This is a genomic window from Flavobacterium sp. LC2016-01 (assembly GCF_009711135.1).
In the GTDB taxonomy this organism is placed as follows: Bacteria; Bacteroidota; Bacteroidia; order Flavobacteriales; family Flavobacteriaceae; genus Flavobacterium.
This window is the reverse complement of the sequence record NZ_WMIC01000003.1, coordinates 518,787-561,813: the sequence shown is the minus strand read 5'-3', so window position 1 is coordinate 561,813 and position 43,027 is coordinate 518,787. Positions and strand designations below refer to the sequence as shown.

28 protein-coding genes are annotated in these 43,027 nt (G+C 34.5%); 14 read left to right on the top strand and 14 right to left on the bottom strand.

The features are described 5' to 3' along the window. On the bottom strand, window positions 1-2,611 hold a 2,611-nt coding region (locus GKZ88_RS09445; RefSeq protein WP_155102118.1), incomplete at its 3' end, for an SBBP repeat-containing protein. An 11-nt stretch (window positions 2,612-2,622) separates the two neighbouring features. Further along, complete coding sequence (locus GKZ88_RS09440; RefSeq protein WP_155102117.1) at window positions 2,623-6,690, bottom strand: T9SS type B sorting domain-containing protein; 4,068 nt, start codon at window positions 6,688-6,690, stop codon at window positions 2,623-2,625. A 136-nt stretch (window positions 6,691-6,826) separates the two neighbouring features. On the opposite strand from GKZ88_RS09440, the gene GKZ88_RS09435 reads away from it, so the two are divergent. Beyond that, window positions 6,827-9,031 carry a radical SAM protein gene (locus GKZ88_RS09435; protein ID WP_155102116.1) on the top strand — a complete coding sequence of 735 codons (2,205 nt, stop codon included), beginning with the start codon at window positions 6,827-6,829 and terminating at the stop codon, window positions 9,029-9,031. A gap of 13 nt (window positions 9,032-9,044) precedes the next feature. Here GKZ88_RS09435 and GKZ88_RS09430 read toward each other — a convergent pair whose 3' ends face one another. The 4 genes from GKZ88_RS09430 to GKZ88_RS09415 all read right to left on the bottom strand — a co-directional run bounded on the left by GKZ88_RS09430 (window position 9,045) and on the right by GKZ88_RS09415 (window position 12,499). Beyond that, window positions 9,045-9,569: a hypothetical protein gene (locus GKZ88_RS09430; RefSeq protein WP_155102115.1), complete on the bottom strand. Its 525-nt coding sequence runs from the start codon at window positions 9,567-9,569 to the stop codon at window positions 9,045-9,047. Between the two features lie 93 nt (window positions 9,570-9,662). Beyond that, the gene (locus GKZ88_RS09425) at window positions 9,663-10,427 is read right to left on the bottom strand and encodes an MBL fold metallo-hydrolase (protein WP_155102114.1); all 765 of its coding nucleotides are present in this window, start codon (window positions 10,425-10,427) and stop codon (window positions 9,663-9,665) included. Window positions 10,428-10,550: 123 nt separating this feature from the next. After that, window positions 10,551-11,240 (bottom strand): response regulator transcription factor, encoded by a 690-nt coding sequence (locus GKZ88_RS09420; protein ID WP_155102113.1) that lies wholly within the window; start codon window positions 11,238-11,240, stop codon window positions 10,551-10,553. After that, on the bottom strand, window positions 11,237-12,499 hold the full coding sequence (locus GKZ88_RS09415) for a HAMP domain-containing sensor histidine kinase (RefSeq protein ID WP_155102112.1): 1,263 nt from the start codon (window positions 12,497-12,499) through the stop codon (window positions 11,237-11,239). The genes GKZ88_RS09420 and GKZ88_RS09415 overlap by 4 nt, the downstream gene beginning before the upstream one ends. A 165-nt stretch (window positions 12,500-12,664) precedes the next feature. Here GKZ88_RS09415 and GKZ88_RS09410 point away from each other — a divergent pair, with 165 nt between their 5' ends. Next, window positions 12,665-13,075, top strand: coding sequence for a DUF1573 domain-containing protein (locus GKZ88_RS09410; RefSeq protein WP_155102111.1), 411 nt, complete (start codon window positions 12,665-12,667; stop codon window positions 13,073-13,075). Window positions 13,076-13,229: 154 nt separating this feature from the next. After that, window positions 13,230-14,807 (top strand): L,D-transpeptidase family protein, encoded by a 1,578-nt coding sequence (locus GKZ88_RS09405; RefSeq protein ID WP_155102110.1) that lies wholly within the window; start codon window positions 13,230-13,232, stop codon window positions 14,805-14,807. A gap of 165 nt (window positions 14,808-14,972) precedes the next feature. Here GKZ88_RS09405 and GKZ88_RS09400 read toward each other — a convergent pair whose 3' ends face one another. After that, window positions 14,973-15,476, bottom strand: coding sequence for a C40 family peptidase (locus GKZ88_RS09400; protein WP_155102109.1), 504 nt, complete (start codon window positions 15,474-15,476; stop codon window positions 14,973-14,975). A 208-nt stretch (window positions 15,477-15,684) separates the two neighbouring features. Between GKZ88_RS09400 and GKZ88_RS09395 the strand changes: the two genes are divergently transcribed. From GKZ88_RS09395 to GKZ88_RS09380, 4 genes are all read left to right on the top strand, one after another. Then, window positions 15,685-16,779 carry an SGNH/GDSL hydrolase family protein gene (locus GKZ88_RS09395; protein WP_155102108.1) on the top strand — a complete coding sequence of 365 codons (1,095 nt, stop codon included), beginning with the start codon at window positions 15,685-15,687 and terminating at the stop codon, window positions 16,777-16,779. Continuing rightward, entirely contained in the window at window positions 16,769-18,151 is a 1,383-nt protein-coding gene (locus tag GKZ88_RS09390; protein WP_155102107.1) for a sialate O-acetylesterase, read from the top strand. Before GKZ88_RS09395 ends, GKZ88_RS09390 begins: the two co-directional genes overlap by 11 nt. A gap of 422 nt (window positions 18,152-18,573) precedes the next feature. Next, window positions 18,574-20,868, top strand: coding sequence for a beta-glucosidase BglX (gene bglX / locus GKZ88_RS09385; RefSeq protein ID WP_155102106.1), 2,295 nt, complete (start codon window positions 18,574-18,576; stop codon window positions 20,866-20,868). Between the two features lie 134 nt (window positions 20,869-21,002). Continuing rightward, window positions 21,003-21,959 (top strand): aldo/keto reductase, encoded by a 957-nt coding sequence (locus GKZ88_RS09380; RefSeq protein ID WP_155102105.1) that lies wholly within the window; start codon window positions 21,003-21,005, stop codon window positions 21,957-21,959. A gap of 89 nt (window positions 21,960-22,048) precedes the next feature. On the opposite strand, the gene GKZ88_RS09375 is transcribed toward GKZ88_RS09380, so the two are convergent. The 7 genes from GKZ88_RS09375 to GKZ88_RS09345 form a co-directional block, all read right to left on the bottom strand. Then, window positions 22,049-23,608 (bottom strand): glycosyl hydrolase family 28 protein, encoded by a 1,560-nt coding sequence (locus GKZ88_RS09375; protein ID WP_155102104.1) that lies wholly within the window; start codon window positions 23,606-23,608, stop codon window positions 22,049-22,051. After that, the gene (locus tag GKZ88_RS09370; protein ID WP_155102103.1) at window positions 23,609-24,895 is read right to left on the bottom strand and encodes a cellulase family glycosylhydrolase; all 1,287 of its coding nucleotides are present in this window, start codon (window positions 24,893-24,895) and stop codon (window positions 23,609-23,611) included. Between the two features lie 274 nt (window positions 24,896-25,169). Then, entirely contained in the window at window positions 25,170-26,405 is a 1,236-nt protein-coding gene (locus tag GKZ88_RS09365) for a glycosyl hydrolase (RefSeq protein ID WP_155102102.1), read from the bottom strand. A 39-nt stretch (window positions 26,406-26,444) separates the two neighbouring features. Beyond that, entirely contained in the window at window positions 26,445-27,635 is a 1,191-nt protein-coding gene (locus tag GKZ88_RS09360; RefSeq protein WP_347343864.1) for an AGE family epimerase/isomerase, read from the bottom strand. 6 nt (window positions 27,636-27,641) lie between these two features. Continuing rightward, complete coding sequence (locus GKZ88_RS09355; protein WP_155102101.1) at window positions 27,642-28,832, bottom strand: glycosidase; 1,191 nt, start codon at window positions 28,830-28,832, stop codon at window positions 27,642-27,644. Window positions 28,833-28,860: 28 nt separating this feature from the next. Further along, a complete protein-coding gene (locus GKZ88_RS09350) occupies window positions 28,861-30,252 on the bottom strand; it encodes an MFS transporter (RefSeq protein ID WP_155102100.1) in 1,392 nt (463 codons plus the stop codon). Window positions 30,253-30,288: 36 nt separating this feature from the next. Then, complete coding sequence (locus GKZ88_RS09345) at window positions 30,289-31,425, bottom strand: glycosyl hydrolase (RefSeq protein ID WP_155102099.1); 1,137 nt, start codon at window positions 31,423-31,425, stop codon at window positions 30,289-30,291. Window positions 31,426-31,729: 304 nt separating this feature from the next. Between GKZ88_RS09345 and GKZ88_RS09340 the strand changes: the two genes are divergently transcribed. From GKZ88_RS09340 to GKZ88_RS09310, 7 genes are all read left to right on the top strand, one after another. After that, window positions 31,730-32,608, top strand: coding sequence for an AraC family transcriptional regulator (locus GKZ88_RS09340; protein WP_035647779.1), 879 nt, complete (start codon window positions 31,730-31,732; stop codon window positions 32,606-32,608). Between the two features lie 314 nt (window positions 32,609-32,922). Beyond that, window positions 32,923-36,111 (top strand): TonB-dependent receptor, encoded by a 3,189-nt coding sequence (locus GKZ88_RS09335; RefSeq protein WP_155102098.1) that lies wholly within the window; start codon window positions 32,923-32,925, stop codon window positions 36,109-36,111. A 12-nt stretch (window positions 36,112-36,123) separates the two neighbouring features. Further along, window positions 36,124-37,722 (top strand): RagB/SusD family nutrient uptake outer membrane protein, encoded by a 1,599-nt coding sequence (locus GKZ88_RS09330; RefSeq protein WP_155102097.1) that lies wholly within the window; start codon window positions 36,124-36,126, stop codon window positions 37,720-37,722. 19 nt (window positions 37,723-37,741) lie between these two features. Continuing rightward, the gene (locus GKZ88_RS09325) at window positions 37,742-38,779 is read left to right on the top strand and encodes an IPT/TIG domain-containing protein (protein ID WP_155102096.1); all 1,038 of its coding nucleotides are present in this window, start codon (window positions 37,742-37,744) and stop codon (window positions 38,777-38,779) included. Window positions 38,780-38,875: 96 nt separating this feature from the next. After that, a complete protein-coding gene (locus GKZ88_RS09320; RefSeq protein WP_155102095.1) occupies window positions 38,876-40,108 on the top strand; it encodes a glycoside hydrolase family 27 protein in 1,233 nt (410 codons plus the stop codon). A 10-nt stretch (window positions 40,109-40,118) separates the two neighbouring features. Beyond that, complete coding sequence (locus GKZ88_RS09315) at window positions 40,119-41,084, top strand: glycoside hydrolase family 5 protein (protein ID WP_155102094.1); 966 nt, start codon at window positions 40,119-40,121, stop codon at window positions 41,082-41,084. Between the two features lie 593 nt (window positions 41,085-41,677). Further along, window positions 41,678-42,751, top strand: coding sequence for an outer membrane beta-barrel protein (locus tag GKZ88_RS09310; RefSeq protein WP_155102093.1), 1,074 nt, complete (start codon window positions 41,678-41,680; stop codon window positions 42,749-42,751). Window positions 42,752-43,027 lie beyond the last annotated feature (276 nt).

Below are 43,027 nucleotides of genomic sequence, written 5' to 3'. Positions count from 1 at the left end.
AATTTCCGTTACCATCATTATAATTCCAAACAATGGTGTACGTTCCTGGTAAACTGTAAGATAATGGACTTGTAGTTGTTCCTATAATTGCTCCAGCGCAAACATCGGTAGCAGTTGGAATTGTGTTAACAACGGTATGGCAGTCCCCTGTTATGGTTTGGAGAGCAGCTAAATCAGGAACAGGTTTTTCAATATCGCCAATAACCACATTTATTTTTTTAGTATCATCACAACCTCCAGTTCCTGTTATTGTGCAGCTATATTCGCCACTGTTAACAGCTGTCGCATTTAGTATTGTTGGATTTTGATCTGTTGACGAAAAGCCGTTTGGACCAGTCCATAAATAATTTGTTCCCCCTGAAGCTTTAAGTTCTAATGTCTTGTTTGGACAGATTGGAGAATTTGATGAAATTTCTGGAATTTTAAACGAAAGATCTTCATGAAATTTCATTAAAAAGAAGTTTTTATCGCCCAAAATATTTGATTGATAAGAACTTCCATCAGCAATATCGTCGTTGTAACTTGACAATCCAGCTACAAAAAATGTGTCATCAGCGTTTAAAGCTATTTTTAAAGTATTATCATTACCAATATAGGTTCCCCAAATAAAAAGACCTTCTTTAGAAAATTTACCAGCATATCCATAATGAGTTCTGATTCGATTTGGTTTGTAAGAACAAGGAGTGGTAAGTTTGTAATCAGTTCTAAAATCCATATTTCCGCCTCCAATATAAAGTGAATTATTTTGAAAGACTATAGAAGAAATGTTAATATCTCCCACGTAAGTACCCCATATTCTTTGTCCTTGAACATTTAATTTTGCTAATAAACCTTTATAAAGATTTGCATTTGAGTCTTCAAATGTTCCAGGTGTAGCAATATTATCACTACTATAAGTATATCCGCCAATATAGATATTTTCTTCATTATCAATTTCTATTGCTCCAATGTTCTCCATAGGTGAGCTACCACCATAATATGTACCCCAAATTCTTTGTCCATTTAAGGAAAATTTACATACATATCCATCGCCTAAAAAATTAGAGTTTGGGTTTTCCTGAAAAACACCGGTAGTTGCCATATTTGTGCTTTCAGTATTTCCTCCAGCAACCAAGTAAGAATTCTTTATTGCGACAGTATTTAAATTATCATTTCCATCGCCTCCAACATAAGTGCTCCATATTAAATTTCCATTTTCATTAAACTTGGTTATAAATCCATCTGAATTTAATCCATATGGATTTGACGAGTTGCTTAGTCCAGTTTGAAAATTACTATTTATTGCAATATTTGTTTTGCTCGAAGTCGTGCCAACAATGTATATATTATTATTGTTATCAATACCTAAATCATTCGCGTAATCCCTATCTTCTCCACCAAAATAGGTCCCCCACTGCCTGATCCCACTGCTGTTAAATTTTACCAAGAAAGCATCTAAGGATCCTCCAAGGTTTGGTTGAAAAGATCCTATTGTACTGATGTTTGTTTCTGACAATGTATAGCCTGTAACTAAAACATTATTTTGTAAATCGATTTTTATACCATACATATAAATAGATTGTGTACCAGCATAGTAGGTTCCCCATAGTCTATTGCCGTTTTTGTCAAACTTAAATATAATACCATTTGTAATTGAATTGATATACTGATGGCTTCCGCTTGTTTGATGCGCTCCAGAAGTAGCATAGGAAGGACTTTGAGATGTTGTAGTTCCTGAAACATATGCATTGCCAAGGGAATCAGTTGTCAAATTAACTTTCCACCAATTTGAACCAGTAGTTCCGGTTTCATCTCCATAAAAAGTTCCCCAAAGCCTTACAGGCATAGGATCAATAATAATAGTTTTTCCATTTGCAGAATTTAAAGAACTAAAACCATAAACATTTTTCTTAATCTTGGTATAACCAACTTCAACTTCCTTTTTGTTTCCACCATCTTCAATCCAGCTTGCAGGAAGCGTTTCTTCCATTTTTCCGAAACGAACATTCATTTGGATTTTGTTGTCAATCAGATCAGTTTCAGCGCCATTAAACTTTAATTGAATTTCTGAGATTTTTCCTTTTGGATGAATCACAAAATTGTATTCTACGATTTTCTGAGGATCGTTTGGAATAGAAAAAACAACATCAATATTTGGGTAAATATTTTTGTATGTAATTTGCTTGTATTGGTAAACGCCAGTAATTCCTTCCGGTTTATTTGGAACATTATAATAGTTATCAAAATCACCAGATTTTTGTTCTGCGACTAATGCTACTTTTGAATTTGAGTTGACAAAATCAATATCAATTCGATGAAAAGTATATTCTAAATTAAAATTTTCTTGTTCTTCTTTTTTGTTATCATGAAAGTGTGACAAAAGTTCACGCTCATTTCTAGGATCTTTTATGGGAGTTTTTTTTACTTCATAAATGTCATATGAAAAGCCATTTTTTTTCAATTGAACATTTAAGCCATTAGAATTAAGTAAATACAAAACAGAAACATTTGGTTTTCCTTTTTGATCAATTATCTGACCTTTATTTTCTTTAAAACCAATAGACTGATTCTTGGTTTGAGAAAATATCGGAATAAACATTAATAAAAATAAAAAGGTAAAAATATGTTTCATAAGTTGTTTTCTTATCGTTTTAAGGTAAAATGGCCTCTAAATTCTTTGCCGTTTGCTTGGGTAATAATAAACCAATAATCTGACGCAGGTTCCTGTTGGCCTAGAAAATTTCCATCCCACGAAGTATTTTTATTTAGTTCTTTAATGAATTTTCCATATCGGTTAAATATTCTAATTCCTGTATTTGGAGCCAAATAATCAAAATCAATTGTCCAATCGTCATTGTAGCCATCACCATTTGGAGTAAAGAATTTTGGAAAAGGAATTTCTTCAACAAAATTGATACAATTTCCAGCGGTTGCTTCTAAAACTGAAATTTTTACTGGAATTCGGTCACTTTCGCAATTATTTATTGTTTCTGAAACGTAATAAGTCACTCCATTTTCAAGCAAAGTCGATTCAGATAAACTTATATTAGAAGTTGTGCTTTCGAACCATTTCAGATTCTCTCCAGTTGCATCAATGTCGCTGATTTTTGCTTTCTGTTGGATACAGAAAATCTGAGGCGAAGAGGCGATTGGCTCTTGAGGATCATGAATTTTTACAGAAACAGCAAATTTTTGGCTTTCGCAATTGTTTAGTGTTTGAGTAGTATAATAAGTTTTGTTTTGTAGTAAAGTAGTTTTGGGTAAAACAATGCTGCTTGTTTCCGAATCATACCATTTTATATTTGTTCCCGAAACCGTAAGATTAGCAATTACTGCATTTTCATCAACACAAAATTGCTGGCTGTTATTACCAGTTGGAGTAGGAGTGTCATTAACCCGAATTAAAACGGCTGTTCTGTCACCTTCGCACCCAATAGTCTGTGATGCATAATAGGTTTTATTATCTTCTAAAATAGTAGTATTTGGTAAAGCCGATGCAGAGAAATTAGTATCGTACCATTTTATATTCTGACCAGATATTTGAATATTGCTTAATGTTGTATTTTCATTTTTACAGAATGTCTGATTTGCATTTGCTGCTGGAGCAGAAGGTGTATTTACAATTAAAATCGTAACTCCAAATCTTGGACCCTCGCAATTATTTAAAGTCTGAGACGCGTAATAGGTTTTGCCATTTACAAGATTTGTAGTTTCTGCTAATAAAGAACCATTTGTTAAAGCGTCATACCATTTTATTGAAGTTCCAGTAACTTGAATATTAGCAATTGTCGAATTTTGACCAGTACAAAACGTCTGAGTTACATTTCCTGTTGGAGGGGAAGTAACTTGAATATTGATTTTGATCGGAATTCTTTCGCTTTCGCATCCGTTTATGGTTTGTGAAGCATAATAGGTTGCTTTGTCCTGAAGCACAGTTGTCATTGGTACAAGTGTTCCTGCTGTTAAGTTACTGTACCATTTTATATTTTGTCCAGTAATTTGAATGTCATTCAATTTTGCGTTTTGCTCAACACAAAAAGTCTGTACAGCGTTTGCGGTTGGCAATGGCTGACTTGCAATAATTACAGTTTGATTTTGTGTTGCTAAATTTCCGTTACCATCATTATAATTCCAAACAATGGTGTACGTTCCTGGTAAACTGTAAGATAATGGACTTGTAGTTGTTCCCGTAATTGCTCCAGCACAAACATCAGTAGCCGTTGGAATTGTGTTAACAACGGTATGGCAATCCCCTGTTATGGTTGGGAGAGCAGCTAAATCCGGAACAGGTTTTTCAATATCGCCAATAACTACATTTATTTTTTTTGTATCATCACAACCTCCAGTTCCTGTTATTGTGCAGCTATATTCGCCACTGTTAACAGCTGTCGCATTCAAGATTTTTGGATTTTGATCTGTTGATGTAAAACCGTTTGGGCCAGTCCAGGAATATGATGCTCCTCCAGAAGCGTTAAGCTCCAGAGTCTTCCCCAAACATATTGGAGAGTTGCTTGTTATGGCTGCGCTTAAATCGCAATCGAGAAATTTTACTAAAAAAGCATCGTACACATTAGGAGTATAGGTGTTTTTGTCTGGATATAAATCGGTTTGATAAGTACCAGGAGTTGCAATATGTGTTTTACTATTAGTTGATCCAGCTAAGTAAATATTATGATTATCATCTAAGGCTGTTACAATGGCATTGTCTGCATTTTCACCGCTAAAATAAGTTGCCCAAACTCTTTGTCCATTTGTATTAAATTTAACAAGGTAGGAATCTGTTCCTGGATTGCTGTTCAAAGGAAATTCCTGATAGGTATTGGGTGTTGATGAAAATCCCGTTTTAACGCGTCCTGTAAAAATGATCGACCCGCTTTTCGAGATTGAAGTACCTGCTGTTTCCGGGTAAAAATAAGTTCCCCAAATTTTAAAACCAGCGGAGTTAAATTTAAATATAATGCCATCCCGATCAGATCCAGTAGAAATGCGATTTTCTTGAAAAACTCCTGAAGAACTTATTCCAGTTGTACTTAATGTATAACCTGAACAATAAATATTACCAGAGGAATCTTGACCAAGATCAGAAAAATAGTCGGTATTTTCTCCACCAAAATAAGTTCCCCATATACGATTTCCATTTGGGTCAAATTTTACCAGAAAACCATCTAAATCGGCTGTTGTTTTGGTGCTTTTAAAGGAACTTGGAGTAGCTATATTTTGAATACTTTGTGTAGCCCCCAAAAAAATTATGTTACCATCTAAATCTAGTTTTGAGTCTGTAATTTCATCGTAGGCGCGACCACCATAGTAAGTCCCCCAAATTCTGGTTCCATTTGTATTAAATTTAGCAATAAACGAATCTGTTGAAGAAGCGTCTGCTATATTAGGTTGATGAGAACCAACTGTAGCAATGTTAGTTGTGCTGAAAGTTTGTCCCGATATATAAATGTTTTCATTCGTATCTATAGTAAGTGCTCGTACATTGTCATTATTAATGCCTCCATAATAAGTTGCCCATTCTCGGACTCCGTCACCGTTAAATTTTGCTAAAAAGCCATCCCAATAAGCGCTTTTAAATTCCTGATGACTTCCAATTGTCGATATATTATTTAGGCTTGAGGAAGAACCAGCAATGAAAATAGTATTGTTATCTGAAACAACAATTTTTTCAATTTCGTCACTGTTGCTGCCACCATAATATGTTCCCCAAACTCGGGTACCATCAGAATTAAATTTAGCAAAGAAACTATCATAACTTGAGTTTGGAAGCGAACCTAATTCATTTTGAGATGCTCCTGCTGAAGCTATATTACTTGTGCTGGACGTAATTCCTGCTAAATAAACATATCCATTTTTAGTAAAAACAAAATTAGGATGGTCATCATCAGAGCCACCATAATAAGTCCCCCAAAGTCTCGTTGGCACAGGATCAATCACAATAGTTTTTCCACTTACAGAATTAGAAGAACTAAATCCATAAACATCTTTTTTAATTTTAGTATATCCAACTTCAATTTCTTTTTTATTTCCTTCATCTTCAATCCAGCTTGCAGGAAGTGTTTCTTCCATTTTCCCAAAACGAACATTCATTTGGATTTTGTTGTCAATCAGATCAGTTTCGGCGCCATTAAACTTTAATTGAATGTCCGAAATTTTTCCTTTTGGATGAATCACGAAATTGTATTCTACGATTTTTTGAGGATCATTTGGAATTGAAAAAACGACATCAATATTTGGATAAATATTTTTATACGTAATTTGCTTGTATTGGTAAACGCCAGTTATTCCTTCCGGTTTATTTGGAACATTGTAATAATTATCAAAATCAGCTGATTTTTGCTCTGTAATTAATTCTACTTTTGAATTTGAGTTTACAAAGTCAATATCAATTCGATGAAAAGTATATTCTAAATTAAAATTTTCTTGTTCTTCTTTTTTGTTATCACGAAAGTGTGACGAAAGTTCACGCTCATTTCTAGGATCTTTTACGGGAGTTTTTTTTACTTCATAAACATCATATGAAAATCCATTTTTCTTTAATTGAACATTTAAGCAATTAGAATTTAATAGATATAAAACGGAAGTATTTGATTTTCCTTTTTGATCAACAATCTGGCCTTTATTTTCTTTAAAACCAACAGATTGATTTTTGGTTTGAGAAAACAATTGGATTGTTATTAAAAAGAATATTAATAGTAATGTTTGTTTCATTTAGAATGATTTGGGGTCGGCGCAAATGTAATTAATTATCTTACAAGATAAAATCAAAAAATCAAAACGCTATGAACTAAAATCTTTTCCTAAAAAGTCTCTAAATATCCCGTATTTTTGCAAAAAATAATTCCCTTTGAAAACAAAACTTTTTGTAATTACACCGCCTTTTACACAACTGAATACTCCGTATCCGGCAACGGCGTATATAAAAGGTTTTCTAAATACTAAAAATATAGAATCGGTTCAAGCTGATTTGGGTATTGATGTTATTTTGGAATTGTTTTCGAAGAAAGGAGTTTCAGATTTGTTTCAAGTTTCAAGTTTCAAGTTTGAAGTTTTGGGTTCTGATGTTTCAGATAATTCAAAGCGAATTTTTGCTCTTCAAGATGAATACATCAAAACTATTGATCCTGTAATCCAGTTTCTTCAGGGAAAAAATCCAACTTTGGCTTTACAAATTTGCCAAGAAGATTTTTTGCCAGAAGCTTCTCGTTTTGCACAGTTGGAGGAACTCGATTGGGCTTTTGGAACAATGGGAACGCAAGACAAAGCAAAACATTTGGCAACTTTGTATCTCGAAGATATTTCGGATTTTATAGTAGAATGTGTCGATGAAAATTTTGGCTTCAGCCGATATGCCGAACGTTTAGGCCGAAGCGCGAATTCTTTTGATGAATTGTACGAAACGCTTCAACAGCAGCCAACTTATATTGACACGATTTTAATTTCACTTTTAAAAGCTAAAATTGAAACTGTAAAACCTACTTTATTTTTAATTTCTGTTCCATTTCCAGGAAATTTATACAGCGCGTTTCGTTGTGCGCAATGGGTAAAACAAAATCATCCTGAAATTAAAATTTCAATGGGCGGCGGTTTCCCAAATACCGAATTGCGTTCGCTTTCGGATAAACGCGTTTTTGAGTTTTTTGATTTTATTACTTTGGATGATGGCGAAGTTCCGATAGAAGAATTAATTTCCAATTTAGAAAATCCAAATTCCAATTCTTATAAAAGAACATTCTTATTAGAAAATGGAGAAGTTGTTTACAAAAACAATTCTTTAAAACACGATTATAAACAAGCTTACGTAGGAACTCCAGATTATTCCGATTTGCCTTTGGATAAATATATTTCGGTAATCGAAATTGTAAATCCGATGCACCGAATGTGGAGCGACGGACGCTGGAATAAACTCACAATGGCACACGGCTGTTATTGGGGAAAATGTACTTTTTGCGATATTTCATTAGATTACATAAAAGTTTACGAACCCGTAGCGGCAAGTTTACTCTGCGATCGAATGGAAGAATTGATCGCGCAGACAGGACAAAACGGATTTCATTTTGTTGATGAAGCCGCACCGCCCGCTCTGATGCGCGCTGTGGCACTCGAAATTTTAAAACGAAAACTGGCCGTAACATGGTGGACGAACATTCGATTTGAGAAAAGTTTTTCCAAAGATTTATGTCTGCTTTTAAAAGCTTCAGGCTGTATTGCCGTTTCCGGAGGTTTAGAAGTAGCTTCAGACAGACTTTTGAAATTAATTGACAAAGGTGTTACGGTTGAACAAGTGGCAAAAGTAACCCGAAATTTTACCGAAGCCGGAATTATGGTTCATGCGTATTTAATGTACGGATATCCAACCCAAACGATTCAGGAAACAGTTGACAGTCTCGAAATGGTTCGTCAATTGTTTGAAGCAGGAGTTTTACAGTCGGGATTTTGGCATCAATTTGCACTTACGGCGCATAGTCCAGTTGGATTGTATCCGGAGAAATTTGGGGTGACCAAAAAAACAGAAACCATCGGAACTTTTGCTAATAATGATATTGATTACACCGATTCAACAGGAATCAATCATGATAAATTCAGTTTCGGATTAAAAAAATCACTTTTTAATTTTATGCACGGAATCTGTTTTGATTACGAATTGCAGGATTGGTTCGATTTTAAAATTCCGAAAACAAAAATTGATCCCGATTTTATTTTTAATGCACTCGAAGAACAAAACGATTTCAATACAAAGCCAAATGCAAAAGTAGTTTGGCTTGGCGGAAAACCTGCTGCAGAAATCTTTACAAAATCAAAAAAAGGAAGAAGCTGGGAAATGATGTCTTTGACTTTTCATGATAAAAAAGAAAGTTTTACCATTCAGACTAGTAAAGACGAAGGGGAGTGGCTGCTTTCAATTTTGACAAATATTTCGGTTTCGGGAACTAAAAATTATACGTTTCAAGAAGTCAAAAATGACTTCGAAACTTCATTAGAAGATTTTGAATTGTTTTGGTATTCAAAGCCTATAAATACGTTGCGTGAGTTTGGGTTGCTGGTTCTTTAATAATCAGATTTAATTAATTTTTTGTTACCCAATAATGAAAATCTCTTTCTAAATCATAGGCCATTCTGTTTACACTTCTTCTAATTACGAAATATGGAATACCTAACATAAGTGACATATGTATGAGTAGAAAAGGCAAAACAAAAAAAGGAATCTCATCACTACCAAGCATCATTCCCGTAAAGGCGATGAGATAGATCAAAACTATAAATGCAAAAAAGAAAATCATTCTTTTTTTGAAACCTAAAATTTCAGCATCTATAATCAACTTGTCATTTCGATCAATTAAACTTCCGGTTACCGTAGCAAATGAATAATTAGTGTCAAATAATCGTCTTCTTTTTTTTAATTCAAATGCACTGCCGTCAATATTTCCTTTGTACTCACTTGTGCTTGATCGAAAAACTTCAAAAGGAACAAAACTTAAATCAGATTCGTCAACATTAGTTCTAAATTTTTGAATGAAATCAGTTTTTGAAACTGGCAATTGTATTGAAATGTCTTTAATTAATTGTATTTTTCTTAGAAAAGTATCCATTTATTTTGGTTTGATTGGGAAACCAAATATAGTATTATAATTGAAAAGCGAATATTGATTTAAAATTATTTTAGAGAAAGAAATAGTATAAAATCAATACTCCACAAAAGTCCCATCAGCAGGAATAGCAGTTTTTGATAACAGATTATTTTCTGCCAAAGCCATTTTTAAATCCTCGCGTTTGGTTGGGCAGTGATTTAAGGCTTCAAGGTGATTTGCAAAAACATTTCCGGGCGCCAGTGCAGTAAATTTCAAAATATCGTTCATCCGCATTAATAAAGGCTGTCCGATATCTAATCTCGCTGTACCACAGGCAACAGTTGCAATATCAGGTTTTAGTTCGATTAATGCTTTTTGGACATCATTTGTAAAAATGGTGTCAGAACTTATATAAACCGATTTTTCGTTTGCCAGTTCAATGTAAAAACCCATTACATTTCCCATCAATTTTGCGACAAAACCATAACCATGAAGTGCCGGAATTCCAATAATTCTTCCATCTAGAAAAGGCTGAGGTTCCCAATAATTTAAAGTCTGAACTACTTTTAGGCCTCGTTTTGTAAGCTCTTTTTCATCTTTTGAACTGCACACAACCGGAATGCTTTTTCGTCTTAAATAAACTTCTCCAGCTTTGTCTATATGATCAGGATGCAGATGCGTAATTAAGCAAATAGTAACTTTACTTAAAATTTCTCTGCTGTTTTTTGGCAAAGAAACCAGTGGATTTCTTTTTGGGTTATATCGAAAGATTGTAAAGGGCGGAATCGTTTTTCTTTTTCCTAACATCGGGTCAACCAAAATCACATGTTGCTCCGTTTCAATAACTAAAGTAGCGTTACGTAAATGATGTAATTTCATATCGGGGAAAATTAGAACTTAAAAATACAAAGATTTTTAGAAATCCTTTTACAGATTTTTCTATATTTTTATCAGAATTGTTAAGATTTGCTTACAAAAAAGATTTCCGAAATCAGATTAAAACTATTCGACAGAAAATCTAAAACCAATTCCGTGTAAATTTTCAATCGAAATTCCTTTCTCGCTGGTCAAAATTTTTCGGAGGCGCGAGATAAAAACATCAAGACTTCGTCCCATAAAATAATCGTCAGTTCCCCAAAGTGCGGTTAGAATTTGTTCTCTTTTTAAAACCAAGTTTTTATTGTCCAGAAAAAGCTTCAGCAATTCGGCTTCACGCTGTGTCAGAGTGATTTTTTCAATTTCATTAAAAAGAATAAAATTGCTGGTATCAAATTGGTATTTTCCAATGTCATAAACCAGTTTTTCTGTCTGAATAGAGGTTTTTTGAGAACGCTTCAGGAAAATTTCAATTTTCAAAAGCAATTCTTCAATACTGAAAGGTTTTACCAAATAATCATCGGCGCCCAAACGCAAACCTTTAATTCGGTCTTCTTTTAAAGTTTTGGCTGAAAGAAAAATGATAGGAACATCTGTATTTGTTTTCCTAATTTCGGTAGCCAACTCAAAACCATCCATTTTTGGCATCATGATATCAAAAATACAAATGTCAAAATTTTGTGTTTTAAATGCTTCTAAGCCTAATTTTCCATCACAGCAATGAATAACTTCATAATTGTTTTGTTCCAAATTATCTTTGGTTAAAAAAGCTAAAGTTTCATCATCTTCGGTATAAAGTATTTTAAATTGTCTCATTTTTTATAAGGAATTGACAAAGTTATAGTAATGCCTTTTTCTGAATTATTTTCGGCTTTTATTTTCCAATTTTGAAGACTGCAGATTTCTTTTACGTAATATAAACCAAGTCCAAAACCATTTACTTCATTGCTTTTTTCGTTTTGAGCACGGTAAAATTTATCAAAGATAAAGGAAATGTTTTTAGGAGAAATTCCAATTCCGTTGTCTATAAATTTTAATTTTAAAACTTGATTTTCCAGTGCAATCTGAATCACAATATTAGGTTTTTCACTGCAATATTTTACAGCATTGTCCAGCAGATTATAAACCAAATTATTAAAATGAAAAACATCTGTTTCTAATAAATATTCTTTTGAGGAACTTTCAATTTTAATAATTGCTTCCGGATATTTTAATTGAATATTTTCAATTGTTTCTTCTATAATCGGGACAATTAAAACCGCTTCTTTTTGTAATGCTAAAGGCGTGTAATCTGATTTTGCAATATTCAAAATCTTCTCAATATGGTTGTTGAGTTTATGACTTTGTTTGATTATAATATCAGTATAAGTGTGCAGTTTTTTGTCTTCTTTTATCGGATTTTGTTCAATTAAATATTTTGATGCGATTAAAATGGAAGATAAAGGCGTTTTAAATTCATGCGTCATATTATTGATGAAATCGCGCTGTAATTCAGAATATTTTTTTTGCTGTAAAAGTTTAAAAATCGAATAGACATAAATCAGCAAAATCAAAATTAATGCAGTCGAAAGCACAAACCAAAAACGCATTGAACTGAATAAATAAGTCGTTTCATTAGGAAAGCGGACAGCGAAATAGTAAACAAGATTTTTATGTTTAGGAAAGGAAACTGTCTTTTTTACTTTTGATTTTTCAGATAACGAAATATAATTTCCATAAACCATTTCGTCACTTTGGCAGTTGTACATCGCATATTCAAAATCGGTTGTGATATTCATTTTTTTGAATTCCGATTTCAAATAAAATTCCAAAATATCAGGCTCAAATTCATTGTCGATATTGACAATATAATAATCGTTTGAAATTTTATGAACAGGATTTTGGCATGAAGATTCGTGATCTTTTCCTTCATCTAATTTACGCGAAACTTCTAATAAAGCAATATGGGCTTTCTGGCTCAGCTTTTTTTGTTCAAGTGTAAAAGCTTCTTTTGTCCAAAGCAGCTGTGCTACCAAAATACTTATAATGGCAATTAATCCGAGAAGGATAATACTGTTGAGTTTGTTGATTTTCAAGAAAAAATGTCTTTTTAAAAATGTAATATTAATGAAATTTATGCTGAAAAACAGCCCTTAACAAGTCGTTAACAAAGATTTGAAACCGGTTAACAGCGATTTGAATTTATCTGAAATACTTTTGGAATACAAATTTAGAACTATAAACCATTAAATATTTAAACTATGAAAATTATTAAAATCTCCATGTTAGCTTTGGCATTAGGCTTAATGTCTTTCTCAGCAGTTGCACCAGTAAAATCTTTAGTTTCTGAAACAAAAGCGGCAACAGCTTCTACAATTGTTTGGAAAGCAGAAACCGTTGATGTTGGCGAAATTCCTCAGGGAACTCCAAAAGTAATTGTGTACGAATTTAAAAACACAGGAAAAACGGCTGTTGTAATTACAAACGTTCAAGGATCTTGTGGCTGTACAGCAACAGATTATACAAAAGAACCAATTCAGGCTGGAAAAACTGCTAAAGTTACGGCAACTTATAATGCTGCAAACAAAGGTGGTTTTACAAAAACAGTAACGGTTACAACAAGTGCCGAGACTACACCAAAAGTTCTTACTTTAAAAGGAACGGTTATCTAATAGAATTTTAATAGGTTGGTTATATCACGAGTCCCAAATAGGTAGAGTATTTGGGACTTTTTTTGTGCTTTTATTTGAACAGATTTCATAAAAATTTCATTTTAGAAAACCTCATAGTTATAAAAACTTTCCTATTTTTATTAAAAATTTTATTATGAAAATCTGGTATCAGTTTATTGCCGCCGTAAGCCTTTTTGCAGTTGTTTCATGTAATTCAAAAGGAGATAAAAAAGAAGAAAATCAAACCAAAGTAAAAGCCGAAATACCGGAACTGAAACTTCACATAGACAGTTTAAAGATTACTGCTTTTTATACTGAATATCCAAAATTGGCCAAATTTCAAGATGAGGTTCTGGCTTTATATAAAAAAAATAAATCAACTCAGTTATGGCAGGATAACAAAGGTGTTGATGAATTTGGACATACTTTGTTCAATAAATACAAAGGTCTTGATGAAGAAGGGCTAAAAGCCAATTTTCCTTATAAAGAGCTGAATGCTGTTTTTGAGAATAATTCCGAAAATAAATTATCTAAAGAAAATACGGATTTAATGATTTCAAACCTGTATTTCTATTACGCCGAAAAAGTTTACGCTGGCTTTGACGAAAAAACAACTATTTCGCTTGAATGGCTTTTGCCGAGAAAAAAGCTGAATTATCGCGCCTTGACCGATTCCATTTTTAAGAAATCAACTATAAATGATGATCACAGAAGCAAAATGTTCAGTCAGTATTATAAACTGCGTGATGTTTTAAAACAATATCGTGAGATTGAAAAAAAAAGTGGCTGGAAAACAATTGAAACAGACGAGGATTTTAAAAACCTGAAAGTCGGTGATTCATCAAATGTTGTGGCTCAAATTAGAGAAAGGCTTTTTGCGACAAAAGATATTAAAGAAGATAGTAAAAGCGCGGTTTGTGATACGGTTTTGATTAATGCATTGAAAAACTATGAAGCGCATCACGGCTTAACACCAAAAAATATAATCCTGCCAGAACATATTGCCGAAATGAATGTTCCGGTTTCTGACCGAATAAAAACGATTATCGTTAATATGGAACGTTGTCGATGGATTGATCCCGAATTAGAAAAAGGGAAAAAATACATTGAAGTTAACATTCCCGAATTTAAATTGTATTTAATTGAAGATGGGAAAATCGCTTTTATTTCGCCTGTTGTAGTAGGAAAAGCGATGACAAAAACAGTTATTTTCAGCGGCATGATGAACAATATTGTTTTTAGCCCGTACTGGAATGTGCCGACAAGTATTATCAATAAAGAAATTAAACCCGGAATGGCTAAAAACAAAAATTATTTGGCTCAGAAAAATTTGGAGTGGAATAATGGCGCCGTTCGTCAGCTTCCGGGAAAAAATAATTCGCTTGGTTTAGTGAAGTTTTTGTTTCCAAATTCGAGTAATATTTACCTGCATGATACGCCGGCAAAAAGTCTGTTTGAAAGAGAAAGCAGAGCATTCAGCCACGGCTGTGTGCGTGTAGCAAAACCTCGTGAATTAGCTATTATTTTATTGAAAGATGATCCGCGATGGACTCCTGATAAAATTGATAAAGCAATGCATGCTGGAAAAGAAAACTGGGTTAGTTTAAAAAAGAAAGTTCCAGTTTATATCGGATATTTTACAGCCTGGGTTGACAGAAAAGGCCAGATGAATTTCTACAAAGATATTTACCAAAGAGATGAAAGCCTGATAAAATTATTGACTGAAGAATAATAAAATAAAATTCCAATTTCTCTAAATTCCAAATTCCAAAATTGAGATTAAAAGTTTATTGCGCTTTAGAAAAATATAAGCCACAGATTAAAGGATTAAAAAAGATCATAAAAAATCAGTGTTAATCTTTTTAATCTGTGGCTGAAAATAAATTCGTGGCTTAAACTATTTCGATAAAACATCAATACACTTATAAAAGCGATTTGTGTAATGTTCTGTAGCAAGGGAAGTTATTGTAACGCTGTTTACCTTTCCAGACGAAGCATGAATGAATTTTGACTGCATTCCATTGGCTTCACAAATAATTCCGAGATGACCAATCATTGTTTTGTCTTTATAACCGTAAAAAACTAAAATATCACCAACTTTAAAATCTTCCGGATTTAAAGCCTTGCCTAAATTTTTATAACTTCCAGAACTTCTGGGCAAGTCTACATCAAAATGATGGAAAACATAACTGATAAAACCAGAACAGTCAAAACCTTTTTCTGGATTACTGCTGGCGTATAAATAAGGAGTTCCTAAATACTTTTTAGCATAAGCTATAATTGAATCTCGGTCAATTTGATTCTGAGTTTTAGCAAACTGTACTGTTGTTTCTTTCTCTTTTGTAATAAAAGAAGAAAACAAAACAATCGAGAGCAAAAGAATAAATTGATAAAATTTCATTTTGATTAAAAGTTTAATTCATAAAAGTAGACCGTTGCTTTTTAAAATCAAAGAAAAACGCTTGATTTTGTAAGACTTTGCAATTATAATCTGAAAGTTGGTGTAGTTGCGTGGTGTTTTTTTATTGCATTTTGACGTTTTAGTATCTTTCTGTCTGCCAGATTTCAGATATATTTGTGAATACTATTTATATTTTAACAAATAACTTATGTTTCTGAAAAAATCACCGTTTTTAATTTTGTTTTTGCTGCTTGCATCCGTTTGTTTTTCACAGACTCAAAATCAAAATAAAACCTTTTTATACGAGGGCCGAATCGAAAAACTTCAAAATGATAATGTTATTTTGATTGGAACCGCTTCTTCGGTTTCTTTCAATTTTACTGGAAACGAATGTTCGATTTCGCTTCAAAGCGTTGATTCTTATGAACATCATAATTATGCTACATTAGTTTTAGATGGAAAATATCTTGGAAAAATTAAAATTGAAAAAGGTGCAGTACAATCTTTTCCAATAAAAGCAGCTTCAAATCGAAAAGAGCATCGTCTCGAAATTTATAAAAATACAGAAGCACGTACTGGAGGCGTTTTATTTGCTGGAACAGATGCAAAACTGACATCAATTTCTGCTAAAAAGAAAAAGAAAATCGAATTTATTGGTGATTCTATTACATGTGCCGCAGCAAGTGATGCTGTTGATTGCGACAAAGGAGAATATATGGATCACCATAACGGATATTATGCTTATGGACCAACACTTTCAAGAGCAATTGATGTTGATTATTTGACTAGCTCTGTTTCTGGAATTGGAATGTACCGCAACTGGAACGACGAGAATATAAATGAACCTATAATGCCTGAGGTGTATCAGAATTTGTATTTGACGAAAGACAATTCAAAACCTAAATACGATTTTGCTTTTCAGCCCAATATTATCAGTATTGCTTTAGGAACAAATGATTTTTCTGGCGGAGACGGAAAGAAAGAGCGTTTGCCTTTTAATGCCGAAAAATATGTTTCGAATTACATCAATTTTATTAAAATGCTTTACGTTCATAATCCGAAAGCACAGATTGTAATTACAAACAGCCCGATGGTTAATGGTGAAAAAGCTATTGTTTTTGAAGATTGTCTGAACAAAGTAAAAAACGCTTTCGCGGATGATAAAGCACACAAGTCAATTTTGATTTTCAAATTCAAACCAATGAAACCGAATGGCTGTTTAGGTCATCCTGATGTTGTAGATCAAAAAGTGATGGCAGATCAATACGGACCTTTTTTAAAAAAGCTTCTAAATGAAAAATAATATTTTTAAGTTTGTTTTCTTTCTGTTGATTTCCAATATTATGATGGCAAACGTTACACTCCCGAATATTTTTGGCGATAATATGGTTTTACAGCGCAATTCTGAAGTTAAGATTTGGGGCTGGGCAAATCCAAAAGAAGAAATCAAATTGGTTTCAAGCTGGAACAATCAGGAATATAAAACGGTTGCGAACAATCAGGCGCAATGGGAATTTCATATTAAAACTCCGGAAGCCGGCGGACCTTTTACGATTTCGATAAAAGGTTATAATGAAATCGTTTTAAAAAATATTTTAATTGGAGAAGTTTGGGTTTGTTCCGGACAATCTAATATGGAAATGTCTGTAAGCTGGGGAATCGAAAATGGCGAAGAAGAAATGAAAAACGCCACAAATCCTAATATTCGTTTTTTTACAGTTCCGAAATTAACGGCAACAACACCACAAAATAATTTACTTGGAAACTGGGTCGAATCGACACCTGAAACCATGAAATATTTCAGTGCTATTGGCTATTTCTTTGCTAAACGTTTAAGAGAAGATTTAAAAAATGTGCCAATCGGTCTGATTTCTTCGAATTGGGGCGGAACTCCAGCAGAAATCTGGATGCCGGAAGAAGCAGTGAATAACGATGCTGTTTTATTAGAAAATGCCAAAAAACTAAACGAGCAGGAATACGGACCAAGACAGCCAGGTCGCGCTTATAATGCGATGATTTATCCTTTTGTCGGATTTAAAATTGCTGGAACGCTTTGGTATCAAGGTGAGTCGAATGTTGGTTCTTTGGTTTATGATAAAACACTTTCTGCTTTAATTGCTTCGTGGAGAAAAGCTTGGAACGACGAATTCCCTTTTTATTTCGTTCAGATTGCACCTTATAAAACCGGAAGCAACAATTTCTCGAATGTTACGGTGAGAAATTCGCAAAGAAAAATTTTGAAAGAAGTTCCAAAAACAGGAATGGTTTTAACTTCTGATATTTCGGATACAATTGATATTCATCCAAAAAATAAAAAATCGGTTGGAATTCGTTTGGCGAATTTGGCCCTTGTCGAAACTTATAAAGTGAATTCTAATTTGGTAAACGGACCACTTTTTAAAGACGTTAAAATTGAGAAAAATAAAGTCACAGTTTCTTTTGATTATGCTGACGGATTGTATTTCAAAAATAAAGTTTCGAATCAGTTTGAAGTGGCAGGCGCCGATGGAAACTTCTTTCCTGCTGAAGCTTCGATAAAAAATAATCAAGTCATTTTGACGAGCAAAAAAGTATTGGATCCTGTAAAAGTGAGATTTGCGTGGGGAAATACAATTCAGTCAGATTTGTTTAATAAGGTGAATTTACCGGCTTCTTGTTTTACGACAGAATTTTAGATTTTAGTCCCGAAGCCTCGGATTTTAGATTTTTTGGCCACAGATTTTACTGATTGAACGGATTAACACTGATTTTTTGTTTGGGTTTGTCAGGCTGAGCGAAGTCGAAGTCCCGCAAAGTGAGACGCAAAGTTTGTCATCCTGAGGAACGAAGGATCACACTCGGGATTCGACAAAGATTGGCGAAGTTCTGTGTGGAGTTTCTAGTGTGATCCTTCGTTTCTCAGGATGACAAGATAACCGAAAACGCTCTTTTGAAACCGTTTGCGTGAGGGATAGAAGTGGAAAGCCCACAGCCTGACGAAGGAAGTGCGAGGACTTGAAATGAATAGCCCGACCCGCTTTTTCAGCGGGACACGCCCAAGACATTAACATTAGCATCTTAGCATCTCAGCACCTTAGTAGCTTAAAAAAAACTAACCATGAAAAATAAAAAAATAATAATTATTGGGGTTTTGTCCCTGTTTATCGTTGGAAATATGAATGCACAAAAAAAGCCATATCTGGATAAAAACAAAACGGTTGAGCAAAGAATTGATTTGCTTTTGCCTTTGATGACTTTGGAGGAAAAAGTGGGACAGATGAACCAATATAATGGTTTTTGGGATGTGACAGGACCCGCTCCAAAAGGCGGAACAGCCGAATTAAAATACGAGCATTTGCGAAAAGGATTAGTGGGTTCGATGCTGACAGTTCGTGGGGTGAAGGAAGTTCGAGCGGTGCAGAAAATTGCTGTTGAAGAAACGCGTTTAGGAATTCCTTTAATTATCGGTTTTGACGTAATTCATGGTTATAAAACGTTAAGCCCGATTCCGTTGGCAGAAGCAGCGAGCTGGGATTTGGAAGCGATTAAAAAGTCGGCGGCGATTGCGGCGGATGAAGCTTCGGCATCTGGAATTAACTGGACTTTTGGCCCAAATGTTGACGTTGCCAACGATGCGCGCTGGGGACGTGTGATGGAAGGATCTGGAGAAGATCCGTATTTAGGAAGTAAAATTGGTTATGCCAGAGTGAAAGGTTTTCAAGGTGAAACTGTTGCTGATTTGGCTAAAGTAAATACCATTGCGGCTTGTGCGAAACACTTTGCAGCATATGGTTATGTTGAAGCTGGACTGGAATATAATATTGTGGATATCAGTAATTCTAAATTGTACAATTCGGTTTTGCCTCCTTTTAAAGCGACTGTTGATGCAGGAGTTCGTACATTTATGAATTCGTTTAATACTTTGAACGGCGTTCCGGCAACTGGAAACGCATTCTTGCAAAGAGATATTTTAAAAGGAAAATGGAAGTTTGATGGATTTGTAATTTCAGATTATGCTTCGATTCGCGAAATGATTACACATGGCTATGCAAAAGACGAAGCCGATGCAACTGCAAAAGCGGTAATTGCAGGTTCTGATATGGATATGGAATCGTATTTATATGTCGCAAAATTGGTTGATTTGGTGAAATCAGGAAAAGTAAAAGAAGCTTTGGTTGATGATGCCGTTCGCCGAATTCTTCGTGTAAAATTTGAATTAGGATTATTTGATGATCCGTACCGATATTGCGATGAAAAACGCGAAAAAGAAGTTGTGGGGAGTAAAGCTAACAATGATGGCGTTTTAGACATGGCGAAGAAATCAATTGTATTATTGAAGAATGAAAAAAATCTGTTGCCACTGAAAAAATCAGGACAAAAAATAGCTTTGATTGGCGCTTTGGCAAATGATAAAAACAGTCCGTTAGGAAGCTGGAGAATTGCTGCGGATGATAATATGGCAGTTTCGGTTTTAGAAGGAATGCAGCAATACAAAGACAATCAATTGACTTTTGAAAAAGGAGCTGATTTATTAAAACAAAAAGCGACTTTCCTAACAGAAACTGTTTTTAATACGACTGACAAAAGCGGATTTGAAGCGGCAAAAACCGCGGCAAAAAATGCTGATGTTGTGGTAATGGTTTTAGGTGAATACGGTTTCCAGAGCGGTGAGGGAAGAAGCAGAACGGATTTGAATTTGCCAGGTTTACAGCAAGAATTATTAGAGGAAATTTATAAAGTAAATCAAAATGTGGTTTTGGTTTTAAACAACGGCCGTCCGTTAAGTATTCCGTGGGCTGCCGAAAATGTTCCAGCAATTGTTGAGGCTTGGCAATTAGGAACTCAGACAGGAAATGCAGTGGCGCAGGTTTTATATGGAGATTACAATCCGAGTGGGAAATTGCCCATGTCGTTTCCTAGAAATGTAGGTCAGGTGCCAATTTATTATAACAAATACAGTACAGGAAGACCAATCGACAGTGATAAAAACGTATTTTGGTCGCATTATATGGATGTGGAGAAAACGCCTCAATTTCCGTTTGGTTTTGGTTTGAGCTATACAACTTTCGAATATAAAAACCTGAAATTGAACAAAACGGCTTACGCAAAAGGAGAAAAGGTTCAAGTCAGCGTTGAGGTTACAAACTCTGGAAATTATGACGGGAAAGAAGTCGTGCAATTGTATATTCATGATGAATATGCCAGCATTGTTCGCCCAATTAAAGAATTGAAAGGTTTTGAATTGGTTAATCTTAAAAAAGGGGAAACGAAAACAGTTTCTTTTACTTTAACCGATGCGGAACTTGGTTTTTATGATAATGAAGGAAAGTATTTAGTTGAACCGGGAACTTTTAAAATTATGGTTGGAGGAAGTTCTGATAAAGGACTGCAAGACGGTTTTGAATTGAAATAAAATTAAATTGTAAAAATATTTCTCCCGCAGATTTTGCAGATTCGGCTGATTTTTTTATCTCCGAAATCTACAAAATCTGCGGGAGTTTTTTGTATTTTTAAAACCTATTAAACTACCAACCTTAATTTAAAATAATGAAATATAACAGATGCGGAAAAAGCGGGTTATTACTGCCTGAAATTTCCTTAGGATTATGGCACAACTTCGGATCAGTGGATAATTTTGATAATGCCGAAAGTATCGCCGTAGAAGCTTTTGATAAAGGAATTACTCACTATGATTTAGCGAATAATTACGGACCGGTTCCGGGTTCTGCGGAAACTAATTTTGGTAAAATTCTGTGGCATAATTTTCAAGGGAATTTGCGTGATGAAATTATTATTTCGACTAAAGCGGGCTATACAATGTGGGATGGACCTTATGGAGATTGGGGTTCAAGAAAATATTTGTTGTCAAGTTTAGACCAGAGTTTAAAGAGAATGAAAGTCGATTATGTCGATATTTTTTATTCGCATCGTCCAGATCCCGAAACGCCAATTGAAGAAACGATGATGGCTTTGGATTATGCCGTTAGAAGCGGAAAAGCATTGTATGTGGGAATCAGTAATTATTCGGCAGAACAGACTCGTGTTGCGGTTGATGTTTTGAAACAATTAGGAACGCCGTGTTTGATTCACCAAGCTAAATATTCAATGTTACAGCGTTGGGTTGAAGATGGTCTGCTTGATGTTTTAGAAGAAAAAGGAGTGGGCTGTATCGCGTTTTCGCCTTTGGCACAAGGACTTTTAACAGATAAATATCTAAACGGAATTCCGGAAAACTCAAGAGCGCATAATCCAAACGGGCATTTGAGAGAAGATGAGGTAACGCAGGAACGTATTCAGAAATTAGTTCAATTGAATGAAATTGCTAAAAATAGAAACCAGTCTTTGGCGCAATTGGCTTTGGCTTGGCTGCAAAAAGACAAACGAATTACTTCGGTTTTAATTGGTGCGAGTTCTGTGAAGCAATTATGCAATAATATTGATTGTTTGCAGAATACGGAGTTTACTCATGATGAATTGAACGCAATTGAAAAGATATTATCTTGATTTTATATTCAAACCTAACAGGTTTTTAAAACCTGTTAGGTTTTTAGTTCTCGATTATTTGAACTTATATCACTTATATGTTGAGAAAATTAATTTTTAACGTTAACCATTTTCACAACCATCTTTTTATCTAAATTTAAATCAGTTTTAGTCCCGTTTTCTAATAAAACCGGAACTGCATTTTTATTGATTGGAGATCCACTTCCTTTAAAATTAACAATTCTTACATCATTAAAATTATTGATTTCGATTCCGTTTGTAAAATACGGCATTCGTGGTTTTGTCCAGGTTAATTTAAAATCTTCTATCGTTAATCCGTCAACATATTGACCGTAAATTCCGGGAATGTCACGCTGAAAAAGTTGTTGTTTTTCGTCTAAACATCCTCGAAGATCAATGTTTCCTCCTGCAACATCATTTAGTTTGCTGTCGATAAAATCGAAAGTTACATTTTTGAAATTGATATTCTGCAGAACGCTTTCTTCAGAACCATAAATTAAAATTCCGTTTTCGGCTTTGCAATTTATATTGCAGAAAGTTACGTTTTTGATTATACCTAAAGTTTCTGTTTCTGTGCCAGCAACTTTTGCTTTTCCGCGAACTGCCGAAATATGAATTGGCTCGCCATTTCCCCACCAATCTCCGGTTCTGAGTTTAGTTTCGATATTGACATTTGACACATTTATATTTTCTAAAGAGCCCTGATCTCTCAAAAATATTCCAATTCCTCTTGTTGAATTCGTAATGTTACAATTTGAAATATTAATATTTCGAACGGAATTATGATCGAAATAACCAATTCGAATTGCGCTTGAGGCCGATTGAAGATTGCAATTAATGATATTTATATTCTCTGAAGAATGACGCAAATCCTTAAACCCCGGAACTTCAAAATGTGAAGCGTAACCCACAATAATTATGGCATCGTCTCCCGCGCGGACATCACAATTGCTGACCGTGATATTTCTTCCAGAAGTAATATCGATTCCGTCTGCATTTGGTGCCAGCATGTTGGTCCAAAGGCGAATTCCGTCAATCAAAACACTGTCACAATCGGCTATTAAAATAGTCCAGAAAGTCGATTGTGTAATAAAAACATCTTTTATGGTTACTCTTTTACAATTGCTGAAAATAATGGTTTGATACGGTCTTTCTTTTGGGACAATTGGTCCGTCACCAATTCCGCCATCTACCACTTTTCTGAAATTTTCTTTTTGACGAGTTCCTGAAGTTCCTCCCCATTCAATTTTTTTAGCTTTTGTTGTGTCGAAAAAAGTATCGCCGTTTGCATCGATGGTTCCGCTTCCGGAAATGGTTATATTCTCTGAATTCTCAGTAAAAAACATTCCATAATGAACGCCGTTTACCGGAATATAATCGTTAATATTTGCGCTTCCTTTTATAATAGCACCGCTTTCTAAATAAAGGTTTACATTGCTTTTTAAGTTTAAAGTTCCTGTCATAAAAACGCCAGTTGGAATAAAAACAGTTCCACCTCCATTTTTAAAACAAGCGTCAATAGTGGTTTGAAGCGCTTTGGTATTTATGGTTTTTCCGTCGCCAATGGCGCCATATTTTGTAGCATCAAAAGTCTGGGCGTTTCCCGTCAAAAAAAGGACGATAAAGAAAATCGTGATATGTTTTTTCATTTATTTTCTCAATTTCAAATTATAATCTTTTACAATTTTCAACGTCGATTTATCGGAAGAAAAGACCGAATTCAATCCTTGCGGTTCTTGTGGAGGATCTGTCGTCAAAGGATCTCCGGGACTCCATTTCCCAGATTCGTTAACCGCTTTTCCTTCACCGCCAAATCCCCAGAAATTTGCTCCTTGCAAAGCCCCATTATTTTTAACACTTTCAGCAACTCGGCCAAAAATATAATTGTAGAAAATATCTCTGTTTGTAACCGATGCTGTTGGCAATAAACTTTCGTTTTCTCTTCCCAAGCCAAATTCTTCAATAATGATTGGACGTTTTAAGTGGTTTGCAATAGCCACATGTTTATCAATATATTTCCCAGCATTTTCTAAAGTTGGTGCTAAAGTTTTTTCAGCGTTATCAGCTTTAAACCAGCCCCAGTTTTTTGGCCAAATGTGCATGGTCAAATAATCAATATTTGGGTTTTGATGTGTTCGTTCAAAAATTCCAATGTCATCATTCGAGCTGTTCAATCCTTCGGAACCTGTTGAAATCAAATGATTTTTGTCTAAACTGTCCATTAAATTCACAATATTGTTCAACCAAACCGTAAATTTTGCTTCATTTTCGACCGTAAAAAGTCTTGGTTCATTCCCAACTTGCCAGGCCATGATGGTATTATCTTCCGTATATTTTTTATGAGAATAGGCATTTGTTCTTCCCATAATAAACTTCACATGATTTTCTAAAGCTTGCATACAAGGCTCACAACTGTGAAATTGCTCTGTGTACGACATAAACTGAGGCCAAGTATTTGGTGCAATTCCCGGAACCGGAACCGGACCTTTGCCGTTCCACTCTAAATATTGTGACATACCGCCAGACCATTCCCAGTTGTTTGTTAAATATAAAACAGCATACATTTTGCGCTTCTTCATTTCATTGATTAGGAAATCTAATCCATCCAATAAATCTTCGTCATATTTTCCTTGTTCATATTGCAACGCCGGGCGAACCGTAAAATCGTATTTCCCTCCATCTCCTCCAACTAAAATGCGGAGATTGTCAATGCCATTTTTCTGCATTAAATCCAATTCACGAAGCAATCTTTTTCGGTCACCAATTTTTTTTGAAGCCAGTAAACTTCCGTACCAATAATTGGTGCCAATGTACGCGTACGGTTTATCGCCTTTGTAAAATTGTGTTCCTTTTACCGTAATTCGTTCCTGCGCCTGACAAGCAATTGAGCAGAATATTATTGCAAAAGAAAGGGTTTTTAAAAATCTGTTTTTCATATCATATTTTTTAGTAGCTAATCCTGCTATTCGTTTCAATCTTTTGTGCCTCCCGAAGCCTCGGGACCGGCACAAAAGGATTTCCACTTCTATCAGGGCTAGGTCTTAATTTTTTTAAGAAGTTCTTATTCTTTAGTTTTCCGCAATCTTGTCATTTCGACGAAGGAGAAATCTTCGCAAGTAGCTCCGCAACGAGAATCCAATCTTTGTCGAGTTTCTAACGAGGATTTCTCCTTCGTCGAAATGACAAAAAAAACGACTAATAATAGCTAAACTATTTAGGCAATTCATACATCTTCGGCAGAGAATTCACTAATGCCGATTTTGTCTTTGCACTGTAAGTTTTAAAGTCGCTTGCATTCGAAACCGAACCATTTGGAACATAATAGCCGTCTTTATTGTTGTTCCAAAACATTACATAACTTATTTGCACCTCATTTTTGGTTAATGAACTATACAATAAAGTCGAAAACCAATCGGTGATCGCAGGTGTTGTGCTTGTTACACGAAAACCGGTTTCGGTTAGCGCTGCAATTTTTACTTTGGCCTTAGCATAATCAGAAAGAATTTTCAGTTTACTGTTCGCTCTGTCAGCGCCAGTTTGTCCTTGATTATTGAAATCGCCGTAATTGTCCATTCCAAGAATATCCACATAACTATCACCGGGATAACGGCTTAAATAATCGGTTTGTGTGGTGTATGAATTATCAGGAGAAAAAGCATATAAAATGTTGTGAACGCCTTTTGTATTCTTCAAATAATCAACGGTAAATTGATAGGCTTTTTTATATTCATCGGCAGTAGAAAAATTGGCTCCCCACCAAAACCAGCTTCCGTCAAATTCATGAAAAGGCCTGAAGATTATTGGAATCAATTCGCCATTTGCTCCTTTCAAATTCGAAACAACGCTGGCGACTTTATCCAGTTTTTTCTTGTACCATTCATTGTTTACTCCACCGGGTAAAATACTTCTAAAAGCTGTAGTTTTTTGTTCCGATGTCAGATCGTCCGCATAAAAGGATTCTTCTTTATTAGGTTCTCTTAAATGCCAGCAAAATGTATTGATCATGCCTTTTGCGTAAGCGGCTTTTGCATCAGAAACAATTTTTTGTTCTTGCTGATAAAACCAATTGCTTGCCGTACCGTCATTGCTTTTATCTGTTATAAACATAAAATCGGAACCTAAAAGGGCTGGATCATAACCTGTGTTTTTTTTGATATCCGAATCGCCTCCCGCATCTTGGTAATAACTGTTAAAAGCGTCTTGCTGGCCAATTGCTGTTTTAGTTTTGGCCAATTTTTTTAAATTATAAAACAAAGCAACTGTTTCTTTGGTCCCATTGGCATCAACTAAATATGTTGCAGCATTTGTGGTCGTCAGCGGATCAGTATCAACCACAACAGGAGGATCAACTACAATTTGTGGATCACTTTCATCATTTGATGAACATCCGGAAAGAGCTAAAAAAGATAAGCTTATATAAAGAATGTGCCGAAAAGTATTTTTCATTTTGAATTTATTTAAAAAGCTTAATTTAAAAGTAAAATGTTAGTCTTTTATTCTCTGAATAAGTTCTAAACAGGCACGGCTGTTGTGATAAGGGCATTTCCAGAAACCCGCTTTGTCTTTTTCGATTAAAGTATAATCGCGATAAACGCCCCAGAACCATTCTCCGTTTTGTTTGTCGAGAATGTATTTTTTAATAAAGTTCCAGTTTTTAAAAACGATGTCAAGATACTTCTCGTCGCCAGTTAACTGGTACGCATTATAAAAACCAATTAAAGCCTCAGCCTGAACCCACCAATGTTTTTCGGCGACCAGTTCGTTGTTTTTTGGATCTAATTCGTACCATAATCCTCCGTCAGTATCCAAACCTTCTTGTGTAACTTCGGCCATTAAAACAGCGTGTTTTTTATAACGCGAAATCAAACTTTTATCTTCTGAAATTTCAGCGCACTGCAATAAAAGCCAAGCCGCTTCAATATCATGGCCGTATGAAATCACATCTGGTTTTTCGATCCAGTTTTCATCAAAAAACAAACGAAGATGTCCCGTTTGAGTATTGATAAAATGCTTGTGAATGGTTTCAAGCAGTCCAATAATGTCATTTTGAAGTGCTTTGTCTTTCCAGACTTTGAATAAATTTGCATACGCCTCGACGATATGCAAATGCGTGTTCATAGTCTTTTTTTCGTTAGCATCTTTGTCGCTCAAACGTAAATCGTCGATAGGATGCCAATCGCGGGTCAATGCTTCAAAATAACCTTTGTTTTCAGGATCGAAGCTGTGTTCCTGAATTTTTAAATATAAATTGATGGCTATTTCTAAAGCTTTTTCATCTTTAGAAATAGCATAATATTCAGATAATCCATAAATCGCAAAAGCCAGAGCATAAATTTGATTTTTGGTGTCTTTAGGCGTTTTGTCAACATTAATGCTCCAAAACAAACCCCCGAATTCTGAGTCGTAAAAATATTTTGAAAGAAAGTTAAAAGCTCTTTCTGCCAATTTTTTGTGCTCTTCATTTTTGGTGACCTGATAACTTGCTGAAAACGACCATAAAATTCGGGCATTTAAGACAGCTCCTTTTTCAGTGTTGGCGATAATGTGTTCTTCAAAATCAATCTGACCAATAAAACCGCCATTTTGATTGTCAATAGTATGTTTTGACCAATATTTTAAAATGGAATCCAGTTCGGCTGAAAGTTCAAATTTTAATTGCTTTAGTTTTGCTGACACGACGAATTATATTGCGTTATTTTTTTCAATTTGATTGATAATCGTTTCTACAGAACCTGCAGAAATGAAGGTATCCGCTGGTGTGTTGGTAACATAATCAACAAGTTTTGCTACAGATGAAATTGCAACATGCATTCTGGTATCTGATGATGCGTAATACACGTAAACAGTCCCGTCAGCATCTTCAATCCATCCGTTCGAGAATAAAACATTCGATACATCACCAACTCTTTCGATTCCTTCTGGGCCCATAAAATGTCCGGCAGGAACGTGTGTAACTTTTGAGATATCATTCAAATCAGTCATAAACATATAAAGAGTATAACGTAAACCTGCAGCAGTATTACGAACGCCATGTGCCAAGTGCAGCCAGCCTTTTTCGGTTTTAATTGGAGCAGGACCAAGGCCATTTTTTAATTCATAAATAGTATGATATTGTTTCCCGAAGATGATTTTTTCCTCTTTTACAATTGGATTTTTCATGTCTTCAACATATCCTAACCCAATTCCGCCTCCAGCGCCAACATCAATAAAACCATCTTGCGGACGCGTGTATAAAGCATATTTTCCGTTAACAAATTCTGGATGCAAAACTACATTGCGCTGTTGGCCTGTGTTTGAAATCAAATCTGGAAGTCTTTCCCAATTGACCAAATCCTTAGAACGCACGATTCCTGCATTGGCTACAGCCGAACTTGTATCGCCTTTTGGTGCTTTTGGATCTTTTCTTTCAGTACAAAAAATACCGTAAATCCAACCGTCTTCGTGGTTAATCAAACGCATATCATAAACGTTTGTGTCTGGTTCTTCGGTTTGCGGAATTACACATGGTTTCTCCCAAAACTTAAAATTATCAACGCCATTCGGACTTTCGGCTATTGCAAAAAATGATTTTCTGTCAATTCCTTCCACACGTACGGCAAGCAGATATTTTCCGTTCCATTTCATTGCGCCGGCATTAAAGGCAGCATTCATTCCAATTCTTTCCTGCAAAAACGGATTTGTTTTTTCGTTTAAGTCAAAACGCCAGTTCAAAGGCACATGAGCTGCAGTAACAACAGGATTTTTATAACGCTGATAAATTCCGTTTCCAGCATTTTCTTCGGGAGCATTTTTCTGCTCAACGAGTGCTTTATGTTCTTTTTCTAATGCTGTTTTTCGGTCCTGAAAAACAGCTGAAGATGATATTGTTGTCATATATTTTTATTTCTGTATCTGATTTATTTTAAATTTTCTGGTCTCTTTTTTCGTTTAAATCTTGTTCTATCGTTTGGAGTTTTTCTTCAGATAAAGGATAGAATAAAATAAAACCGACAGATATTGCGGCTGCGATTGCAGGAAGTATGCTTAACATTAATTGAATTCCGTGTTGTGCTGTGGCTGTCTGTTCAACGTTGGCTTGAAAACCATAATAGCCCAAAAGCCATCCGGCTCCCGCACCGCCAATTGTCCAGCCAAATTTTTGAGACATTGATGAAGCAGAGAAAACCAAACCGGTTGCGCGGCGTCCTTGTTTCCACTCAGAATAATCGGCGCTGTCAGCATACATCGACCAGATTAATGGGAAAATACAGCCCGCACAAATGCTGATTAAAATTTGGAAAGTCATGATCAAGAAAATATCTTCTTTTCCGAAGAAATAGAAAACTAAGCTCAAAATTGAAGCGATTGCCATGGCACCAAAAAAGGTCTTTTTCTTGCCAATTTTGTTGGCAATTGGAGTTGCCAATATAACTCCGATGATATTGGCAGCCTGGCCCAATACTAAATAAATTGAAGTTGGCGCCATGTGAAAATCAGTTCCGAAAAGTGAAAAATCGAAGTTAACAGAACTGCTTACATAATATTTAAAGTAATAAACGGCAGCTCCATCTCTGATAGAATTAAAGACCAAAGTCCCAATTCCGGCTCCTAATAAAATCCACCAAGGTTTGTTTTTTAGTAAATCTTTTAAATCTTCTTTTAAATTAGATTGTTCATCTTCAATTGGTTTTACTCTTTCTTTTGTGAAAAGGAAACAAGCCCAGAAAAATGCCGTTGTAATAACACCAAAAATAGCAATTGTTGACAGCCAGCCTGCTTTAGAATTAAGGCTTCCGCCAAAGTAATTCACTAAAGGTTCAATTAACCAAAGCGCCAATAGACTTCCTCCAAAGGCAAAAACCATTCGGTACGAAGACAAAGTTGTTCTTTCTTTTCGGTCAGACGACATTACGCCCAAAAGCGAAGCATACGGAACGTTGATCAAGGAATAAATCATCATCATGAGTGAATAAGTCACGTACGCATATATTATTTTGCCTTTTTCGCTGAAATCGGGTGTATAAAAAGTTAGAACTCCAATTACTGCAAAAGGCACGGCGATCCATAATAAATAAGGCCTGAATTTCCCCCACTTGCTTTTAGTTCTGTCAGCGATAATTCCCACGATAGGATCAAAACACGAATCCCAGATTCTGGTAATTAGAAACATGGTTCCTACGACAGCAGGCGCTAAGCCGAAAACATCGGTGTAGAAAAAGAGAAGGTACATGCTGAAAATCTTCCAGAACATGGATGATGCAGCATCTCCGAGACCGTAACCGATTTTTTCTTTTAAATTAATTTTGTCGTGCATTGAGTTCTTTTTAAAGGTTTGATTTAGATTTGGTTTTTATTTTAAAGCTTTTAGAATGTCTTTTTCGAACAGCGTTTTTTCCAGATTATAAAAATCTACAAAATCTTTTTCGCTGACTTGCCCTGAAAATGGGGCATAATAATGCATTTTTTGCTCTTTTTCCTGCCAGCCGTGATTTCTCCACATTAAAACATATGATATTTTGTAATCGCCAATAGCTTTGTTTAAAGTTCCAGTCCACCATTTGGGATCCGTAATTGCTTCATAACCCGCTTCGGCTACGGCAATTAATTTGTGTTTTTCGATTCCAATTTCGTTTACAATTTGAAGCTGTTTCTGAACTTCTTCAATGAATTTTTTACCGTCTATGTCGTCATTATTCTGATAACTGTCAAAACTCAAAATGTCGGCATAATTGTCGCCTGGATAATTGGTTAAAAAATCTTCTTTAGTGCCAAAACTGCTTGTGTTGTAGATGTAGATTAAATTATGGACACCTTTTTTTTGAAGATATTCGAAAGTAAATTTCCATAAAGTTTTAAAATCTTCGGGAGTTGCATTTCCTTTTCCCCACCAAAACCAGCCTCCAGTAAGTTCGTGATAAGGTCTAAAAAGTATCGGAATATTTTTTCCATTTTTATCTTTTAAAGACAAAAAGAAAATAGAAGCTTTATCCAGCCATGAAGTGAATTTTTTATGATTTTGACCGCCTGGCAAAACTGTTTTTAGAGAATTTGGAGTATTGTCCCAAGCATTTTTTCCTGTCGCAGGATTGTCAAAATGCCAGCTGATAGTTGAGATTCCGCCTCTTTCATGAGCTTCTTGAATGTATTGTTTCATTTTATCAAAAGGAACTCCGTCGATGTTTTTAGAATTATCTTTTTCTAAACCGGCAATGTCCCAGCCGTAAACTGCGGGATAATCTCCGGCTGTCTCTTTAACATCGCTTCGGCCATTTTCATACTTCCATTTTACGCCGTAAGCAAGATCGTCTTGATGCCCAAATAAGTACCCTTTTTGCGATAATTGATTTAGTTTTTTATAAAGAGAAACGGTTTCAGGTGTCGCTTTTTTATCTGAAAGTGACAAATTAGTATTACTGGTAATCGCTTTTGAAGAGCATGAAGTTCCTATAAATACCGCAATAATTAAGGTTAGTATGTTTTTTTTCATTCTGGTTTTATATTGTTTTGGATGTAATATCCACAAATTCAGAGATTGTGAATGTAATTTTGCGCTTCAATTTCTAATCGACGATTCAGTATTGTTTTTCAGTTAAAATTATTAAAACTTTAAAAAGATATTCTATAAAAAATGATTAATGTTTATTATTAATACCGTTTTTAAAAAAATGATAATTCTATTTTTCAAAGATAATGGGATGTTTATCGTGTAATTAATATTATTTTATCAATTATATATCATATTATTGCAATCGAAAATGATCTAATTACTTCATGAAATAGTTTTTATAGATATGAGCAGTACTAAAAATTTTTATAGAGAAATAGCGCCGCTGTCTGCTGGAGACAGTTTTTTGGTTTTTGACCGAGTTAAAGACAGTTTTGATTTTCCGGTTCATTATCATCCGGAATTCGAGATTAATTTTATTTTGAATGGAAAAGGAGTGAAGCGCGTTGTTGGAGATAATATTGAAGAAATCGATAATGTTGAATTGGTTTTAATTGGTCCGAATTTATACCACGGCTGGGAATTAAATAAATGTACAAGTAAAAAAATACACGAAATTACCATTCAGTTTCATAATGATTTATTTCATGAATCTTTATTGTCAAGACGAATTATGAATCCGATTCGGGATATGTTTAATCGTTCGATTCATGGGATTTTATTTTCTAAAAAAGTAGCTGAAGAGTTAACGCCAAGGCTTGTAAGGCTTTCTAAATTAGATGGTATGGATTACTTTTTAGAAATTACTTCTTTGTTATACGATCTTGCCAATTCCAGAAATCAGCGTTTGCTTTCTACTTATACTGTAGATTATGATACGTTTGATGATTATGATAAAATGAAGTTGGTTTATGAATATGTGCAGAAAAACTTTGCTGACAAAATTACTTTAGAAGATGCTGCAAATGTAGCCAGTATGTCGATTATTTCCTTTAACCGATTTATTAAAAAACGTACGGGGAAAACTTTTGTAAATTATATTAATGACATCCGAATTGGATATGCGGCGCGCTGGCTAGTTGAAAAAGACATGAGTGTTTCTGAAGTTGCTTTTAAATCAGGTTTTAATAATATTGCCAATTTCAATCGCAGTTTTAAGGCTACTAAAAACTGTACTCCTAGTCAATACAGAGAAGATTTTTCTGGATTAAAGCGTATTTTATAGTGATACTTTTTTTTCACAAACAAATATTATTTTTAACGAAATCGTTTTCTTTTTGCAGATTCGTTCATTTTTATTTATAAGAAGTAGTGATTTAGGAGGTTGTTATTGCGAAAAACGCAATTAATAGCTAGTTTTATTTTCATATGTGTTTTTTTAAACTGATATAGTAAAAATATTATCATTAAATGATATAATACTATCGATTTAATGTTTTGTTCTGTTATAGATTTGTTAAATAATTTAGAAAATAAATCACACCCTTTTTATTACTTGATTATTAAGTAAAACAAATTTAAACTAACCAAACATTTATTATGAAAAAACTAATGACTAACTTTATTCATTGGAACGCTAACCACAAGGCAGTTCCTTTGATCTTATTCTTGTTGCTGAGTAATTTTATTACTGCTCAGGTTAAAATATCAGGGGTAGTTTCTGACGAAAAAGGAATGACAATTCCAGGAGCCAACATTTCTGTTGTTGGTACAAAAACTACTGCTTCAACTGATTTTGACGGTAAATATTCCATCGACGCTCCTGCAAATGGGACTTTATTAGTTTCATTTATTGGATTTGATTCTCAAAAAATAGCTATTGGAGGCAGAAATAAGATTAATGTTACTCTGCAATCAAGCTCTGAAGATTTAAAAGAGGTAGTTGTAATTGGTTACGGAACTCAGAAAAAGAAAGACGTAAACGGTGCAATATCTTCAGTAAAATCGGCAGATATTGAAAATTTAAAGCAAGTTTCTATCGATCAAATGCTTCAGGGTAAAGCAGCAGGGGTTTCGGTAACAAACAATTCAGGACAGCCTGGAGGAGCGGCTTCTGTACGAGTTCGTGGAACTACTTCTATCACAGGAACTAACGAGCCTTTGTATGTAATTGACGGTGTGCCAATCTCTGGTGATGCCACTGGTAAATCTACAAGTGGTCAGACTTTGGCTGGTAAAGATGGTTTTTCTTCTTCGGGAGGTAGCGGTAATAATGCTATGAGTCCGCTTTCTATGATCAATCCAAATGATATTGAATCTATGGATATCTTAAAAGATGCTTCTGCAACAGCAATTTATGGATCTAGAGGAGCAAATGGTGTAATTATTATTACAACTAAACAAGGTAAAAAAGGAACGGGAAAAGTATCTTATGAAAACTATACTTCGTTTGCTTCTGTAACTAATAAATTAGATGTTTTGACTTTGCCGGAATATGCAACTTTAAAAACAAACTTGGCTAAATTATGGGGTTTTCAAACGCGTCAGGAATTTACACATCCAGAATTATTAGGACCTGGAACAAATTGGCAGGATGAGGTTTACAGAACAGCTATTTCTAACAGTCATCAGTTGTCATTTTCTGGTGCGAAAGATGGTACAAGCTACTATTTATCTGGAAGTTATTTAGATAATGAAGGAACAATTATCAACTCTGGATTGAAAAGATATACAGTAAGATTGAACTTAGATTCTAAAATCAAATCTTGGTTAAGAATTGGCGGTAATCTTACTGGAGGTATTACAAATGAAAGAATTACTGTAAATCAAAGTTTCTCGGGATTGATTTCGAATACTTTATTGCAGTCACCAGATATTCCTGTTAGAAATACAGATGGAACTTTTGCGGGACCTCCGTCATCAGAACAAAGCGTAACCTATTACAATCCAGTTGCTGAGGCTTTAACTAGAGATAATAAATTGATTAGAAAGAATTTCTTAGGAAATGTTTACGCTGAAGCTGAGATTATTAAAGGTTTAAAATACCGTATTGAAATTGCAGCTAATACTGAGTTTTCTGAAAATGATGATTTCAGACCATCTTATAAATGGGGAAGCCAGACTAACTTGCTTGCCGATCTTGATGTAAGAAGACAAAACTGGTATTCTACAAACATTAAAAATTTATTGACTTACGATAAAACTATCGGGAAACATAAATTTACAGTTTTAGCAGGTCAGGAAGCAAATGATTCTCATTGGGAAGGTTTAATTGCTTCTGCACAAGGTTTCAAAACAAATTCAATTCACACTATTAATTTAGCTGATGTTGATAATAACACAGTAACACAATACAAAGGAAGTGCTTCATTGTCGTCTCTTTTTGCTCGTATTATTTATGATTTCAATGATAAATACAGTATTACAGCATCAATCAGACAGGACGTTTCTTCTAAATTTGATCCAACTACAGATAATCAAAAAGGAGTTTTCAATGCGATTTCTGGTTCTTGGAGATTATCAAGCGAATCGTTCATGGAAGGAACTCGTAAATATATAGATAATATTAAATTTAGAGTTGGTTACGGAGAAACTGGAAATCAGCAAATTCCAAACAACAGTTATTCTGCAATGCTAGGAACGCAAAATTCAGGATTAGGAAGCGGATTCTTGCCGTCAAATTATCCAAATCCAGATTTAGTTTGGGAATCATTAAATCAAACTAATATTGGTATTGATTTCACAATGTTTGACAGCAAACTTTCTGCAAGTTTTGATGTGTATGACAAAAAATCTAAAGGTTTCTTATTCCAAGTTCCATTGCCTCTTTATTTAACTGGAGGCGGAGGTCAGTATGGAGGAGTTTCTGCACCATACTCTAACTTAGGTACAATGAGCAACAAAGGTTTTGATTTGACGCTTGGTTACGATATGAGATCTGCAGGTAATTTTAATTGGAGTGCTTCAGCAGTTGTTTCTCATTACAAAAATAATTTGGATGAAATCGCAAACGGAATCGTTTTGACTCAAGAAGTAAATACTAATGGTTATCAGCCAGTTGTCGTTACAAATACTACTATTGGAAACCCAATTGGTTTATTCTACGGATATAAAACAGACGGTATTTTTAAAGATCAGGCGGTTTTAGATAAAGCACCGCTTCAATTTGGTCAAGCTGTTGGAACTGGAGCTGGAGAAACTGCACTTGGAGATGTGAAATACGTTGACGTAAATGGTGATGGAAAAATTGATGCTGCTGATAAAACATTCATCGGAAATCCACATCCAAAATTCACTTACGGTTTTACAAATAATTTCAAATATAAAAACATAGATCTTTCTATTTTTCTTCAGGGATCATACGGAAATGATGTTATGAACTTAACAAAAAGAGCAGGTACAACTAATGCTTCTTTATATGACAATCAGTTAGTTGATGCAATGGATTATTATTCTTCTACAAATACAGCTAGTAATAACCCGCGACCAATTGCAGATGCGTCAAATACTAACTTGTTGATTTCTGACCGCTACGTTGAAGATGGTTCTTATTTAAGAATTCAAAACGTTACGCTTGGATACTCATTGCCACAAGATGTTATTTCAAAATATAAAATTTCAAGATTAAGATTATACGGATCTGCTCAAAATTTATACACGTTTACTAATTATTCAGGTTACGATCCAGAGATTGGTTCATTTAATCAAAATGTGCTTTTATCAGGAATTGACAACGGAAGATATCCGGTAGCAAGAACATTTTTAGTTGGTCTTAATTTAGAATTTTAAAAATTAATAAAAATGAAAAAGAAATCTTTTTTAAATAGATATAGTTTGCTTTTTATAGCAACAGCATTTCTGACTTTTGCATCATGTTCAGATGATTTTACGGACAGACCTTCTGAAGATGGAATAAGTTTAGATTCTTACTACAGCACAAATGATCAGGTTTCATCGGCAACAAATGGTATGTACAGCCGAACTTGGTTTCAAATGTATAATAAGTTTTGGTGGGCGCTTGAAGTGGGTTCAGGAAATATGTATTCGGGTTCGCCAGACGTAAGCGGATTAAGAACGTTTTCATTAAACGGAAGTGATCCCGAATTAGTAAACGGATGGTCATCTTTATGGGCAAATGTACAGCAGTCTAATATGATTATTAACTTTTTGGCCGCACGAGTTGGTCCGGACGTTGATACAGCTGTTTTAAACAATACAATTGGTGAGGCTTATTTTATGAGAGCTACGGCTTATTTTGATTTGGTAAGACTTTGGGGACCGGTGCCAATTATCGAAAATCCGCTTGATTATACCAGTAATCCTTATGTAAACACCAATACAGTTGCTGATGTTTATAAATTAATCACAATGGATTATTTAAAAGCAATTGAATTATTAGCGGCCAAAACAAGAGGAGCTAATTATGCAAGCAACGGCCATGTTTCTAAAGGTTCTGCAAGAGCATTGCTGGCAAAAGTATATTTGTATCAAAAAGATTATGCAAATGCAAAAGCAATGGCTGAAGCAGTTATCAGCAGTGGTGAATTTAAGCTTTTAGGAGGTGATCAGTTGCCAGGGAAAAGTTTTGCAGATTTGTTTACTTATCCAAATAACAATAACGAAGAATCTATTTTTGCGATTCAGTGGAAAGGCGACGGAGCTTACGGTTCAGCAAACAACTGTAATACGCAATTTGGATTTCAGGATGGTACATTGTCAACTTCTAATGCATCTTATGCAGGAGTTTTTGGGCCAAGTCAAGAAGTAATTCTTTCATTGTATGGAGCTGGCGACTTAAGAAAACATGAAACGGTTATGGTTGCTGGAGATTCTTATCCTGCAATCAAAACAACGCAGGGTATTGGTTTTACGGTTCCAGCAGGTAAAGATTTAGCACAAGGATCGGGCGGTGCAATTAAAAAATATTGTATTGGTGTTGTAAACGGAAGTGCTACTGGTCAAGCCGATGCATGGGCAATGATGGATAATAACTCTTATGTTATGCGTTATGCAGAGTTACTGCTTATTCATGCCGAAGCAGTTTTGGGAGCAAATGCAACTACTACTGATGCAAGTGCATTAAATTCAATTAATCAAGTTAGAAAAAGAGCTGGTTTGGCTAATTTAACTTCAATTACTTTTGATGATATCTTTTTAGAAAGAAGAAAAGAATTGTGTTTTGAAGGTGATTATTGGTTTGATTTAGGTCGTATAGATAAAAATAAAGCAATCGCAATTATGTCGGCTCAAAATAGAGGAGACAGATATGCTGAACGTCACTACACGCCGGTATACAGCCAAGATCATGCAACAAATGATTTCTATATGGATTATCCGGACAATGAGGTGGCTAAGAATCCTAAGTTATTGCAAGCGCCAGTTCCGTATACTTTTAAATAATTACTAAAATTTGACAACTATGAAAAATATAAAAATTAAATACCTTTTGCCATTCTTTACGATGGTATTCATGGTGCTGGGTGTATTTTCTTCATGTGACAATGAAGAAGCTTCAAGCGGGGGCGGAGCACCTGTAATCACAAGTGTTGCAAAATCTGTTGAAGGTACTTTGGTTCCGGTTAAGGTTGGAGATCCTAAAAATTACTATATCATTCAGGGAACTGGGCTTTTAAATACAACCAAAATCTATTTTAATGATTTTGATACTTATTTCAACCCGACCTTAGTTACAGATACTGCAATATTTGTTTTAATCGACGAGAAAACGCCCTATGCAAATTCAAGTAATAAATTAAAAGTTGTTACAAAAGCGGGAACTGTTTTGTATGATTTTGTGATTGCACCGCCAACACCAAAATTCGAGAGTTATAATTCTATTAATGCTGCTGAAGGTGAAATTGTAACAGTTTATGGTGATTATTTCTTAAATCCAACGGTGAAAGTTGGAACGGCAGATGTACCTGTAATTTCTTCTACATTGACTGAGATTAAATTTAAAATGCCAGCTAATGCAACAGATAAATATGTTACGGTAACAAATATTTCTGGTTCGACTGTTTCTGAAGAAGCAATTGGTTCTGCGTTATATGATGATGCGTTGCAAGGTGATGCTGGACATTGGATGTGGAGCGGTAGCGATACTTTTGATACAGACTTTAAAGATGATAAAGTGCAAGGTAAATCTTCAATTAAATTTGTATTTGGAGGATGGAACGGTGCTGATATGAAATTTAATTCTAGAAATATTTCAAAATATAAAGCATTTAGAGTAAAAGTGAAATCCGGGTCAACAAATACCGCTGCTAGTGTAATATTTGTTTTTGGCGGATGGGCTTATCAAATTAAAAAAACAATAACTTCAAATTGGACTACAATTGAAATTCCATTTTCAGATATTGGAAATCCAACTACTTTCGATCAGCTGACACTTCAGGAATCGGGTAATTTTGGAGGAAATACAATCCTTATGGATGACATGGGATTTGTATTAAAATAAAAAGCAGTTATTTGTTTTGAGTTTTGTTTAAGTATTCCCTAATCTACTCAATTAGGGAATACTTTTTTTAATTATAAATAATTTGAAATTTTAATTATGAAAAAGATTATTTCAGCATTTGCTCTATTCGTTTCGTGCCTGAGTTTTGGGCAGGGAAATACACATAATCAGGCAGGAGGGAAGTTTGAAGGTTTAGCTATGACACCACCAATGGGCTGGAATTCATGGAATACTTTTGCAACAAACATTGATGAGAAATTAGTCAAAGAAACTGCCGATATTATGGTTTCATCAGGTTTAGCTGCGGCAGGATATAATTATATTGTTTTAGATGACGGCTGGATGACAAGAGAACGTGACGCAAATGGTGATCTTGTTCCTGATCCTGTAAAATTTCCTAGCGGAATGAAAGCACTAATCGATTATGTGCACAGCAAAGGATTGAAGTTTGGTTTATACAATTGCGCCGGCACTCAAACTTGTGCTGGATATCCAGGAACTCGTGGCTACGAATATCAGGACGCTCGTTTTTATGCCAAATTAGGAATCGATTTTTTGAAGTACGATTGGTGTAATACAAAAGGTATTACGGCTCCTGAGGCTTATACAACAATGAGCAATGCATTAAAAACGGCCGGAAGACCAATAGTTTTCAGCCTTTGCGAATGGGGTGATAATCAGCCGTGGGAGTGGGGAAAGCCAGTTGGAAATCTTTGGAGAATTTCGGGAGATATTTATCCTTGTTTTGACTGCGAATTTAAACATCCTGAAAATTGGTCGTCTTGGGGATTCATGAAAATTGCCGAAATGCGAAAAGATATCCGTAAATATTCTGGTCCAGATCATTGGAATGATTTTGACATGATGGAAGTTGGAAACGAAATGAATGATACCGAAGATAAATCACATTTTGCTATGTGGTGTATGCTTTCATCCCCTTTATTTACAGGAAATGACTATCGAAAAATGTCGAAAGAAACACTGGCGATTTTGACGAATAAAGATTTGATTGCTGTCAATCAGGATAAATTAGGAATTCAAGGTTTTAAATATGCTTCAGAAGATGGTTTGGAGGTTTGGGTTAAGCCTTTATCTGATGGAAATTGGGCAATAACTTTCATCAATAGAAGTGATGTTGCTAAAAAAGTCAATTTCGATTTTAAAAAGAATATAATTAAGGATGCTGATTTTGGCTATGAAGCCGATTTTAATAAAGTAACCTATAAAATAAAAGATCTTTGGAAGAACAAAGAAATTGGAACAACTAAAAAGAATTTTGCTTCTGATCTCGCATCATACGATGTAATTACACTTCGATTAACGCCTTAAATTTTAATTTATGAAATCAAGAAGTCATTTTTATATTATTGTTTTATTGCTCTTTTCATGTGTTTTACAGGCTCAGTTTGTCAAAAAGCACGGGCAGTTAAGTGTTAACGGAACTCAATTAGTTGATAAAAATAACGATCCAATTGTTTTGCGCGGATTGAGTTTTGGCTGGCATAGCATGTGGCCGAGATTTTATAATGAAAAAGCAGTAAGCTGGCTGAAAAAAGATTTTAATTGTAATGTTGTCAGAGCTGCAATGGGAATTGAGTTAGGCGAGATGTCCTATATGAAAGAACCTCAGTTTTCAAAAGAAAAAATTGAAGCGGTTGTAAACGGAGCTATCAAATCAGATATTTATGTGATAATTGATTGGCACAGTCATAATGTTAATTTGAAAGAAGCAACGGCTTTTTTTGCCGAGATGTCAAAAAAGTATGCCAAGTATCCGAATATAATATATGAGATTTTTAATGAACCGGATTATGAAACTTGGTGGGAAGTTAAAACTTATGCAGAAGAGATAATTCGTGTAATCAGAGAAAATGATCCTAATAATATTATTTTGGTTGGTTCTCCGCATTGGGATCAGGATATTAATCTCCCTGCAGAAGATCCGATTACAGGATACAATAATATAATGTATACGATGCATTTTTATGCGGCAACACATGGCAAGGAATTAAGAGATCGTACAGATGCCGCTATAAAAAGCGGATTGCCGGTTTTTGTTTCAGAATCCGCAGGAATGGAAGCATCTGGTGATGGGCCTCTAAATGTAAAAGCGTGGCAGGATTATATTGATTGGATGGAATCTAGAAAACTAAGCTGGGTCACATGGTCTGTTTCTGATAAAGACGAAACTTGTTCTATTCTCAATAAATCGGCAAAATCTGAAGGGAAATGGAAAGATGAAGATTTAAAAGAATCCGGTATTAAAGTCAGAACGTTTTTAAGAAAATATAATACTCAAGAATAAAATAATTGTTCTATTCTTTATGAAGCCTGTTCAATTTTGAACAGGCTTTTTTGTGTTAAAAAGAAAAATTACATCTGTTCTTCAAGATTGTTTTGTGCTGTTTTGTAGGTTTATTTTTTGTAGGAATTTTAACTTTGTGTAATTACTGTTTTTTATGAGATTTGGTTTTTATAATATCTTGCATGTTTTTATTATTTTTATTTTACACCCCCTAATATTTTAGGGGGTTGTATTTTTTTATTGTTTTATTTAGCTGTTTTTGCTTGATTTTTTGTTGTTTTTATGTGATTAACCCTTTTTAAAATTTAAAAATGGCTAAAATCGTGTTGTTGAATTTTCAAAAATGAATCGATATAAATGTCAAATAACGATTATTGGTTATTAAATTTTTGTAATCCATAATTCTGCCTCTAAAACATCAAAAAAGTTGTTTTCAATTGTTCTACTCATACAAAAGTTAATAAATTCGCTAATGAAAATGAAGGGGTTTTTTGAAGATGATGAGGGATTTTTAGAACTGACATATACTATTAAATAAGCTATATAAAGATTAACTAACCAGAATCAATTAATAACCAAAAACCAATTAAAACATGAAAAAAGTATTACACATTTTAGCCGCGATGTTAACGAGTTCTTTTGCTTTTGCTCAAGATGATACAGAGACTTCAACTCCACCAGCAACGACATGGGGCGGATCAGCAGATGCGTACTATAAATATGATTTTTCTAAACAAATGAACGGATTAACGAGCTTTACCAACTCTCAGGATTCATTTGAACTAGGAATGGCGTCAATAGAAGCAGGTCATACTTTTGGAAAAGCTTCTGTATTTGTGGACTTAGGATTCGGAAAAAGAGCAGGCGAATTTTCATATAATGAAACAACAGATAAAGATATAAATGCAAAATTTTTAATTAAACAATTGTTCTTTACTTATAATGTTACTGAGAAATTTAAATTTGTAGCGGGTAGTTTTGGTACTCATATCGGATATGAAGTTTTAGATGCTGTTGATAATAAAAACTACAGTATGTCATATGCTTTTTCTTATGGTCCATTCTTTAATACTGGAGTAAAAGCACAATATACTTCAGGAAAATTTACAGCAATGTTTGGTATTACGAACCCAACAGATTTTAAATCAGCTATGGATGCTGGTTCAACTCAAAAAACTTATATCGGGCAAGTTGGATATATTGGAGAAACAGGAAGCGCTTATTTGAACTTTACTTCAGGAAGCAGTAACCCAGCATCTGACGAAAATAAAACACAATTTGATTTAGTTGCATCAAAAACAATTAGTGATAGTTTCGGTCTTGGATTCAATGCTACTTACGCTAAAACAAAAAATGATTTTGACGGCGATTTAGATGGAGAATGGTTTTCATTAGTAGGATATGCAAATTACTCGTTCTCTCCATCACTATTATTAGCTTACAGAATGGAATATTTCGATGCTAAAGATGCAGCGCCAAGTTTAGGAACTTTAACAGGTTCAAGTGTATTTGCAAACACAGTTTCTTTAAATTATAAAGTTGGAAAACTGACTATAATTCCTGAGTTAAGATACGATGCTGCATCTGAAGATATCTTTTTAGATAGCGATGCATTGCCAACAGGCGGATCGTTTTATGGACTTATAGCTACAACATACTCTTTCTAGAGATAAAGATTGATATTTTTTTTTTTTTTTTTTGGAGCTGTCGAAACATATTAATGTTTTGGCAGCTTTTTTATTATGCGAGTAGTTAATTGTTAGAAGAAAGAGGCAAGAAGAAAGATTTACGATGTGAAATTGAAAATATTATTAAGAACTTTGAGTTTCAATAATAATTTCTTTGTCAGAATGTTATACTTTTAAAATAAAACTTAGAGAATATTATTCCTGTCGTCTCACAACAAGATGTTCCAATAAATAAGTTACTTGATATAAAGAGCT

Excerpts from the sequence above, each read along its gene's own strand:
- GKZ88_RS09440 (WP_155102117.1), bottom strand. The coding sequence starts at position 6,690 with ATGAAACAAACATTACTATTAATATTCTTTTTAATAACAATCCAATTG.
- GKZ88_RS09430 (WP_155102115.1), bottom strand. The coding sequence starts at position 9,569 with ATGGATACTTTTCTAAGAAAAATACAATTAATTAAAGACATTTCAATA.
- GKZ88_RS09425 (WP_155102114.1), bottom strand. The coding sequence starts at position 10,427 with ATGAAATTACATCATTTACGTAACGCTACTTTAGTTATTGAAACGGAG.
- GKZ88_RS09420 (WP_155102113.1), bottom strand. The coding sequence starts at position 11,240 with ATGAGACAATTTAAAATACTTTATACCGAAGATGATGAAACTTTAGCT.
- GKZ88_RS09410 (WP_155102111.1), top strand. The coding sequence starts at position 12,665 with ATGAAAATTATTAAAATCTCCATGTTAGCTTTGGCATTAGGCTTAATG.
- GKZ88_RS09405 (WP_155102110.1), top strand. The coding sequence starts at position 13,230 with ATGAAAATCTGGTATCAGTTTATTGCCGCCGTAAGCCTTTTTGCAGTT.
- GKZ88_RS09400 (WP_155102109.1), bottom strand. The coding sequence starts at position 15,476 with ATGAAATTTTATCAATTTATTCTTTTGCTCTCGATTGTTTTGTTTTCT.
- GKZ88_RS09395 (WP_155102108.1), top strand. The coding sequence starts at position 15,685 with ATGTTTCTGAAAAAATCACCGTTTTTAATTTTGTTTTTGCTGCTTGCA.
- GKZ88_RS09390 (WP_155102107.1), top strand. The coding sequence starts at position 16,769 with ATGAAAAATAATATTTTTAAGTTTGTTTTCTTTCTGTTGATTTCCAAT.
- bglX (WP_155102106.1), top strand. The coding sequence starts at position 18,574 with ATGAAAAATAAAAAAATAATAATTATTGGGGTTTTGTCCCTGTTTATC.
- GKZ88_RS09380 (WP_155102105.1), top strand. The coding sequence starts at position 21,003 with ATGAAATATAACAGATGCGGAAAAAGCGGGTTATTACTGCCTGAAATT.
- GKZ88_RS09375 (WP_155102104.1), bottom strand. The coding sequence starts at position 23,608 with ATGAAAAAACATATCACGATTTTCTTTATCGTCCTTTTTTTGACGGGA.
- GKZ88_RS09370 (WP_155102103.1), bottom strand. The coding sequence starts at position 24,895 with ATGAAAAACAGATTTTTAAAAACCCTTTCTTTTGCAATAATATTCTGC.
- GKZ88_RS09365 (WP_155102102.1), bottom strand. The coding sequence starts at position 26,405 with ATGAAAAATACTTTTCGGCACATTCTTTATATAAGCTTATCTTTTTTA.
- GKZ88_RS09355 (WP_155102101.1), bottom strand. The coding sequence starts at position 28,832 with ATGACAACAATATCATCTTCAGCTGTTTTTCAGGACCGAAAAACAGCA.
- GKZ88_RS09350 (WP_155102100.1), bottom strand. The coding sequence starts at position 30,252 with ATGCACGACAAAATTAATTTAAAAGAAAAAATCGGTTACGGTCTCGGA.
- GKZ88_RS09345 (WP_155102099.1), bottom strand. The coding sequence starts at position 31,425 with ATGAAAAAAAACATACTAACCTTAATTATTGCGGTATTTATAGGAACT.
- GKZ88_RS09340 (WP_035647779.1), top strand. The coding sequence starts at position 31,730 with ATGAGCAGTACTAAAAATTTTTATAGAGAAATAGCGCCGCTGTCTGCT.
- GKZ88_RS09335 (WP_155102098.1), top strand. The coding sequence starts at position 32,923 with ATGAAAAAACTAATGACTAACTTTATTCATTGGAACGCTAACCACAAG.
- GKZ88_RS09330 (WP_155102097.1), top strand. The coding sequence starts at position 36,124 with ATGAAAAAGAAATCTTTTTTAAATAGATATAGTTTGCTTTTTATAGCA.
- GKZ88_RS09325 (WP_155102096.1), top strand. The coding sequence starts at position 37,742 with ATGAAAAATATAAAAATTAAATACCTTTTGCCATTCTTTACGATGGTA.
- GKZ88_RS09320 (WP_155102095.1), top strand. The coding sequence starts at position 38,876 with ATGAAAAAGATTATTTCAGCATTTGCTCTATTCGTTTCGTGCCTGAGT.
- GKZ88_RS09315 (WP_155102094.1), top strand. The coding sequence starts at position 40,119 with ATGAAATCAAGAAGTCATTTTTATATTATTGTTTTATTGCTCTTTTCA.
- GKZ88_RS09310 (WP_155102093.1), top strand. The coding sequence starts at position 41,678 with ATGAAAAAAGTATTACACATTTTAGCCGCGATGTTAACGAGTTCTTTT.